Annotated in this window: 37 protein-coding genes and 2 pseudogenes (2 of these 39 only partly in view); 7 read left to right on the forward strand and 32 right to left on the reverse strand. The window is 48.9% G+C overall.

From position 1 onward, the window contains the following. Nucleotides 1–1,225, reverse strand: the start of a protein-coding gene (locus EDM21_RS02245; protein WP_157332501.1) for a non-ribosomal peptide synthetase. It extends 3,407 nt beyond the left edge of the window; the window shows 1,225 of its 4,632 coding nt (coding positions 1–1,225); it begins with the start codon at nt 1,223–1,225; the stop codon falls past the left edge of the window. Between the two features lie 23 nt (nt 1,226–1,248). Next, a complete protein-coding gene (locus EDM21_RS02250; protein ID WP_157332503.1) occupies nt 1,249–13,992 on the reverse strand; it encodes a non-ribosomal peptide synthetase/type I polyketide synthase in 12,744 nt (4,247 codons plus the stop codon). A 686-nt stretch (nt 13,993–14,678) separates the two neighbouring features. On the opposite strand from EDM21_RS02250, the gene EDM21_RS02255 reads away from it, so the two are divergent. Next, nucleotides 14,679–15,497, forward strand: coding sequence for a DUF2935 domain-containing protein (locus tag EDM21_RS02255; RefSeq protein WP_157332505.1), 819 nt, complete (start codon nt 14,679–14,681; stop codon nt 15,495–15,497). 140 nt (nt 15,498–15,637) lie between these two features. On the opposite strand, the gene EDM21_RS02260 is transcribed toward EDM21_RS02255, so the two are convergent. The 15 genes and pseudogenes from EDM21_RS02260 to EDM21_RS02335 all read right to left on the reverse strand — a co-directional run bounded on the left by EDM21_RS02260 (nt 15,638) and on the right by EDM21_RS02335 (nt 33,930). Next, nucleotides 15,638–16,717, reverse strand: coding sequence for an AI-2E family transporter (locus tag EDM21_RS02260; RefSeq protein ID WP_166541783.1), 1,080 nt, complete (start codon nt 16,715–16,717; stop codon nt 15,638–15,640). A 772-nt stretch (nt 16,718–17,489) separates the two neighbouring features. Continuing rightward, a complete protein-coding gene (hpaB, locus tag EDM21_RS02270) occupies nt 17,490–18,938 on the reverse strand; it encodes a 4-hydroxyphenylacetate 3-monooxygenase, oxygenase component (RefSeq protein ID WP_157332507.1) in 1,449 nt (482 codons plus the stop codon). A 216-nt stretch (nt 18,939–19,154) separates the two neighbouring features. Then, nucleotides 19,155–20,027, reverse strand: coding sequence for an AraC family transcriptional regulator (locus EDM21_RS02275; RefSeq protein ID WP_157332509.1), 873 nt, complete (start codon nt 20,025–20,027; stop codon nt 19,155–19,157). A 108-nt stretch (nt 20,028–20,135) separates the two neighbouring features. After that, nucleotides 20,136–20,447, reverse strand: coding sequence for a hypothetical protein (locus tag EDM21_RS02280; RefSeq protein ID WP_157332511.1), 312 nt, complete (start codon nt 20,445–20,447; stop codon nt 20,136–20,138). A gap of 135 nt (nt 20,448–20,582) precedes the next feature. Continuing rightward, nucleotides 20,583–21,941, reverse strand: coding sequence for a PepSY-associated TM helix domain-containing protein (locus tag EDM21_RS02285; RefSeq protein WP_235917980.1), 1,359 nt, complete (start codon nt 21,939–21,941; stop codon nt 20,583–20,585). Nucleotides 21,942–21,978: 37 nt separating this feature from the next. Further along, entirely contained in the window at nt 21,979–23,220 is a 1,242-nt protein-coding gene (gene cntE / locus EDM21_RS02290; protein WP_157332515.1) for a staphylopine family metallophore export MFS transporter CntE, read from the reverse strand. After that, nucleotides 23,213–24,313 carry a PLP-dependent cysteine synthase family protein gene (locus EDM21_RS02295; RefSeq protein WP_157332517.1) on the reverse strand — a complete coding sequence of 367 codons (1,101 nt, stop codon included), beginning with the start codon at nt 24,311–24,313 and terminating at the stop codon, nt 23,213–23,215. The genes cntE and EDM21_RS02295 overlap by 8 nt, the downstream gene beginning before the upstream one ends. A 216-nt stretch (nt 24,314–24,529) precedes the next feature. Further along, complete coding sequence (locus tag EDM21_RS02300) at nt 24,530–25,408, reverse strand: methyltransferase domain-containing protein (RefSeq protein ID WP_157332519.1); 879 nt, start codon at nt 25,406–25,408, stop codon at nt 24,530–24,532. Further along, entirely contained in the window at nt 25,405–26,175 is a 771-nt protein-coding gene (locus EDM21_RS02305) for an alpha/beta hydrolase (protein WP_338043909.1), read from the reverse strand. Before EDM21_RS02305 ends, EDM21_RS02300 begins: the two co-directional genes overlap by 4 nt. Further along, nucleotides 26,172–27,350, reverse strand: coding sequence for an 8-amino-7-oxononanoate synthase (bioF, locus tag EDM21_RS02310; RefSeq protein ID WP_157332521.1), 1,179 nt, complete (start codon nt 27,348–27,350; stop codon nt 26,172–26,174). Before bioF ends, EDM21_RS02305 begins: the two co-directional genes overlap by 4 nt. Nucleotides 27,351–27,401: 51 nt before the next feature. After that, nucleotides 27,402–28,118 carry a dethiobiotin synthase gene (gene bioD / locus EDM21_RS02315; protein ID WP_157332523.1) on the reverse strand — a complete coding sequence of 239 codons (717 nt, stop codon included), beginning with the start codon at nt 28,116–28,118 and terminating at the stop codon, nt 27,402–27,404. Further along, nucleotides 28,118–29,446: an adenosylmethionine--8-amino-7-oxononanoate transaminase gene (gene bioA, locus EDM21_RS02320; RefSeq protein WP_235917981.1), complete on the reverse strand. Its 1,329-nt coding sequence runs from the start codon at nt 29,444–29,446 to the stop codon at nt 28,118–28,120. Before bioA ends, bioD begins: the two co-directional genes overlap by 1 nt. A gap of 487 nt (nt 29,447–29,933) precedes the next feature. Next, the gene (locus EDM21_RS02325; protein WP_157332526.1) at nt 29,934–30,935 is read right to left on the reverse strand and encodes a GNAT family N-acetyltransferase; all 1,002 of its coding nucleotides are present in this window, start codon (nt 30,933–30,935) and stop codon (nt 29,934–29,936) included. Between the two features lie 445 nt (nt 30,936–31,380). Beyond that, nucleotides 31,381–32,037: pseudogene (locus tag EDM21_RS02330) on the reverse strand (cupin domain-containing protein); the annotation flags it as partial. Nucleotides 32,038–32,325: 288 nt separating this feature from the next. Continuing rightward, a complete protein-coding gene (locus EDM21_RS02335; protein WP_157332530.1) occupies nt 32,326–33,930 on the reverse strand; it encodes a DUF5050 domain-containing protein in 1,605 nt (534 codons plus the stop codon). A gap of 181 nt (nt 33,931–34,111) precedes the next feature. On the opposite strand from EDM21_RS02335, the gene EDM21_RS02340 reads away from it, so the two are divergent. The 4 genes from EDM21_RS02340 (at nt 34,112) to EDM21_RS24825 (ending at nt 36,582) form a co-directional block, all read left to right on the forward strand. Continuing rightward, the gene (locus EDM21_RS02340) at nt 34,112–34,489 is read left to right on the forward strand and encodes a hypothetical protein (protein ID WP_157332532.1); all 378 of its coding nucleotides are present in this window, start codon (nt 34,112–34,114) and stop codon (nt 34,487–34,489) included. A gap of 446 nt (nt 34,490–34,935) precedes the next feature. Beyond that, on the forward strand, nt 34,936–35,151 hold the full coding sequence (locus EDM21_RS02345; protein WP_157332534.1) for a helix-hairpin-helix domain-containing protein: 216 nt from the start codon (nt 34,936–34,938) through the stop codon (nt 35,149–35,151). 375 nt (nt 35,152–35,526) lie between these two features. Continuing rightward, complete coding sequence (locus EDM21_RS24820) at nt 35,527–35,802, forward strand: hypothetical protein (protein WP_235917982.1); 276 nt, start codon at nt 35,527–35,529, stop codon at nt 35,800–35,802. 204 nt (nt 35,803–36,006) lie between these two features. After that, nucleotides 36,007–36,582 carry a hypothetical protein gene (locus EDM21_RS24825; RefSeq protein WP_235917983.1) on the forward strand — a complete coding sequence of 192 codons (576 nt, stop codon included), beginning with the start codon at nt 36,007–36,009 and terminating at the stop codon, nt 36,580–36,582. Nucleotides 36,583–36,658: 76 nt separating this feature from the next. Here the strand turns inward: EDM21_RS24825 and EDM21_RS02355 are convergent, their stop codons facing one another. The 4 genes and pseudogenes from EDM21_RS02355 to EDM21_RS02370 form a co-directional block, all read right to left on the reverse strand. Further along, a complete protein-coding gene (locus EDM21_RS02355) occupies nt 36,659–38,008 on the reverse strand; it encodes a lytic polysaccharide monooxygenase (protein ID WP_166541784.1) in 1,350 nt (449 codons plus the stop codon). A 485-nt stretch (nt 38,009–38,493) separates the two neighbouring features. Then, nucleotides 38,494–38,938: pseudogene (locus tag EDM21_RS02360) on the reverse strand (OsmC family protein). Between the two features lie 38 nt (nt 38,939–38,976). After that, nucleotides 38,977–40,194, reverse strand: a complete 1,218-nt coding sequence (locus tag EDM21_RS02365) for an erythromycin esterase family protein (RefSeq protein ID WP_157332536.1) — start codon at nt 40,192–40,194, stop codon at nt 38,977–38,979. Between the two features lie 365 nt (nt 40,195–40,559). After that, complete coding sequence (locus EDM21_RS02370) at nt 40,560–42,152, reverse strand: DHA2 family efflux MFS transporter permease subunit (RefSeq protein ID WP_166541785.1); 1,593 nt, start codon at nt 42,150–42,152, stop codon at nt 40,560–40,562. A gap of 149 nt (nt 42,153–42,301) precedes the next feature. Here EDM21_RS02370 and EDM21_RS02375 point away from each other — a divergent pair, with 149 nt between their 5' ends. Beyond that, nucleotides 42,302–43,192, forward strand: coding sequence for a TetR/AcrR family transcriptional regulator (locus tag EDM21_RS02375; protein WP_157332538.1), 891 nt, complete (start codon nt 42,302–42,304; stop codon nt 43,190–43,192). Nucleotides 43,193–43,300: 108 nt separating this feature from the next. Here the strand turns inward: EDM21_RS02375 and EDM21_RS02380 are convergent, their stop codons facing one another. From EDM21_RS02380 to EDM21_RS02420, 9 genes are all read right to left on the reverse strand, one after another. Then, nucleotides 43,301–44,170: an alpha/beta hydrolase gene (locus tag EDM21_RS02380; RefSeq protein WP_157332540.1), complete on the reverse strand. Its 870-nt coding sequence runs from the start codon at nt 44,168–44,170 to the stop codon at nt 43,301–43,303. Between the two features lie 13 nt (nt 44,171–44,183). Further along, nucleotides 44,184–45,026, reverse strand: a complete 843-nt coding sequence (locus EDM21_RS02385) for an ABC transporter ATP-binding protein (RefSeq protein WP_157332542.1) — start codon at nt 45,024–45,026, stop codon at nt 44,184–44,186. Between the two features lie 13 nt (nt 45,027–45,039). Next, nucleotides 45,040–46,062 (reverse strand): FecCD family ABC transporter permease, encoded by a 1,023-nt coding sequence (locus EDM21_RS02390; RefSeq protein WP_157332544.1) that lies wholly within the window; start codon nt 46,060–46,062, stop codon nt 45,040–45,042. Beyond that, on the reverse strand, nt 46,055–47,062 hold the full coding sequence (locus tag EDM21_RS02395) for a FecCD family ABC transporter permease (protein ID WP_157332546.1): 1,008 nt from the start codon (nt 47,060–47,062) through the stop codon (nt 46,055–46,057). Before EDM21_RS02395 ends, EDM21_RS02390 begins: the two co-directional genes overlap by 8 nt. A 24-nt stretch (nt 47,063–47,086) precedes the next feature. Beyond that, nucleotides 47,087–48,067 (reverse strand): ABC transporter substrate-binding protein, encoded by a 981-nt coding sequence (locus EDM21_RS02400; RefSeq protein ID WP_157332658.1) that lies wholly within the window; start codon nt 48,065–48,067, stop codon nt 47,087–47,089. Nucleotides 48,068–48,098: 31 nt separating this feature from the next. Then, nucleotides 48,099–48,872, reverse strand: a complete 774-nt coding sequence (locus EDM21_RS02405; RefSeq protein WP_235917984.1) for an alpha/beta hydrolase — start codon at nt 48,870–48,872, stop codon at nt 48,099–48,101. Nucleotides 48,873–49,034: 162 nt separating this feature from the next. Next, on the reverse strand, nt 49,035–50,663 hold the full coding sequence (locus EDM21_RS02410; RefSeq protein WP_235917985.1) for an AraC family transcriptional regulator: 1,629 nt from the start codon (nt 50,661–50,663) through the stop codon (nt 49,035–49,037). A gap of 227 nt (nt 50,664–50,890) precedes the next feature. Continuing rightward, nucleotides 50,891–51,997, reverse strand: coding sequence for a glycosyltransferase WbsX family protein (locus tag EDM21_RS02415; protein WP_157332548.1), 1,107 nt, complete (start codon nt 51,995–51,997; stop codon nt 50,891–50,893). A gap of 55 nt (nt 51,998–52,052) precedes the next feature. Next, nucleotides 52,053–53,144, reverse strand: a complete 1,092-nt coding sequence (locus EDM21_RS02420) for a glycosyltransferase family protein (RefSeq protein ID WP_157332550.1) — start codon at nt 53,142–53,144, stop codon at nt 52,053–52,055. Between the two features lie 230 nt (nt 53,145–53,374). Here EDM21_RS02420 and EDM21_RS02425 point away from each other — a divergent pair, with 230 nt between their 5' ends. Beyond that, nucleotides 53,375–53,818 carry a hypothetical protein gene (locus tag EDM21_RS02425; RefSeq protein WP_338043913.1) on the forward strand — a complete coding sequence of 148 codons (444 nt, stop codon included), beginning with the start codon at nt 53,375–53,377 and terminating at the stop codon, nt 53,816–53,818. 156 nt (nt 53,819–53,974) lie between these two features. On the opposite strand, the gene EDM21_RS02430 is transcribed toward EDM21_RS02425, so the two are convergent. Both EDM21_RS02430 and EDM21_RS02435 read right to left on the reverse strand, forming a co-directional pair. Beyond that, the gene (locus EDM21_RS02430; protein ID WP_157332554.1) at nt 53,975–57,115 is read right to left on the reverse strand and encodes a chondroitinase family polysaccharide lyase; all 3,141 of its coding nucleotides are present in this window, start codon (nt 57,113–57,115) and stop codon (nt 53,975–53,977) included. 154 nt (nt 57,116–57,269) lie between these two features. After that, nucleotides 57,270–57,671: the final stretch of an ABC transporter substrate-binding protein gene (locus EDM21_RS02435; protein WP_235917987.1), read on the reverse strand. The gene runs 1,128 nt beyond the window's last position; only the last 402 of its 1,530 coding nucleotides appear in the window; the start codon falls outside the window, past its right edge; the stop codon is at nt 57,270–57,272.

Below are 57,671 nucleotides of genomic sequence, written 5' to 3' on the forward strand. Positions count from 1 at the left end.
AGGACAGAATAAAACTCATCCTTTTAGCGTCCTCTACCTCAATGTTGAAAGGATAAGGAATTTCTTCGGTCAACTGGGCATCTTCTATGATGAATCCCAGTCTTTCCTCCAAATCCGGACGTCCGATCATATCTTCCAGCGGGTAATTTTCGAATACGATAATATGGTCCAGCAGTTGCTGTTTAAGCTCAGACAGCGCTTGAACCTCAGCCAGAGAACAGTAATCGTAAGCCCGGGATTGCACGGTCGTACGCTGAATTTCGCGCAGGAGACCGGAGAAAGACTGCTTGGCCTCCAGAGTGATACGTACAGGAATCGTATTGATGAAGAGCCCGATAATCCGTTCTACACCTTCAAGTTCGGGCGGCCGTCCGGATACGACCGTACCGAACACCACGTCCTCACTCTGATTGTAACGGCCTAGCACGATTCCCCATGCAGCCAGGAACAAGCTGCTGAGTGTGGCCCCGTTACGTTCGGCTATCGTGCGCAGCTGAAGGGTCATCTCTTCCGAAAACGATGTTTTCTTCTCTCTGTGCCGATAACCGCCCTCCAATAAATCCGGATTTGCCGCTTGCAGCATCGTCAGTCCGGCAGGTTGATCATATCCTTCTAGTGCGGACCTCCAGTATGCTTTTGCAACCTCTTTATCTTGCTTCTCCAGCCATTTGGAATATCCGGTGTAAGGCTGCGGTGCCGGCAGCTGCACGGGCTTACCGTCTTTCAGAGCCTCGTATGCAGCGAACAACTCATCCATCAGAATGCCAAGGCACCAACCATCCATAATAATATGGTGGAAGCTGAGGAGCAGCGTATAGCCGTTTACTTGAGTTTGAAGCACAGCCAGACGGACGAGCATATCCTTGTTCAGGTCGTAATAGTTGTTCCGGTCCGCCTCAATGTAACTGCGGATCGCCCCGGCTTGCTCCGTCTCGCTCATCCCCGTCAGATTCTCGTAATGTACGGCTGTAGTGCGTTCCTTGAAAATAATGAGTCGCGAGCGGGAGGCGCTTTTCTGATAAATATTTGAACGAAGCGTTTCATGACGCTGAACCAGCGTCTGAAAACTTCTTTGCAGTGCATCCAAATTCAGCTCTCCCCGGATTGTCATCCGAACTTGTTCAAAGTAGGCTTGTGAGTCCGGCTCCATCACCGTATGAAAGAGCATCCCCTCTTGCAGAGGAGTCAAATGGGCCACTTTTTCAATCTCTAGGCTTTTACTCATCGGTTTTCCCCCTCAAGCGCATCTTATAGAGTCTCATAAAACTGCTTCATTTCCTCAAACTCGTCCAAATCCAGGTCATCCGCCCCTACATCAGTTGGTGTCAGTTCCTGCACGTTCTGATTCAGACAATGGCTGATGGCATCCAGCAGATGTGTTTCGAACTGTTTAAGGAGCATGCTAATCGTTTTTTCTTCATAGGCATGTTTGTCATAGGTTACAGTTATGTTCAGTTTTCCATCTCTAACACGGCTCTCTACGTACAAGGAGTAAGGAGACTCACCCTGAGCTTGATTGATAAATTCCAGTTCATTCTGTATTGGGGATGTAGAAAAGGAAAGAGTATCAACAGACGGCTGCTTACTATAGGAGAAGCCGATTTCCGGCATGCGGTTAAACACGGATTCAACCGAATCTGAATGGCTCAGGTATTTGGTTACACCATATGCCAAACCTCGGTTTGGTACTTGCCGGACCGTTTCCTTCACACGTTTGAGCAGGAGGGATACAGGCTCACCCGACTCGACATTCAACACGACCGGATAGATGCTCGTAAACTGCCCCACGGTTCTGCTGATATCCAGACGGTCATCTCCCGTATTATCCCGGCTATGGTTCTCTAGTTGAACTGCAACCCGGTCCAGCCCGGACCACCCGGCAATCGTCTGGCCCCAAGCGGTAAGCAGCACTTCTTCCGGCTCTGTATTATAGGCGTGGTTAACCCGGGTCAGCAGATCTTGAGTTGCTTCCTGCGGTAACTGCAGCCGGAGCCGGTTCGTCTCAGGCAGCGCCCCCGGCGGCTGCGTACCTTCACGGTCTTTCGGAACCGCTCCCCATCCGGCTAACTCCATCTTCCTCCAATATTCTTGTTCCTTAACCAGTTCTTTGCTGTCCGCATACGTGTCAAGCTGCCGGGCCCAAGTCTGGTAAGCATCGGTTTTATCGGGAAGCGCAATCGTTTGGCCGTTCAAGGCTTGAGCGTATCCTGAAGCCAAATCATCCAACAGAATGCCCCATGATACTTGGTCTGCTGCCAGCGGATCGATGGAAAGGAACAGATGATCGCCGCTTTCCAGACGGAAAAGCCCTCCACGTACGCGTGGTCCGCCGTGCTGCCTGAGGCTGTTGTGAATACGGAGGCACTCGTCTTCTAAACGACGGTGAACGTCGCCTTCTATCCCTATATAGGACGCGACGTCCAAAGAGAACAACTCACCGTCCAACCCAGCATGGGACTGGGTAAATGCTCCGTCTATTCGCGACAAGTTAAGCCGGAGAGCATCGTGATGTTCTAAGATTTTCGTTAACGCAATCCGCAGCGGCTGCTCTTCAAAACCTGATTTCGCCGACAGGAGCACCGATGTAGCTGCCGGATGCATTCCGGATGAACACTTCTCCATCAGGTAACGTTGAATCGGTGTCAGAGGCACGTTGCCCTCGACAGGTTCTTGTCCGATATGACGCGCCAGAGAATCCACATGGCCGCTCAGAATTTCAATGGACGGATGCTCCATCAACCGGCGGATATCAAGCGAATATCCACGGAGACGCATCCGGGCTGTGACTTGAACGGCTTTAATGGAGTCCCCACCAAGCAGGAAGAAATTATCGTGAATGCCGACTTGTTCCCTGTCCAATACCTCCTGCCAAACTTGGGCTAAGGCTTTTTCTACATCATTTCTTGGCGGCACATAGGCTGTGTCCGACTGAAATAGCTCGTTAGGCTCCGGCAGCGCCTTCCTGTCGATTTTTCCATTTATCGACAGCGGCATCCGCTCCAGCTGCACCATGTAAGCGGGAATCATGTAGCCAGGCAGTTTCGGCTGCAGTGCTGTTCGCAGCTCGGGCAACCCCAGCGGTTCAGTTGCGACTAAGTAAGCGCACAAGTTCTTGGAGCCGTCTTTGCTCTCCCAAGCTGTCACTACTGCTTCCTGAATTCCGTCCACGGCCAGCATTTGCGCCTCAATCTCGCCCAGCTCAATCCGGTATCCGCGGATTTTCACCTGATGGTCGATCCTGCCCAAGTACTCGATGTTGCCATCGGGCATCCATCTCGCCAAATCCCCCGTTCTGTACAGTCTTTCAAAGCCTGCTTCACCGCCGGCAAACGGATTGGCTGTGAATTTCTCCGCCGTCAGTTCCGGGCGGTTCAGGTAACCCCGGGCTACGCCTACACCACTAATGCACAGTTCACCCGCTACGCCTAACGGCTGAAGCTGCTCCGTGCCCTCCTTCAAGATGTACAGGCGGATGTTCTGAATCGGCTTACCGATCGGAATCACCGCATATTTTTCTGTCGGCTCGCAATCAAAATATGACACGTCTACCGTCGCTTCCGTCGGACCATACAGGTTGATCAGCTTCGCTCCCCGAATTGCCGACACAACGTGCTGGAATCTAGCCACATGCTGGGGAGGCAGCGCTTCACCGCTGGCAAAAACATGTTTTAATGTTCCCAGTTTGGTTTGTACGATTTCCGGCGGCAAATGCTCCAAGTATTCCGTGAACGCATGCAGCATAGCAGGCACAAAATGCATCGTGCTTACCCCATCACGCTCAATCGCCTCAACAATTTGCTCGGGATTCTTTTCTCCGCCCACCGGCAGCAGACAAACCTTAGAACCGACCATCGACCACCAGAACAGCTCCCATACCGATACGTCGAACGTGGAAGCTGTTTTCTGCAAAATCGTATCGTGAGTACTCAGACCGTATCGGTCATGCATCCACATAATCCGGTTAATGACAGACCTATGTTCGACGACAACGCCCTTGGGTTTGCCGGTGGAACCGGATGTATAGATCACATAGGCTGCATGATTAGGGACCGAGAGCGGTTCCAGATCAGAGCCGTCTGTATGGTAAATAGACTCTTTCGTTCTGACAGCATCCGATGGAGCGGTGGAAGAATGTACATCCGCCTCATCAAGCACCAGCACTTTACCGTCAAAGCTCTGACTTGCCTGCTCCGCCAAATGTGACTGCGTCAGAAGCAGATTTGCCCCCGAATCTTCCAGTGTAAAGCGGATACGCTCCTGCGGATAATCCGGGTCAATCGGGACGTACGCGCCGCCTGCTTTGAGAATCGCGTAAATGCCTACAATCATCTCCAGTGAACGCTGTACAAGGATACCAACCGGCTGATCTGGCACGACTCCTTCCGCCCGCAGTGTACGTGCCAGCCGGTTCGACCGCTCATTCAACTCCCGGTAGCTTAACTGCTGATTCTCGAACCGCACAGCTGTATTATCCGGGGTCTTTGCTGCCTGTTGTTCAAATCGCCCGTGAAGCGTCTCCTCTTGAGGAAAAGGTGCAGACGTATTGTTAAATTCAGATAATAATAACTGCTTCTCAGCATCGGATATGAAATGGATATCATTCAGCAATATAAGGGCATCCTGTGCAACCAGCTCAAGAATGCGCACATAATGATCCGCAAGCCGTGCAATGGTTTCCTGGCTAAACAGCTTCGTGTTATACTCCCAGGTCAGGGAGAGCTGCTCTTGTTTCTCTGTGACATGCAAGGAAAAATCAACCTTGGATACACCCGGGTTGAATTCTTCCGGATTGAAACGGAGCCCTCCGGTCTCCAGTACGTCCGTTCCCACATTCTGCAGACTGAACATCGTATCGAATACCGGATTCCGGCTTAAATCACGTACCAACTCGAGTTTATCTACCAGCTCGTCGAACGGATATTCCTGATGTTCCAGCGCCTGCAGTGAATGGTGTTTGACCTCTTGCAGAAAAGCTCGGAACGTTTGAGATGCCAGAGGACGATTGCGCAAAACTAGCGTGTTAACGAACATGCCAATCATCGCTTCGGTATCCACGTGGCTTCTTCCGGCAACAGGTGATCCGACAATAAGATCTTCCTGGCCTGAATATTTGCTCAGCAGGACGTTATACGCCGCTATAAGTACCATAAAGATAGTTGATTCTGTATCTGCAGCCAGTTTGTATAAAGCATCGACAAGTTTATCTTCCAACGAGAAGGAAATACTGTCTCCTTCAAAACTCTGCACTTGCGGGCGCGGAAAGTCAGAAGGCATATTCAGAACAGGAAGCTCGCCCTCCAGTAACTGGAGCCAATACGCCTCATGTGTCTGCATGACGCTGCCAGTAAGCTGCTGATTCTGCCAGATGACAAAATCTTTATAATGAAGCCGGGCTGCGGCAAGCTGCCTGCCTTGGTACCGCTGAATAATCTCCTCCTGCAGCACAGCCATTGAAAAACCGTCCGAAATGATATGATGCATATCTACCAGCAGCATGAAACCGCCTTGTACAAATTCAAACAACTCGGCACGAAATAATGGAGCTCTATCCAAATGAAAAGGCTGTATGAACGAATCGCACACCCGCCCGGATTCTTCCATGGATATTCGAGTCCACGGGATATCAAGCGGCAGTGTTTCCTTCACTTTTTGCACAACTTCCCCATCTGCCAGTTCAAAATAAGTCCGGAAAGATTCATGCCGTAAAATAACATCTTTAACAGCTTCGATAAATTTCGTAACTTGAAGGTCCCCCGTAATATGAAGCTTGCCGGTTACATGATAGGCCGCTCCGCCGCCTAACTGATCGAGTACGAACATTCTTTTTTGAGAAGAAGAGACCGGATAATAGGGCCTTTGTTCTACAGGCTCAATCGGTTCATAGGGTTGTATATCCCCTCCGGCTATGTAGGCAGCCAGCTCCGCTATTGATTGCAGATCGAAGATCCGGCTAAGCGGAATGTGTACGCCGAATTCCTTATTCACTCTTGCCAGAATGACAGTTGCTTTTAAGGAATCCCCTCCTAATTGAAAAAAAGTGTCATGACGAGTAACATCTGCCGCATCCAGAACGTCCTTCCAGATCCATGTAAGCCTCTCTTCTACTCCCTGAACGTTTGAATCCGATTTGTTCCGGTTATAAAGACCGGCTTTTCGCGGCTCCGGCAGAGCTTGTATATCCGTTTGCCCATCAGGCAAAGCAGGAATTTGGTCCATTTGAACCCAAAAACGGGGCTGCGTATAATCCGGGAGTATTGCGCTTGCAGCCTTCTGCAGTCCAGCTTCTTCCCAAGGGTGCGAAGCGTTATCCACCACATAGGCCGTAATATAAGAGGAAGCTTCCTCCTCTTGACCCATCAGAGGCATCATGAAGCAAGTTTCCAAGTGCAGCGTTTGGATCAGGTGATTCTCCAGCTGTTCCAGGTTCACTTGATGTCCTCGAAGAGTGATGGTCCGGTTGACTGCTCCGATATGACGGATCGTCCCGCCGTTCTCCACATATGCCAGCTCACCGGTTGGTTCCATAAGTCCTGTAGCTGCCGAGACTTGATAAACCTCACCGGCGGTGCCTGCGGGAGCCAAATGCATGTAAGGATCTAGGACACACGGATAATTGCCATTGCTATCTGTATGTGCCGCCCAAACGGCTCTAAGCTGTTCATTTTGCTGAGTGTTAAGCAGCGAGAGTCCGGACACACTTACCCCATCTTCTTCCACAATTGAATGCAGCAAATGAACAAAATATCCGCTCCATACTTCGATGATCTCCGGCTCGAAAAGATCCGTATTATAATCAAAATCAAGTCGTAATGACTTCTGATTTTCTGTCACATTCAAAAACAGTTCATATTTGCTGAACGATACTTCATTCTCCAACAGCTCCACTTCCAATTGATGGAACTGAAAGCGTGGAATCGGCCGGTCCATGTTAAACACAACGTTAATTACAGGCAGATGCTTTAAACCCAGTTGAGCAAGTCCTGCAAAATTATACTTCTGATAGGGATTCTGTCCGTTTATGACTCTTTTGATCGATTCGGCAAATTCAGCAAAAGTATCATCGGGCCCCACTTTACCGATTACAGGCAATAAATTGACGCAGCTGCCGATCAAAGAGTAAGCGTTCATATGAGCTTGCCCGGCCGTAGGAACCCCCACCGTCACTTCCTTCAATCCCGTTAACCGATGAAGAAAGAGCTGGAAGGCGGATAGCAGCGTAACGAATAGACTGCTGCCAAGTTTCATGCTGGCGGATTTCAATTGTTTGACCAGTGCCGCTTCAAGAAAGACGGTATGCCTGCTTCCTCTGGAAGAGGGTATTCGTGTACCACGCGCCGGAGAAGGAAGATCTAGGACGGGTAAGGCCTTATCCAACACTCCCGCCCAGAAAGCGACCGCCTTATCCCCTGCCTCTAGCTGGTCCTGCTGCCAGCGTGCATAATCCCGAAAAGGCACCGGCTCCGGTAAAGTACAGACTTCCGTCCTAAGGAGTGCGGAGTAGATCTGTTCCAGTTCCTGAATAAATATACCGATGGACCAGCCGTCCGCAATGAAATGATGGAACGTAAAAACGCTGATATAGTCCTCATCCGATAATTTCATCAAATGGATGCGGAATAACGGCTCCCATGGGGTCATCGGAAAAGGCGTCTCACTATCCTTAGCCACCCAGCTGCGAACATGCTTCTCCTGAACCTCTGCGGGATAGTTCGTGAAATCATGCAGAGGAACCCCAATCTTCATTACCGGGGCGATTATCTGTGTCTCCCCGTCCCCGCTCATGTAAGTGCGTAACGCTTCATGACGGAGGACAATGCTATTGACCGCTTGCTTGAAGGTTTCTAATTGAAGCGGCCCGCGAAACCTCAGCAGGACAGTCTCATGCAGAGATTGGGATTCGCCTCGTTCCGACACGGACGCAAACCACAGCTGCTTCTGATCCGGGGTCAGCGCAAGCACATTTTCTTGAAAGTTCGCACCGGCCCCTTGCGTCTGAAGCTCCGGTACAGCTGCCTTGTCCGGTCCTTTTCCATCTGGAGGAAGGTCCGGAAGAAATCCGCCTCTGCGCAGCTCAGCAACGCTTTCCTTGACAGTCCGCACAATACCCGCAATATCTTCCTCCGTATGTGCAGTAGATAAGAAGCAGTTCCGTCCTTCCCAGATATAGATGCCCTTATCCAGCATGTGATAGAAGAACAGCTCCAGATCACCTTTGAGCACAAAGCGGAAAAGCGAGCCGAAATGCACGACTTTCATAGGAACTTGTTCACTGGCAAAATAGCGATTCAGCTCTTCCGCTAATGCGGCTGTCCGGGTGTTCAGCCTGATTTGCAGCTGCTGCCCGTTTGCCTCCAAATGATCAAGTACAGCCAAAGATGCCGCCATCGCCAGCGGATGATGACAGAATGTCCCCGCTACGAAGGTCCGCTGATTCTCGTACTGCGGATACGAATCGTCGCCGAAGTTCCACGTCCCTCCATCTATGCCATTCATAAATGCTGCCTTGCCGGCCACAATGCCGATGGGCAGACCGCCGCCAATCACTTTGCCGTAGGTTACCAGATCGGCTTGAATACCAAACCAAGCTTGTGCACCTCCGGAGTGGGTACGGAAGCCTGTGATGACCTCGTCAAAAATAAAAGCCGTACCGGACTTCTCGGTAATCTGTCGGATATCTTGCAAGAACGCTTTGGGCTGAAAATCCGGACGACGGCTCTGAACAGGTTCGACAAGAACAGCAGCCAATTCATGCGAATGAGTACGGATGTAGTCCAGCGACTCGTCTGTACCATAGTTGAGAACGACGATATCATCCACCATGTGCTGCAAAATACCCGGAGCCAGGGGTGTCGAATGCTCTTTATTGTCTCCTGCGCTTCCCAGTGCCAGAACCCCGTCGAAGGTACCGTGATAGGAACCTGCAAATATAACAATTTTGGCCCGTCCGGTAGCAGCACGTGCCAAACGGAGAGCGACCATGATAGCTTCTGTGCCCGAATTGTACAGTGCAATGCGTTCTACGCCAGTCATACGGCAAATTTTCTCCGCAACTTGACCGGCCATGTTGGACATCGGCCCGACACACATTCCGTTCTTCAGTTCTTCCTCAATCGTTTCACGGATAAAGGCCGGGTTATGTCCGAACAGGTTTACACCGAACCCCATCGTTAAATCGATGTACTCATTTCCATCTAAATCCCATATCTTTGAACCGTCAGCGCGCTGAGAAACGATCTGATAGACCATTTCTTTCAGAATCGGCCGGAACCCCGCCACATTTCGGTTATTGGCATATACGCAGCGATACTGCTGGGTATACTGTTTCGTGCTTCGTGTACGGGCTGTGTAGCGTTCAATTAACTCTTGCAAATGCTGCTCCTGACGAAGGGAAAGCGATTCGCGCGCCTTGACATTCAGCGATTTGTACGGTGTAAATGGTCTAGCTTCCGTATTTATCATTTTCGAATTCCCCTGTATGGAAGGGGCTTCTTCGCCTGTAGAGGCGACCTCAGCCGCCGATGTGGTGAACATGTTCCCGGAGCTTGCCACTGCAATTGAAGGCAATACATTTGGGACCGTGTGCAATGAATCGGATACGGCTGCAGATGCAGATGAATGATAGCGAAGCACTTCAAGCTGCTGGGACATCAGACGAAGCTGCTGTTCCATAATACGTTCTACACCCTCAGAAGCCGGAGTACTCCGGAAGCCGGGAGCGTGCTGCCGCTCAATCGGAATGCCCGTGTGATTACGATCCATTGAAGTGTTGGCTGCAACGGCGCGAACATCTGTCTGTCTGAGCTGTTTCTCAGGCTGGCCTCCTGCCATAAATGGATCCGGAGCTGGAGTGTGGCTGGAAATACTCGCCCGCTCTGCGATGTAGCTCGTCAACAGCTCCAGATTAGTCAGCGATTCGAAGAATTCGTTCATCGGAATATCCAGCCCGAAAGTATCCTTGATGCTGTGACGTACCTGGGTGAGATTAATGGAGTCGAGCCCCAGCTCCATGAAATGCATCTGCGGTTCAAGTTCATCCGTGCTTAGCAGAGACACATTGCTGATCATCTTGGATATCTGGTGCAGGACGGAAGATTTATATGTATCGGCAGCCGATTCCGTCAAGCTGTTCTGGCTCACCATATCTGTTGACTCCTTTGCTATAAAGGTTTTAAGAGCAGACGTTCTAAGTTCGGACCCATTCTGTTCCGGTACGTCAATCCAACATCTTTTTCGCTCGAATGGATAAGTGGGGAGAGAAATTTTTTTGTACTTCATTCCCGTATACAAGGACTCCCAGTCTACTTGGGCCCCCTGGACATACTTAGCTGCTAATTGCTCCAGCAATTGCAGAGAACGCAGGGTGTCCGGGCTTACGTTTACCGTTTCCGCATCCTGCGCGCCTTGCGCTTTGCCGATGTAAACTCCTTCCGCAGTCCTGCCTTGTTCGTGAAGCAGAAACAGCTTCTCTTTGAGCGCATCCGTATCCGCTGCCGTTATCGCAATACGGTGAAGCAGGTGAATTCGTCCCGTGTTTGCCGTATAGCAAACGTCCTGCAGAGGGAGTTCCTCCGGCCGTCTGAACCGGTCAACGTAACGATCGAGAAGCTCCTGCAAAGCTGCTTCACTCCGTGCAGACAGTGTCAGCAAGAACGGTAAGGAGCCGTTAACATCCCCGCAGCCCTCATTCGAAGGCGGGATGTATTCCTCCAGTACTACGTGACAGTTGGTCCCGCTGAATCCGAATGAGCTAAGACCGCTTCTTCTCGGAAGCCCTTCTGTATTCCATTCACTTAACAGGGTATTAAAATAAACCGGAGAGTCTTCATTATGTAATTTTCGATTCGGTGTCCGGAAATGGACAAGCGGTGCAAGCTGCCGGTGTTTTAGCGACAATACGGATTTGATAAGTCCCGCAATCCCTGCAGCTTCATATAAATGACCGATATTCGTTTTGACTGCGCTGATCGCAACAAACTGTTTACGCTGAGTGAACTTGCGGAAAGCTTTGGTAATTCCGTCTATCTCGATCGGATCCCCCAGTTTCGTCCCCGTTCCATGGGCTTCGATATAGCTTACCGTTTCGGGATCGATTCGGGCATCCCGCCACGCTTGTGTAATAACATCCGCTTGTGCCAGAGCATTCGGTGCGGAAATGCCAATCGTGCTGCCGTCCTGGTTGATCGCACTCCCTTTGATCACAGCCAGGATATTGTCACCGTCCTGCTGAGCTTTATGCAGCGGTTTGAGCAAAACGGCGCCCACTCCTTCGCCCCAGCCGGTTCCATCAGAGTCGTCATCGAAGGCGCGTGCCCGGTCATCTGAAGACTCCATTCCAATACCCGCTTTGATCGGGAGCAGAATGGTCTTCACTCCGCCGGCCAAAGCCATCTCGCAGTCCCCGTTCCGAATAGACTTGCACGCCAGATGCACGGCAACTAGCGATGACGAGCAGGCCGTATCAATCGTTAACGCCGGCCCCTTCAAGTCAAGCAAATAAGCGATCCGGCTTGAAATAACGGACGGTAAATTGCCAATCACAAAATTCGGCAGTGCGCCCGGTTCAACTTCCGATAATAAACGCTCATACTCGAAGCTTGTTTTGGAAAATCCGACGTAAACGCCCACCTTTTGACCCGCAAGCTGCTTGCCTCCATATCCCGCATCTTCAATCGTGCTCCAGGCTGTTTGCAAAAATAAGCGCTGATTCGGGTCCATCAGAGAAGCTTCCCGCGGTGTCAGCTTAAAGAAGGAATAGTCGAACTGATCCACTTCATCCAGATAGCCGCCCTCTGCAATCTGGATATTCCGTCCCTCTAAATTCAGGCGTGAAATGAATGCCGCCGCATCTTTTCTTCTTTTATCATTATATGGGCGGATATTATCTGCTCCGGAAGACACATTTGTCCAAAACTGCTCCAATGTATCCGCCTGCGGAAACTTGCCTGACATGCCGATAATGGCTATATCTCCGCTTTTCGCTATATCTGCAGCTTCAGGGTATGCCTCTTGCGACTCTCTGTAACCTTGTCTGGAAATATAAGCCGCGAGCTTGGAAATAGTAGGATACGAGAAGAAATCGGTTACTTCGATTTGTAGATTAAACTGTTCCTCTAACTGATCGGCTATTTGAACAAGCTGCATGGAAGTCACTCCGATATCAAAGTAACTCTCATCCGCGCTGATGGAGGGCTTCTTTAAAATTTGCCGGCATATTAATATCAGCTTTTGCTCTATATCATTTTGAGATAAGGCGGCGTTCTGAAGTTCTAGTTCTCCTTCAGGTGGTGCTGCTTTGGCAAGGGATTCGAGTACCTCCTCAAACTCACCGTTCATATAGCTGCGCGCCAGTTTGAAGCGTTCAACTTTACCGCTGGTCGTTTTGGGGATACGCCGGATCGGAATTACTTCGTGGACACTCCAGCCCCCCCGGTAATTCAAGTGGCTTTTCAGCTTGTGCGCTACAGGAAGAAAATCTTCGATCTTTTTCGTATGCATCACAAAAACGATCATGCGATCTTGTTTGGTGTGTTCATCATATACACCGCACACCGCTACTTTCCCTAAATCAACTCCATCGACTTCTTCTGCAATCCTCTCAATATCGTGAGGATATACGTTCTGCCCGTTGACGAAAATGATATCCTTGACCCTTCCTGTAATGACTAGACGGCCGCCTCGTATAAACCCTAAATCTCCAGTGATCAGCCATCCATCCGCCGTTTTGGCTTTCGCAGTAGCTTCCGGATTGTTGTAATACCCGGCCGTCACATTCTTACCCCGAATCTGGGTGTGCCCGATTACGCCATCCTCCAGCACCCGATTATGGTCATCGCATATGCGGACGGAGGTACTTGCCATCGGATATCCCAGATCCGCAAAAGTGAGACACCGCTTGTCGGACTGATCTACTTCTTCGATGGGTTCGCCTATTTGTAATTGCTGCCGGTTTACATGAATCCGAACAAAGTTATCCGCTGTTAATGGAGGTGTAGATACACCTACACTCGCTTCCGCCAAACCATAGACAGGGTACATCACATTCTTTCTTAAGCCATGAACACTCATGGCATTCACAAACACTTCACAAAGCTCAACAGATATGGGCTCCGCCCCGTTTAGAATCATACGGATGCTTGATAAATCCCAGTCAGAAGCAGAAGCCGGTTTATATTGATCCAAGAAAAATTTGTAACCGAAGTTGGGCGAACAGATTTGAGTGGCCCTGTGCTCGGATGCTTTTTTAAGCCATAAAGACGGGCGCCTGATAAAAAGTGCCGTAGGCATAATCAATTGTTTGGCATCCGCAATGAGACACGTTAAATGAAAGGCAATCAGTCCAAGATCATGCGTGAGAGGCATCCATCCCAGATAAATATCCTCCGGGCTCATTCCGGTTTGATGCGCAATATCCCTAATATTGAAAACCAAGTTCTCGTGGGTCAGCATAACGCCTTTGGGATCACCTGTTGATCCTGATGAAAACTGGATGAAAGCCAGATCTTCAGGCTTAGATACATGAAACATCCCTTTATTGTTACAGGTATAATCAAGTTTCTGACTTGAAATAGTCTCCTTTTTAACAAGTTCAAAAGAATCTATCAGGTTATGCTGCCGAGAATATTTTTCCAGCTGCTCCAATACTTTGTCATCGGCAACCATAGAAGGGCGCGACAGTGTGTTCCAAATTCTAAACAGTTTCATTTTGTGCTCATCATTATTCCCGATACTTACAGGAACAGGAACGATCCCCCCGAGTAGACAGGCCCAAAACACAGTTAGAAAGGTATGATTGTCGTCAATCTGCATAAGAAGCTCATCACCGGCTTGTATTCCGTTTTCCTGCAATTGGTAGAGTACCTTTGACGCATGCTCCAGGAGATTCCCGTAGGATATGTATTCTTCTTGCTTATCACCGGCGATAAAAGTGATTCCGTTGCGATCTCGTTCTGCTCTTTCTTGAATAATTTCAATTAAGGTCTGAAAATGCTCCAATCTGATCTCTCCTCAATGCCAAGTATGATGATTTACTGTGCATCCTGCGCCATACAACTTCACAAAAACGGCTGCCTTCTTAAACGGTAAATACGCATGAACTCCTCCAATTCTTTTCGTCACCTTCTTTAAAACATTACTTATGCGTCATCTCGTCTTTAATAGGTAATTCTACAAATTTTAACATTGAAGAATTTTACAAATAATTAAAATTTTAATATTATAGTTAATTTAACTAACTATAAAATTGTTGCCCAATTATGTCTATACTGAAAAATGTCGAATAATGATTTTTTTTATAAAGTTATGGTTAAGGTACTTTAATAAGACAACACTTTACATTGTTTTCAATATTGTCACATTATATTTAACTAGAATTAATATTAAATGCGCATTATTTCAAAAAAATAATCTCAATATTCAAGCCTGCTCTCCTTTCCGCATAACTTGACTCATTACTTAAAGGGGTTTTATTTTTCTTTACATCCATAATGCCTTTTAAATCAACATTTGAATATACCAATACAACCTTTACCTTTAAAAACATAAAAAATATTTAATAACTGTAAAAATATTGATTAACAAGGAATCCTTATGAGGCAAAGTAAATCTTATACAATGCGGAATCTATCCAAGCTATTCGTTCATATCCTGTTATTACTGTGCTTGATATAGGAGGAGAGGAAATGGCTGACGTGTTTGTTTCTCGTTCCTTAGAGGAAATACGGTTTTGGTCCCGCATTATGAAAGAACATTCCTTCTTCATACGGTTAGGTTTTAGATGCGAGGATACCCAGTTGATCAATGAGGCCAATTATTTTTATCGTACATTCGAGACTATTGAGCAAAGAGCCCTTTCTTTTTCAGAAGAAACAGACCCGGCAACCATAGGAGCTTTTAACCAGGAAGTACATACTGCCGTGTCACATATTTGGGTTTTCAAAAGAAAAGTGCTGGGTTTAATCCTGACCTGCCAGCTTCCCGGTGGAACGAATTTCCCCCTCTTAGTGGATCATATCAGCAGGGAAGCAAAATATTTCCGGAATCGGCTGGAGGAATTGAATCAAGGGAAGCTCGAACCCCTTCCCGATGCCATTATTGATGAGAATGTATTTTTCTTGCGCATTATGGCCGACCATGCCAAATTCATCGGGCATCTTCTGGATCCGTCCGAACGGAAATTGGTAGAACAAGCGCGGGACTTTAGCCATGATTTTGACGATTTACTCTATCAGGCCAGAGATTTGGATTCAATGCGCCCCCAATCTCAGACCGCTCCCTTATTAACTCAATTCCTGGATCAGAATAAAGTTTCTGTTAAATCACTAAAGGACTTTAAGAAAACGGCAAGAGATTTAATTGAGCAATGTAAAATTAAGAGTATCATTCATCCTTTACTCGCAGATCACGTATTCCGTGAAGCAGAAAGGTTCCTGGAGATCATCGAGATGTTCGAAAGATCATTGACAGGAACCGCCAGCCGTACTCCTATAATTCATCACTAGATCATTCGATATTCCACCACAACAAAACCACCACGAAATATGTGGTGGTTTCAATCATTGGATATTCAAAAGCATCATGAGACAAGGGGACTCGCATCCAGCTTCATGACCTTGTTATACATGAGCGTTATGTGATGTTCTTACATTTGTTCCCATCGTTGTTTGAAGAAGAGGATGTATACTTTACTGACGATAATTTTGATGATCATATAGAGCGGGATAATTAACAGGATCCCTATAATGCCGGCTAAATCACCGCCGACCAGTACCAGTACGATTGTCGTGAGCGGATGAATATCCAGCTGTTTGCCGAATACATAGGGCGCTATGAGATTATCTTGGATCTGCTGAGACAAGAAGATAATAACCAAGGCCCACAAAGCTGTTGCAGGGGACTCCAGGAATCCGATAATCAGAATCGGCACTGAGGAAAGCAAAGCCCCGATGAACGGGATAAAATTCATGATCACGGCCACAATCGTAAGCAGTAAAGCATACGGTAAGCCAATGAGCAGGAATCCCAGGAACATCAATACCCCGAGCGCTAAATTTATTAATAATCTGCCTACAATAAAGCCGCTGAGCGAACGGTCAATTTCAGAAATAACTTCTGCAGCATCATTGTGAAATCTTTTGGGTGTAAAGCTTATTAGTTTATCACGAAGGCTGCCCTTCTCCTTCAGCATATAGAATAAACTGATCGGGAAAATAAATAAAACAATGGCGATATTCGAAACGACGGAAACCAGTCCGGTAACATAACCGGTCAAGAAGGTAAAGCCCTTATTCAAATAGTTCGTCAGCTGCGTTAACGGGCTCACGTCTTTCGGCAGAAAATCCGCCAGGAACCCGCTTCTCTCCAGCTCGGCGAGCTTCTCGCTTAGAGAGGTGATTAAATCTGGAGCATTATTAAGCAAATTAATCAGCTGCACACGCAGAGATGGCCAGACACCGATAATAAAACCTGCCAAGATCACGGAAATTACCAGATAGATGATTAGAATAGCCAGCGTTCTATTTATTTTTTTGCGCTCCATTTTGTTCACAAGAGGAAGCAGCAAGTAGTAAAAGAACACCGACAGCATCAAAGGTACGGTTACAATCGTAATGGTGGATAATAGCGGCTTAAAGATGAAATTAACACGCGAACCCAAGTAGATGATACCCAGAACGAGGATAACAGCTACACATAATTTTATAAATGAATTGAGCTTGAACACATCTTCCCCGCCTTTTTCTTATAATTGTTTGTAGAGTTGTCTGTAGTTTTTAACCAGACGCATGCAATCTAAAACCTATATTTTATGTATTTTTTTACCATACAACTAGCTGTATTCCCCTTTCCATTTTATTTTGAACGTTTCCCTAGCAGAGCCGCTTCCAGTATCCCCGCTGAACCTAACCTGCCAATTCTGCCCTGCCGGTGCGGGAACTCTTTAGAATTGCAAATTCCCATTCCTTACCAATTGCCCTGCCAGTACTTCCGATTACCCGGCTGAGTCTGTCGGATACGTGCCGCGCAGTCGGACACTCTATTCAAAATACGGCCAACTAGACCCATCGGTTCCTGGAAATGTTCTGAAATGGTCAAGAGAGCTGCCACCAGGCAGCTCTCTTGATTTTAAGCTCTTGCTTCATGTTAGCTAAGTATCGGCACCAGCTTGGCGTTTTAAACTTACTCCAATGAAGTATGTTCGAAATACGTTTACTGATTGTTCATAAACGCAGCACCGTTGAGCCCATGCCAAACAGAACGACCAAGCTCGACCAACTGTACGTCTTACAGATGTTTCTTGGTCAGCGCACGCGATAACCAAAAACCGTCAGCTCTGCGGACGGCTGGCAGCCCCGAACCCTCTGACTCCTTATACAGGTTCGGTCTCTTTGCCGTTAGTCAGAATATTATCTTCCAGAACAGCGAATTTATCGCCATATTCCTTAATGATATGAAAGTGAGGGTGCCTTCTCTTCACCAACTCTTCATTTAATAAATTAAGACAGGAAGTCCTTTACCCGTCTTTTGAACGCTTCCCTGCCTGGATAGCCGTTATACAAACGATTGTTGACCGTAGAGGAATTACCGAAGAAGAACCGTTCATAGATCGTCTGTCTGCCGCCAAAAGCGCTGACACTCAGTTCCCACCCCAGTCTGGACAGCTGTACATTTCCTTTAGCATTCAGGTCAATGCCTTTCAGATAAGTGTTTAGCTGTCCGCTTATTTCGGTGTCGAAATCCTTTTCATCGGGGATCATGATCAAGCCGCTTGCGCCTATTAATTGAATAATTTCAATCATGCGCGGGTATATTTTCGGGAAATAAGCATTCGCGGCAAGCAGCGGCTTCCGGTCAGGAAGCATACTCCCCCAACGATCGCGGGCAGCCCCCTTCTCTGCCGCAAGCTGCAGCGCCTTGAGTGTCTCCAGTGCGACAATTACTTCCGTCACTTTCTCGATTACATGCGCATGACTATCCAGACCAGCCGCTTCAACCATCGTTTCTATCGTCCCGAGCAAAAACTCCGTTTTGGCGATGTTCTTACACATAATCTGCGTACTGGTGTGGGTATGAAACCGGCTTTCGTCAACCAGTTTAAACAACATGTTCTCATCACCGCAAATGAATACCCGGTCCCAGGGGATTAGAGCCTCATCGAAAATAACCAGCGTATCCATCTCTTCAAACCGGGAGCTTAGAGGGTAATTATAGGCGGACTCTCCCCCGACGAAGCTTTCTCTGCATACGTACCGGATTCCGGGAAGATTGCTCGGCGCGGCAAAAGCAAATGCAAATGGGCTATCCTCAGCCCCTCCCGAAGGAAACGGCGCGGGCAGCACAAGAATTTCATCCGATGTAGCCCCTTGCGTGTCTAACAGAAAAGCGCCCCGGATTACAATGCCGTCTTTATTCTTATCCACTACACGGGCTGCTGCCGGTTCTTCAAAAGTTCTTAAAAAGGTTTCTACCCTGCCCGCTTTCGGCTGAATAAACACATGTGATAGAGTGATATCATTGTCCCGGCAGTACTCATAGTATTTTCTTAAGTTTGAGGCATACCGGGGGTTTTTCTCTTCCAAAAGCCCGCACGCCGCCGAGAATGCCATAAGGGCTGTATTCATATAATCGGGTGCACGGCCCAAAAAACCGTGATGCTTATACGCCCATGCCTGCATCATTTTTCTTCGTGAAGCGAGATCACGCTTCGTCTTGGGCTGCATGAAAGAGAGTCCGGCGGGATCGCCTGTCAGCGGTGAAGAGTAAGTCATTACAGCCTTCCATTTATCCTCCTGCTGCATATCATACATAGAAGCTTGAGTCCCCATAAGACCCTTGAAAGCTTTATGCTCCGATATTTTTCCTTCCACCTGTTCCCCTGCAATCCGAATGTCCGGCAAGTTATCATCTATCCGCTGAAGATACTGCTCTCCGTTTTTAATGGGCATTGTCCAGTCGCCTCCTCGAGCTTATGATACAGTATTCGGATATAGACGACTTGGCATGAACGGATACCTATCAGACTGATTTTGGAAAACAAATCTTATGGACCGGACAGATCGGACAAGTTTACGATCGACAAAATACAATATTCGCCGATCTCCTCAGCTGGCAGCGTCAAAAAAGATGAGGGAATTCTCCCCCACCTTTTGACCTTCGAATTCTTATTTTCTTTTCACAACCGGTATCCATATTTCGCTTCTAAAATTCGGTGATGTTATCTCCTTGCTCTCGTTCCATAATATCTCGGGTCCTTCCTCCAATTCATATGTCGAAGACGGGAACCATTCCGAAAATATACGTCCCCAAATTTCCTGCAACGTCTCGGGAAAAGGTCCCACTGCCTCGAATACAGCCCATGTCAGCGCCGGTACTTCAAGCGAGGCCAGATCTTCCGGACACGGCTGAGCCGAAGCCACGCCGATATAATGGTCAAGTTCTCCATGTTCGAGCCGCCCTTCTGAGAAATTAAGGGATGCACTGATCAATCCCGGCGGCTCCATATCCGAAAGCTGCTTAAGCCTGTGGATCTTGGCTTCATCCAGACTTTGCCACATTAATGTAATCTCGGGATTCACTCCATGGTAGATCAGCGGGACTCTTTTTTTAAGGCCGATGATGCGAAAGGGCTCTTTATCTACAATCCGATAGTTCATTTCACTTCCTCCTTGTATCGTGAGTTGGAAGGTCATTCGCGGATACGCTTTTAAAGATGAGCTTCGATTTCTAGCCTCCGACGGAGTAACTCCATGCAGGCTATGAAAAGCACGGGTAAAAGAGTCCGGTGACGTATAACCGTATTTCACAGCTATATCTATGATCCTGCTCCCCGGGTTATTAAGCTCAAACGCTGCCAGTGTGAGGCGCCTGCGGCGGATATACTCCGAGAGAGAGACACCGGCCAGGAAAGAAAACATACGCTTGAAATGATATTCCGAGCATAACGCCTGCCTGGCAACCTCTTTGAAATCAATCTCATCCCCAAGATTCTCTTCTATATAGTTCATTGCCCCGTTCATCCTCTTAAGCAAATCCATGTGAATGACCTTCCTTTTACTCATACAATAGCAGGAATCCTATAGATCGATCCGACATTCCGTGCACCGTTCTGCAGGGTTCTCCTTTCATAGAGAGACTATTTTCTGTTAAAGATTGCGCCGTCTGGAGGGTCTTAGCATAAGCAAACCGATTGCAAGACTAACCATACTAACCGCCCAAAGGATACCAAGCCAAGCGATAGTTAAGGAGTTCTCAATTGAACTGGTGTAAGCCCTTGTCACCAGCAATTGTATCCAGCTCCATGCACACCAGAAAAACAGGAGCAAATGCGTTAAAATCCAGCCATATCCGGCTTTTCTGTACTTGAATATCAGTCCTATCACCAGAACCAGAAGCGCCCCAATTACAATAATAAGGCCAACTTGTAATAAGGTTGTGACTTCTTCCTCCATTGACATGCTAACCATCTCCGTTTCATCGGAAGATTATTTCTGTTGCTACTGGTTAGACGTGCAGTCCGGAATTTAGTTGCATCCGCTTAATATGCCCCCGGCAGACTGGACATCAGAAAACCAAGGCATCACATCCCGACTTTAAGCGGATAAGTCATCCTTGACCTTGCGGACACGCCTGATGACAAGCCAGTCGATCGCCAGTACGGCAAGCAGTGAAACACCCACCAGCGGAAAGAAAATTCCGAAGCCGATCACGATGATCGCAATACTTTTGTAAAACTTGCGTTCTTTGGGCCGGGCAGGAGCTCCCAGCCGGCCCGCCGGCTTGCGTTTCCACCACATAATCACGCCAGACAGGGAGATGCCGATCAACCCCATACATGCGATGGCTCCCAGTATCTGATTAGGCAGGCCGAAATAGCGCCCTTCATGAAGGGCAATGCCGATTTCAATGGCTTGCGCGAGCGGTCCGTAATTGGCAAATCTCAAATCTGCCAGAATCTCACCGCTGTACCGGTCAATATGAAGCGTGGCCTGATCTTTGGGGAACTTAGGGAATACAGCAACGGTATATACCCCCTTATCCCCTTGCGGCATTGTAATCGTATAACCGCTGTGTACGCTGCTGCCCTCAACTGTACGCATGACTTCTTCCACCGGAATTGTCGGCGTACCGTGTGAAGCACCCGACTGAGGCACAGGCATGTTCCCGGCTGCCCAGGGAACGTCGGCAACAGCTTTTGCAGGAAGAGAAGACTTAGGGACATTGTCCCAGAGCTGCGCCGGGTACCCGGTTTGTGTCGAAAGGGCTATCCGGCTCAAATTGTCTCCCCATACACCTGACCAGGGAAGGCCGGTCATAATGAGCAACACAATGCCAAGCGACAGCCACATCGCAGGAACGGCATGCAGATCACGCCAGAATATTCGTTTGTTATTCGAAAACCTCGGAAGGAATGTGCCGAATATGGATTTGCTGTCACGCGGCCACCACAAATACAAGCCTGTCACGAGAAGGATGATTGCCCAGCAGGCTGCAAGCTCAATGATCCGGTCCCCTATCTTGCCTATGAGCAGTTCGCCATGCAGCTTTTTAATGATTTGCATGAATTGGCTGCTTTCTTGCTGGGACCCGAGAATAGCTCCGGTATATGGATTAACGTAGACGATAAGCGCTTCCTCACCAAGCTTAATACCGACCTCGGATGAACGGTCAGGTTCATCGGAAGGCCGGAATTTGACGATGTCCGCCTCCGGATAACGCTCCTTCACCAGAGCGATCTGATTGCTTGCCGGCAGGGGCATCTGCTGCCCGGCTTGAACGACATACAAATTCTTATACAGGATGGGCTCAATCTGAGGCTTGAACAAATAGATCAAGCCGGTTATTGCAAGCAGGATCAGCAGAGGGGCAAATATAAGGCCTGCATAGAAGTGCCAGCGCCAGATCGAGCGGTACAGCCTGTTTTCTTTTCCTGTCGATGGTTTAAGTTCCAAGATCATTCCTCCTCTTCTTTGTGTGTTTGTTAACAAGTTAGACGCTTTTGTTCATAAAAGCTCCCTGATTTAGGTCCGGACGATCCGTCTGGAAGATAAGCAGCACGCAGGGCAGCAGGCAGAGCAGCGCGCAGCAGCCGTACATTACCCGGAAGGAGTAATACTCGGCGAGCGGCCCCATAGCCAAAGCGCCCAGGGAGAAACCGAAATCAGCGGCTCCGATAAACAGTCCGATTAAAAAGCCTCTGGCAGAAGCCGGTACAGCGAAGGAGACGAAGGTTAGAAGAGCCGGATATAACAGGGCAAAGGCAATTCCATTACATACAGCTGCCGCCAGCAAGGTAAATCCGTAAGGAGCCAGACTCAGCAAACAGCAGCCTGTCCCTGCCAGCAAACAGGTAATGCCCACCAGTCTGTTGGGAGCCGTCCCGTCGGATGGAATCGCCCCGCGTCCGATAAACCGGCAGACGACCAGCACAATCGTCTGGGTCAAAAAGTACCAGACCGCATCCGGAGAGTGCACTCCTTCCAAATAGAGAGGCAGGAATGTAAAGACCGCGCCATTGGCTACAGAAGCAAGCAGGATCATTGCGGAGGATACCCATAGCGCCCTTTGCTTCCAGGAAGAACTTTTCGCCGGTTGTTCCGGGCCTCCGGCGGATGCATGGCCAAGATGACTAAGATGCCCGGATCTCGATACGTGAATGGCAACTGCTACATTCCCAAGCGCCAAACCTATGAATACTAGCAACATCATGTTCGTTGACAACGTGTCCTTCAGAGCAAGCGCGGCCGCAGGGCCGAAAGTCGAGGGAAGCATAGTGGCTAAGGAGTACAGGGATAATCCTTGTCCTCTCATTCGCTCGGACATCAGATCCATCGTGATGATCTCCATCGCCGTAGAGAAGAACGCAGCAACGACACCTTGAATAACACGGACCAGTCCGAGCACCCATAGCTGCGGTACGAAATAGCCGAACAAGGACGCAGCGAATAACGCAAGTATGAGAACGAAAATACGATGCGCCCCATATTTGTCCATAGCTTTACCCGCTATAGGCCGGACTAGCATGGAGGTGAACATCGTAACTCCCATAATAAGACCGATATCTGTAGTCGATCCGTCTAAGCTTGCCGCATAAAAGGGCAAAATCATAAGAACCATGTAAACGATTGCATAGAAAAACACGGTAATCGCATAAATCTGCATCGCATGCTTCGAGAAGGGATTGTCCTGATCCGGGCGCAAGCTCTCCGCAGGAAGCCGTTTCTTATTCATAAAGGATTTGGTCCTTGAGATATCGGCTTGGCGAATCAAGAAGATCCGCGAGCTCAGGCTTGTAATTAGCCGTTTCGGCAGGCAACACACTATAAGGTTGCAATCTGGTACGTGTCCATTCACGTAAATCGGCCGGACTCGTTGATGTGCTCATCGAATGATTGTTCATCCAGTCGTCATTATAAATCGTGGATAGGTACCGCTCCCCATTATCCGAGGCAATCACGGCGATTCGCTTGCGGTCACCCCGAGCCTGTACCAGTTTCAGCGCTACGAGCGCAGCCGCTCCGGTAGAACCTCCGCACAGGATACCTTCATGACGCGCTAACATGCGGCACATTCTGAAGGACTCTTCGTCCGGTACTTTGTAAACCGCATCAATCCGGTTCAAATCACCGGCGTTAGCCGGTGTCCAGCTTAGGCCCATACCCGGAAGAAGATAAGGATGCGCGACCCCTCCGAAAATAGTCGAACCGATTGCATCTACCGCTATGATCTTCACATGGGACGCTTTTTCTTTGAAGTATCTGGAGAACCCTCCGATCTGGCCGCCTGTGCTCACCGTTAGAATAACCGCATCCAGCTCTTCTCCGCATTGCTGAAATAACTCGTCAGCCGTTTGTTTGTAATGGGCTTCGCTGTTGAGCAGATTAAAACATTGATCGGGACGGAACGAATCCGGAATTTCCCGGTGCAGCTTGTTCGCCAGCGTAATTCTTGTTTTATGATAGGAACCGCTATCGTCCTGTTCCGTCACAACGATCACCTCCGCTCCGTAGGCTTTGAGCATGGATAAATTCGTTGAAGTTGTTTTGGGATCAACGAGTATGATGACCCGGTATCCCCTTGCAGCCCCTATCATGGCAAGTGAAATACCGAAATTGCCTGAAGAAGATTCAATTAATGTCCCTCCCGGCTTCAGCCACCCCCTTCGTTCTGCCATTTCCACTATGAAAAGTGCAGGCCTGTCCTTAATACTGCCGCCGGGATTGGTACGCTCCAATTTGATCCATAATTCTCCCTCCTCTCGCGTGACTACATTGCGCAATTGTACGACAGGAGTTTTTCCTATCGTGTCCAGTACCGAGTTCATTCTCCACCACCTTAAGCATTCTCGTTCGAGCAACTTTATCTTAAAGGAATTTCCAGATTCCATATATGGCTAGATCGGGCTATTTTTGGATAAAAAAACCGTCCTTTACAACCGGTTTGCTCTTTTTTATGTATAAATCGCCCGTAAAACTAAAAATGGATGTCTCCCCAAAAGAGGAAACATCCGTTTACTTGTAACCATTCCTTTAAAGCTCTGCTAGACACGACCAGGAACAGTGGAGCCCTGAAAAAATAAAAGATCGTATGTCGCGGATACACCGCCAGGTATCCCGAAATGGTTCTCATAGTGCCTGAACATAGCGGTAAAAAGCTGTCTGGACAAAGTTACCCCAGGAACTTCGGCCTCCGAGGAACTGGCTCCCAGTGCTTTGACAGAAAGCAGGAAATCCCGGGGAGACGGGTGCTCGTCCATGTAGTCGGACCTTTCGCTCCGGATCTCGCTTAAGCCCGCTGCCCTCATCTGGCTCAGCCAATCCTCCCGCGTCTGGAAAGACAACCCATGCCTCTGCGGCGTCCTTCCTATAGTTCGATAAGCTCGTTCGAACGATTGATGCAGTTCGCGAAATGTATCGGGCCCGAAAGTTGCGAATGCCAGTAAGCCGCCCGGACTTAACAGCCGCTGAAGATACCGCAGGGTCGCAGCCGGATCACGCAGCCATTGAAAGCAGGCATTCGATAGAATGAGATCGAAGGAACCCGCCGGAGCATGCTTAGTCCACATTTCGATATCGGCTTGAACAAACCGCAAGCTATCCCTGCGGCTGCCGCTGCGAAGCGAGTCATCTCCGGCAGTGCGCAGCATACGCCGCTCAGCCGCTTTAATCATCGCCGGGGATACATCTACGGCAGTAATGCACGAACACGGCCACTTCTCGTTCAGTATTTCAGTAAGCGAACCAGTTCCGCAACCAATCTCAAGTATACGCAGTTCGCCCATATCGCTCTTGTCCGTCATAAGCGTGACAGAATCTGCAAGCCGTTTCGCCATGACGCTCTGAACCCGGGCATGAACATCATACGGTCCCTCTGCGCTGCGGTCGAACCGGCGTGCAACCGTGTTATTTGCAGCGCTCATCGCCACCAGCTCCTTATTACTTCGGCTATGTAAGTTTCTCTTCCCGCAAACGGCACATGCCCGGCACCCGACAGCGCCACCAACTTCGCCCGGGGCAGATGCCGATGGAGTTCTTCTGCGGCAGCAAAAGGGCAGACCTTATCTTCGGTGCCGTGGAAGAGAAGAACCGGGCATCCGATTCGCTGCAGCTCAGCCAGGTATTCTTCACGACGCAGAATTTCTAATCCCGCCGCAAGCGCAGGCGTAGACCAACTTCCAGCGGCTAGGCAGGCCAGGGCTCCGCATGGCTCGCCAAATACGAGCTGACGAAATTTGCTCTCTACCGCGCGCCGGTCCTTCCCGAGTCCCCCAAGCATTTGCTTGAGATAAGCATCCGGCCAACCGAGGTTCCTCTCTTCTTTGGGCCGTACGAATTTTGCCGTTGCCCCGAAGAGGATGAGGCCGTCCGCCTGTCCCTGTGATGCAAGTCTTAGCGCGAGCAAGCCCCCCAGCGACCAGCCTGCGATCAGCAGCCGCCCGGAAGGCTCCCTCTTAGCCGGGTCTATGTGCCGGGATGCCCGCAGCGAACCGGCTGCCGTCTCAGCCAGCCGGAGTATTTCTTCGGCTGTACCGGCGTGGGTATAATCGGCATAAGTATGACGATATTCCGGAAGCCATTGCCGGATATGCTCAAAAGCCGTATTCGGCATGCTCCAGCCGGTGAGCCACAATATTGTCGGCCTGCTTTCTTCAAAGCCCTGTTCCGGCTCATCCATTTGTATGGTCACGCTCTGAGCACCCCCGTCTCTAGTCCGGTCCTGCGGATTACCCCGGCAGCTTCAGCCAGCTCCTTAACCGTGTGGGAGGCGGATAAGGAAAAACGGATCCGCGCGGTACCCGCAGGCACAGTCGGCGGGCGGATCGCCACCGCCGCAATGCCTTGCGTGGCCAAAGCGTTGCTGAAACGCAGAGCTTTGGCATTATCCCCGACAAGCAGCGGAACGATCGGAGAATCGCCCGACCCGATGCTGAAACCTGCCGAGTCCAGTAAGGACCGGAATAATTTAACCGAATCCCAGAGCCTCTCACGTCGTTCATGTTCCGCTTGAACCAGATGGAGTGCGGTTGAAATCCCCGCCACGAGAGCGGGAGGCAGCGCGGTTGAATAAATTAGCGGCCTCGCATGGTTAACCAGCCACCGGATTAGTGTACGGCTTCCGCAAATGTAAGCCCCGTAAACCCCGAATGATTTGCTGAACGTTCCCATATGGATGTCCACGCAGTCTTTAATCCCCAGTTTATGGCACAAACCTTCTCCCTGTGTTCCATATATGCCCCCGCTATGCGCTTCATCCACCATCAGCATAGCCCCGTATTCCTGTTTGAGTTCTGCCAGCTCCCGAAGAGGCGCGCAGTCCCCATCCATGGAGAATACGGCGTCCGTTACGATCAGCTTCCGGGGCCTGTCCCGATATTTGTAGAGAAGAGATCTCAGATGGCTCATATCGTTATGACGGTACCTTGCATGTTCTGCACGACTTAATACAATACCGTCCACGATGCTTGCATGATTGAGCTGATCGCTGAAAACAACATCGCTGCGGCCGGCAAGAGCCCGTATGACACCTGTGTTGGCCATATATCCGTTAGCGAATACCAGGGCGCTCTCACTTTGCTGCCAGGAGGCCAGCTCTTCTTCGAGGCGGGTATAGGCGGAAGCATTACCCGTCACCAGCCGGGATGCGCCCGAGCCTGTCCCTTCGCGAAGCAGCTCCCTGCGGATCGTCTCTGCGATGGCGGGGTGGCCGGCGAGTCCCAGATAATCATTCGATGACAGATTAAGCTTCGCCTGTTCTCCCTGCCTGATGCAGCCGGGACTGCCCTGCAGCGGAACACCCTCACGCAAAGATCTTTCCAGCGATTCGGCCGCCAGAGTCTCCAGTTCTTGTTCCATCCATTTCATGACAGGCGCCACCTTCATTCGTTATTCGCTTAATAGTCAAAGGGTAATCGCTTATATTCCAAGAGCTTGCCGGACCGGGTCCAAATCAATGGATCTTCTTACGGTATCGGTCAAAACCTGCGGATGGATTTCCCCCGTCAGGGCGGGGAAACGCCCTAATACCCGCAGACCGCTAATGCGTTCGATTAACTCCGCATTCGTTGCAACGCTGGGATCTTGATCCCATCCCGCTTCGGCCCCGTCATTCATAATCACGCCAATGACCGGGATCTCACGCTGCTGAAGATAAGAGGCGGTCAGCGCCGTATGATTCACGGTTCCCAGGCCCGAACGGGCTATTATCAGGGCGGGCAGCCCCAGCACCTTGATGAGATCAGCTGTGAGAGAATCCTCCGTGAGCGGAACCGCTGCACCGCCGGCACCTTCGACAATCAGTGTCTCGTACCTGCGGGCGGCTGTTTCTCCAGCAGACACCAAGTCTTTCAGCGTAACCGATATGTTCGCTTCTCTCGCAGCGATAAGAGGGGCCAGCGGGGCGGCGAACGAGAATGACGCCACGTTCTCGGGGCGTTCCCGGATTCCCGTGTAGCGCAGCAGACGCTCAGCGTCGGTCGTTCCGCTGCCGAGCTGCGCTCCGGACTGTACCGGCTTCCAGATGCCTGCGTGTCTTCCTTCCGCCCGCAGGGCTGCAGCAAGAGCAGCTGTCACGATGGTTTTCCCGACGCCCGTGTCCGTACCCGTAACAAATAATCCGCTGAATGTAGTCATTACGCCAGAGCACCTTCTGTTATATCGACTATGGAACGGATCAAAATATGGATCATCGCGTCCAATTGCTCTTCGGTACTGGCAAGCGGCGGCATGAAGACCACGACGTTGCCCAAAGGCCTTGTCAGCATGCCTAGTTCTCTTGCACGCTGGCTCACACGCACACCGATACGGTCTTTCCAGCTGAAAGCTTCCCGGGTCCGTTTATCCTTCACCAGTTCAATTCCGATCATGAATCCCAGCTGGCGAACTTCGCCGATATGGGGGCGCCCCGCTAACGCTTCCAGCTTTTGCCGGATAAATACTGCCTTCCCTTTTCCCTCTTCTATAAGATTTCTCTTCTGCATCAGATCCAGGCTGGCAAGTGCAGCAGCACAGCCCAGCGGATTGCCTGTGAATGAATGACCGTGGAAAAATGTTTTCTGCTCTTCATACTCGGCATAGAAAGCATCGAATATGTCCCCGGTAGCAAGCGTCGCGGCTACAGGCAAATAGCCGCCGGTCAGTCCTTTACCGATGACGAGCAGATCCGGAGACACCTGCTCGTGGTCGCAGGCGAACATCTCGCCCGCCCGGCCGAATCCCGTAGCCACTTCATCGGCGATCAGCAGCACGCCATATTTGCGGCACAGCGAAGCGATCTCACGCAAGCACCCCGGCGGCATGAGGATGATCCCTCCCGCACCCTGCACCATGGGCTCTACGATCAGGGCCGCGATTTCATCCGCCCGTTGCTCCAGCACATCGCGCAGTGCATCCAGTGTATCCTCCATGGCCGCAGCGGCGCCGCCCTCGTGGCGGTATGCGTATGGATACGGGATCGTATGCGCGGGGAAGAGCATGGGCCGGAATACATCGTGATACAGAGGAATTGCGCCGACACTTACCGCACCGATCGTATCTCCGTGATAAGCCTGATTCATCGTAATGAATCCGGTTTTAGAAGATTGACCCCGGTTGTACCAATATTGAAAAGCCATTTTGATCGCGATCTCGACACCCGTCGCACCTGAATCCGAATAGAAGACTTTAGTCAAGCCTGCAGGAGCAATTTGCGCCAGCTTCGCGGCAAGCTCGATCGCAGGCACATTGGCCATACCGAGCAGCGTCGAATGGGCAACACGCCCCAGTTGATCCGTGATCGCTTGATTCAGTTCGGGCACATTATGCCCATGCACATTCAGCCAAACGGACGAGAAACCGTCATAGTAAGCCCGGCCTTGGACATCGTACAGCATAACACCTTCGCCACGTTCGATAATAAGAGGGTCGGAGTTATTGTAATCTTTCATTTGTGTAAAAGGATGCCATACATGCGCTTTATTCATGGCAGCGAGTCTTTCATAGTGGGAGGACAAAGGTTATCACCATCCATTTCAATTGTTAACCTACTATTATAGTTTAAGTTGACAATATAGTGCTATTCTATCAAACGATAATGTCCCCTGTAAAGAGACCCTTGCACTATCATTTAAATCAGAGGGGATTCAAAAGTCTATTCAGACCCTTCATAGACTTGTTATCCTGTTTTCCAAGAGTCGGTGATCAGGTCTGCGATAAGACAAAAAGACACCTCAATGGGTGTCTTCAAAGCTTATTAGCCGTTCATAGTACCGCTTTTTGTTTGCCAAAAATTTATATTGCTAATTATTAATAGCATTAACTAATTAATTTGATCCTTAATTCTAGATAATGATACCTCACGCGTATAAAAGGCCACAATTTTTCGGTTAATCGGATTCTTGCGTTTCCGTCTTCCGCCAAATTTTTAAATGAGACGGGCTTTTGTCAGATTGTATAGTACCGGATAGAAGATTAACCCCGCACATCCGTCACTTTAGCTATTAACCGGTAGCTTCCTCTTAACGCTTCATAACCCAATCGGCGATTGATTCGCAAGATAGGCTCGTTCAAGGAATCGTTGTCCGTACGCAGATAAGCCGCATTACGCTCTTTTGCAAGGAGGATTGCTTTCATTTTCAGTCCCAACGCAATTTTACGTCCACGGTAAGCTCTGGCGACACTCGTATATTCGTGATACATCCCATTGGTTAACGGATTGTACAGTACATTGGACACTCCTACGTGTTTGCCGTCATGCACAGCAAGAAGGACCTGTTCAGGAGAATAGCCCTCTGCCATCAAATACCATTTCCGCCATTGATCAAAAACAGGGACTTCTCCCGTATACCCGGGTATATCTTTCAGCGTCTCTTCATAGAGACGGTACAATTTCTGCTCACCCTCATCATCCGGTTCTTCCGCCAGTGTTATAAACCGGATCCCATCCTGAGCAAGCCTATCGAACAGTTCATAGTCAAATGCACTCTCCAGATCTACCTTGTCCAAGGTAAGCACGGATTGAAAAGCATGCCGCTCGATTGCAAATCCGCTGCGTTTGGCAAAATGAAGTGATTCCGGACTATCATCCCAAATTTCGGTTACCAATGTATCCGCCCCCATCTTCTCCCCCCAACCCGCTGCATGCTGCAGGAGCAATTGCCCTATTCCTTGCCTGCGGTAATCTTCTGCGACGATGAGAATGTTATTCAGATAGCCCGGTTCCGTCCAAGGTGCCCGCCATGAGTTTATGTACCCCACAATTTTGTCCTGCTCCGTTACCGCTACCTTCCGGGTACGATCATACCCGGCGAGAAGTCCATTCTCGTCGAGGTACGTATGTCCTACTTCATAAAGCTCAGAATCATCCTCCCTCAGTCTCTCCGCCGTGGTCGGCTCTGACCCGTGCGTATTAAGAAGTTCTGCCAGAGCAGTATACTCTTCAGGCAATCGTAAATCTCTTAGTAAAATGGACATCGGCTACCTCTTTTCCAAATAGTTAAAATATTACTGTTTCTATCATTATTCCATTAAGTCCCTGATTTTTGTATGGAGAGTATCCGTATAATCAAAAAACAGCAAAAGGCTGATCACCGTACGGGTAATCAACCTCTTGCAGGGCCATTTATCTATTTGTAAGACTGCCGTATCTTATACAAGCTCTTGGTCCCCTTCTCTTAATAATCGGCAGACGATGGCACTCGGTTCGTATCCCGATTAGTAGGCTGGATATTCCGATCCCAATACGAGTTATTCCCATAAACAGGATTTACATAGGATGCAGAAGAATACGGCTGAGACGGGTAACTGCGCGCCCATAGTGATAGGATGGACTCGGACTGCCTGCATGGGGAGTTGCGGATGCGCGGTTGATGTTCTGCTGCTGTGAAGAGGGGCGAACTTGTTGTGTGTAGGAGACTGGATACCCAAAAGAAGACGGATAAACGGATGACTGGGTGTATCGTTGGCCTCTCTGAGAGGAATTGAAGGTGGAATCGGATCTCGGGTTATCCTCTCGGTATTCTCTGCCGCTGCGGGGCTGCTTGTGACAGCTGTCGAGCGGGCCGATCGCGACTGTTGTTGTAATAGGGGCAATCGCTTCCTGCCACTTCTTTTCATCCAGGCAATACGTTTGCGCCATTACATGAGCAGGAGTAAGCCGGAGAATATCCGAGCCGAAGATAACCTCCGGAATAGGCGCGTCAAAGATCGCAACCAGGTGTGTGTTATTTTCAGCCGCTTCTTCATAATGCCACCAGCCTTGCGGTACATTGGCCACCTGACCAGGCTTTATAGGAATGCTGGATAGTTTGTTCGTGAACGGATTAATAAAAGATACAACAGCCGTTCCGGATACACAGTACACCAGCTCGGATGCATTCTGATGGTAATGCGGCTCTACATAATGCCCCTGACTTAAATAAATATCGAGTATGGAGGCATTGCCTATAGTGTTCAGCTGTCTATAGCCAAGCAGATTGATATAATTCTGATTGTTCGTTTTGAATGCGGTATTCTTAGGTAAATCATAAAAAAACTGGAGATCAGGTGAAGTGTAATCCATGTAAGAAATTGCCATGCTCATCTACCCCTTTCTCATAATATCGACAATTATCTCATTAGCGATCCCGGAGCCGACTCATCTTGCAGCAAGGAGATCCAGTCAGCACCTGTCCTCGCACTCCATCACAGCGGGCAGTCCGGCCCCATTGTGAATCATGCACACCTTCCCCTAAAGTATGGAAGCCCCTAACTATTTATGACCCTCAAGTTTTCTTCTTTCGTTAGAGAGGCCCGTCCCGACGATTACGAATGACACGCCAAAAAAACGACTGCTGCCGCAGCCGTTTCTTCATTAAGAACTGTTTTATTTCCTGAGCTCTAGCCGCTTGATCGTCTGATCCGCTGCAGAGACGAATACGATTGAACCGTCATAAACACCAACATGAGAAGCCTGACCTGCGATGGACATCTTGAGACTGCCTGATGCATCCAGCAGCTTAACCCCGTATTCCTTGTCTGCTGCTGTTTGAACAATTATCGTATCCTTATCTACCTGCACGCTTTCCAGCAGTTCCCAAACAACAACAATATCATCAGTATCGGCAGCAGCTTTGTACAGCCGATAGCGGCCCTCCTCTTCACTTCTCACGGTATAATACACATTGCCTCCGACCTCTTCATACCAATTGGCAGTAGGGTTATCCGATAGCTGTTTTTCGTCAGATCCATCGAGATTAGAAGTGTATAAGAAATGATCTTCCTCTTTTACATAATACAGCTTATCCTGGAGCACTTTAAAATGCTCCACCGGGAATGTCGTGATTTCGGACGTTACATTTGTTCTAAGATTGATCCTGTGAATCCGGTTTAACTTGCCGCCGCTTTGAGCAGGATACGTAGACGCCAGGATATAAATATCGTCATTTACGATGGCGGTCGAATGATCCGGAGCTAAGCTTTGACTGCTGCCGCTTGAAATATGCCATCCGTAGATAAGTTTCGGATCACCTAAGCTGCTTTTAGCGGTATCATCCAATCCTTCCGGTACCAGGGATAAATTATTGCCTTTCGGCGGCACGGACTGATGAATAAGCAGCGAACCGCCAGCCGCTTTTTTAAAATCGAGATATCCCCGGTGCTTCACTTCTCCCTTGCCATCTGCATTCACTTTGCCATATACATCGGACCCCATAATGGCCCCGCCGACATGATAGGAGAACCACAGTTCGCCATTTTCTACCTGGAAACTCACGTTGCTGCTTAACCCGTAAGCGGTATCCCCTTCATACTCATATACAAGTTCTTTATGTGAAACCGCATCCTCCGGTGCTCTATAAATTTGAATCGTACGATCGTCAACTTCAGTATAATAATAATAGCCTTTATACAGCGCAACTTGATTGTGAGCAGCGGCCGCCGGAAGGTCCACGGTTCGCAGCGGTGGATTTTCCGAAGTTATGGCAAGGCCTGTGGAGGCATCCCACTTATAATCCCATCCGAAATGATCGTGCGCATACTTCCAGGTAAGCGGAAAGTAAGTGACATTATTGAAGCTTAACAGCGGGTATTCCTCCTTAGCGTTATTCACCTTACTTCCATTGATCGTAATGACCGATGCAGGAACTGTTGCCTTGTAAGTGTTATCGTTCTTTACTTTCTTTGTGTAAGATCTGTAGGAAGCAGTGACATCCTTTTTAACGATATTCAGGCCATCTGCCGGCGACCAGCGCGCTTCCAGTCCGAGTAGTCTCGAATCGTACCACGTCATGGGGAAATAAGTGATATCTTTATACACGAGGAGCGGATACTCCCGGTATTCATTGTCTATGATATTTCCATTCAAATTAACCGTGAAATTCGGCAGAGTCACCTTAACCTCCGGTTCATCGGCCGCATCTGCTATAGGCATAGTTACCGTACTTATGCTGCATACACTGACAACAGTCAGCAAAAAACGTTTCATTCTCATCCCAATCATCCTCTCCATATTAAGCCGCTTGTAGCGATCTGATTTTACAGACGTTTGAAATAAAAGAAAGGTTACGGATAATATTGAAAAAATTTCCTAGCGGTATGCAGACTATCATCCAATCCTACTAAATTATTCGTCATAGGATAGAGTAGGTCATACAAAAAGGAGATGAATGGACATGCCTTATTCTACCGGAACGATTACAAATACTAGAGCAGTAGGAACTGCATCCTCTAACGTTGTTATGAATGTTAGAAATTTGGACACGGTCAATCCTGTGACGATCACTGTTGAAATCTTTGCATCCGTCAATTCTACGACGTTCTATACCGCGTATCTGACTACGTATGTGGTTCCTGCAAACGCTTATGACGTGAGAGAGTTTTTTATTGCCGGAAACGTTGCCTATGAAGTTCAAATCAATCCCGTTTCAACGGTCACACCCAATGTGCTGCTCTCCGTCTTTGGTATTGACGGATCCGGCAATCTCGTCACCGATCAACGCATTCTACAATCCGAACTAAGTTTTATAAACTCTCTCAGTCCAATTAAGTAGGTTTACAATCACTCGACTCTACGAAACCCCGGCAGCAATTGTCGGGGTTTTGTAGAGGAGTGCTTACAGAAGTGCTTGCAGAAGTGCTTGCTATATATGCTGAGGCATCTGGTTCCGTACATGGAGTACAATCTGTCGATAACCGTTAAGGAGCTGTACATCTTGCGGGCATCGTTTTTCCCACTCGCTTTCACGTGGCTCCAGATTTTTGCCAGTCAACCAAATAGAATCACCAGTATACAAAACCAGGTTAATTTATTCATTCCAGGGAAGAGCTAGAATGACATCCGGACAGACATGCCAGCCAGCAAAATCTAAAAGGGTACTGCGACAGCAGATCTATTAGATCCTCCTATACTTACATTTAGAGTTGAAGTCGTGATGACAAATGAGATAAAGTTACAGTAATCTTATGTTAAAATGAACCCAAAAGGAGTGCTTATCGAATGGACTCTGAAGAAAAACAAAACTCCGACCTTCCCGCAGGGCTGTCCAAGCCGGCGCAGCGCGCCCTCCAGCGGGCTGGATTATTGAAGCTGGAGCAGTTCAGCAAGGTGACGGAAGCCGAAGTTCTACAGCTGCATGGCATGGGTCCCAAAGGGATAGAGCTGATCCGCCGCGCACTCGCCGGTGAAGGGAAATCATTTGCAGACGGCTCCTAAGATTTCCTGTCACGAAATTTCCTGTTACGAATATACCCCTTGCGGCCTCCTGTTTTCACCAAACGCACCATTTTCTCACGGTACTTAAGACCCTCCTCAGTTTCAATCAAATCCATAGCCTGTTGTCAGACAGACGCATCCAATTCCTGACCATATAGGTTCCTTCTCATTGTTTTTAAAACCGTCCTGTTCCTTACTGACGTCTTCAATGTAAGGGATATATCTGCAATCAAAATTACAGGATACTTTCCCCCGCTCAGATTTCGTTCCTAACCATGAATGCCCGTTTAGAAGTCATTCTGCTTCTGATAAACCAGATCGTGGCTAGTAAGATCTATTCCCGACTACATATATTGAAGCTCTATAGGAGGATAGGTGGATGTTAATATGCAGGTAGGTGCAGCAAGACAGGCGGCCGAGGAATGGGTTCTGAAGCATGCGGCCAGAGAAGCCGGGTTTAAGGGTGCTTATTACAGCGGATCGACCGTAGGGCTGCCGGATGATGCGGTACTCCCGCCTGCTTCCGATATGGATGTGATGATCGTCACCAATCAAGCCGAACCTCCGGTCAAACTTGGCAAGTTTCTTTACGGGGGCGCGCTGCTTGAGATCACGTATGTATCCTCGAATGAGCTTTCCTCCGCGGAATAAGTTCTGGGTTCCTATCATCTCGCAGGCAGTTTCCGTACGAACACGATCATCTCGGATCCTACCGGTCATCTCGGCCGACTTCAGGTCCGGATTTCGCACGATTTTGCGCAGCTGGAGTGGGTCCGCCGCCGCTGCGAGAACGCCCGTCAGAGAATCGAGAACGGTCTGCGAAGCATAGATTCCACCGCACCCTTACATGACCAGGTGACAGCGTGGCTGTTCCCGACTGGCGTAACGACACACGTCCTTCTGGCCGCCGCACTGCGTAACCCCACGATCCGTCTGCGCTACCTTTCCGCTCGTCATGTCCTGATGGAGTATGGCTGCAAGGACTTGTATCCGGATCTCTTAAGGCTGCTCGGATGCGATCATATGAGCTCTCAGCGTATAGAGCAGCATCTGACAAAGCTGGAGTGCACATTCGATGCTGCTGCAAAAGCGGCCCAGACGCCGCTTTTCTTCAGCACCGACATTACCCCGGAAGCTCGGCGGATAGCAATCGGCGGAAGCCGCGAACTCATTCGGACCGGCTGCCACCGCGAAGCCGTCTTTTGGATCGCCGCGACTTTTGCCCGCTGCCATAAGATTCTGGAGACAGACGCCCCTCCTGGTCTGCAGGAATCACTCATCCCCGCATTTCATGCTATTCTGGCAGACCTCGGGATTCCTTCCCCGGATCACATAAACCGCCGAGTCGAGGAAGTCAGGCAATTTCTGCCTGTACTCTGGCAGACTACCGAGGCTATCCTAAAGGCTAATCCGGATATAAAGCGTTCCTAACGGATATTCGCAAGCATAAAAAAGATGACTTCTGAATGATCAGAAGTCATCTCATACCCGCTTAGGCAGGCAGTTATTAAGGGATTACTTTCCAGACATCGGAAGTGGCGCTTGGCGTTTGACCTTGTGTCCACCATTTCGCTTCATAGTTTACACCGTTGTGCGTCACTTTGCTTCCGCCTACGTAAGCAGTGGAAGCATTCCAAGCCGGAAATGTTGCAGGAGCTGCAGGAGTCGTCACGTTAGTAACGTTGCTTGCAGCGGATACATTACCCGCAGCGTCGACCGCTTTTACCGTAAAGGCATAAGCTGTATTCGCAGTCAGGCCCGTAACGTTGTAGCTCAGCGTGGAACCGGAAACCGTAGCTACCAGCGTATTACCGTTGAATACTTGGTAACCTGTTACCCCTACGTTATCCGTGGACGCATTCCACATCAGAGGAATCGTTGTGGACGTGCTGGTGCCCATAACATGAAGGCCTGTAGGAGCCGATGGCGCTTGAGTATCAGGACCTGAAACGTTCAGAGTCGTGAAGGAAACCGCGTTGCTTGCAGCAGATACATTCCCTGCCGCATCAACCGCTTTTACCGTGATGTTGTAAGCGGTATTGGAAGTAAGACCTGTCAAGTTGTAGCTGAGGGCTCCAGTCGTGGAACCGATCTGCGTCGAACCGTTGAAGATGCGGTAGCTTGTTACACCTACATTGTCTGTGGATGCGGACCAGGAGACCGTTGCGCTTGTCGCAGCAACATTGGATGCCGCAGCACCAGCAGGTGCTGTAGGAGCCGAGCTGTCTACGTTGCCGCTGCCGCCGCCGAAGTTAACATCGATAACATTATAGAACGCATTGCCGGTATCGGAAATTTCCCAAACCGCCAGGATAACTTGATATCCGGATCTTGCCGGAACGTTACATGTGTCAGAGTAAGAACCGGAAGGCTTACCCTTGTAAGGCACGTTGCAGAAAGGAGTCAGGTCGAACGATGCACGAGTAAGCGGTGCATTCGGGTTCCAATCCTGCTTCGTGATGTAATATTTCCAGCTTGCAGTTGCATGAGGAACTTTCAATGTCCAGTTGAACGTAGTCGATCCCGGACTGATGTTTACCTTGGTCCAGCGGGTTGCCGATTGCTCATCCAGTTGGGAGAACAGGCCGTTAGCGCTTGCAATTTTACCGTCAGCCGGTCCGGCTGCCGGGAATCCTTTAGCCGCTTCAAGGCTGTAAGGCTCGTAAATAATAAGTCCGCAGTTCTTATTCGTACCTTTGGCACAAAGGTCAGCACGGCTGGAAGGATTATTGATGTAGCCATGAGCAGAAGCCTTATCACCGAATACGAGAAGCATCGCAAGGGTCAGCACCAGCATCATGCCGCCTGCGACAACCATTTTGAAAAGACCAGAATTAGATAAACGTAATGTTGTCACTATAAATTTCCTCCTTATAATGGTAGAATAGGTAATATGGTAAATGTGTACCAGCCTGGCTGAAATATTCAAGCATCCCCTCCTATTATGAATTTCCGATCCCGTAATTAAATCCGTAGATGTATAGCGAAAGGTTATCCTCCTCCTTTAGCAATCCTCTTTATATAAACTCGCTATGGAGCTTATACCAGCAGTCGGATAAGATCGAAGAAAGCGATTTCAAAAACAAAAAAGAAATAAAAACTCCGGACCAAAGCATTGCGACAAGAAGCACATTTCATATTATACCTCAAATTACATATTATACAATATTAAATCTCTTTCATTTTTTTGAATTTTTCCTCCACTACTTTTCAACCGCCTGCCAATCCTGACAAAAAAAGCACGGATCGTAAGACCCGTGCCCATCAGAACGCTATCTTAAATTAACTTCGAATCCACACCGGGGTATTAAGCAGCAGTATAGCCGCCACGATTAAGGAAAATCAGTCCTCGATGATTATACGTTCGAGCTTTAGATTAACTGCATGGGCAATGGTATCGCCAACCGGGCACTTGCTTTCGAGGAATTGGACAAACTTCTCGACCTTCTCTCTCGGAGAATCGGTTTTGATCCGGAATGTATAGCGGATATCCGAATAACATGGACGAACGCCGGATCTATCCAAGAATCCGTCCAGATCAAGATCGCCTTCCACGTCGACTTGGAAGCCATTCAGCTTAACCTCAAACTTAGCGCATAAACACGCGCAACGATTGATTGACAGGCCCCGAGTGAAGCGAGTAGAACTTCAACCGGATTCATTCCGGTATCCGTACCTCCGAGATTTGTCGGTTCATCTATCGTTATCTCGAAATTTCTCGAACGGGTTTTGACCTGCACACCGTTTGTAAATGCGCGGACGCCTTGAACGTTTGAACAGCAGCCATAATAACTACTCCCTCCTCAGGTTCTCCGTTCAGCTCGGTTAATCATATTGACGAATTAGCTGAGAAGGTGTTACCTTTCGGATCTGGATGAGAATATCGAACAAGCTTCCCAGCGGTATATCTACTGTAGTGGGAATATCAGGACCGACTGCAGTAACTCCTGCGAAGAAAGGATGCGATTCCTCCAGCCAAGCTTTCGTTAGACCGCCTGCCTTACGCAAATCGACAAAGAATAGCTCCTTCCGGACCTGTCCTAGCGTGTAGTTAATACTGTCCGGATTCGATTGAAGGGTACCGTGAGGTCCAAAATCATTCTGGCTGTTATAAGCGTTGTACTTGCCCTGATACACGGACGTTCCGATCGTAACATACTTCTCTTGGTAATATTCTGCCAAATGCTGTCCGGACACTTTAGGGTAGACAAAGGGAATCAGGTTTTCTTTTGAAATGTGACCGTTGTGGGCCCACACAATGGTTCTGCCCAAATTCTCTTGCGTCCATTTAGCGTTCTCAAACATGGCGATATCGTGCTTAAGAAAGAACTCGGAAGGTTGTTCAGCCAAAACAGCCGCCATGGTAGTAAATTGCTCGATGATGCGGGCGCTTTGCAGGACCCACTGAAATTCGTTTGCCTGCCCTCCCAGATCCTCTTTATTTTGTTCGAGTATCTTTCTGATCTCTTGAGCCTCGGTAATACGCCGGTCTTTGTCTTCTTTAGAGAGACTGCTGAACAAGCTGATATCCTTCGTGTCCGGCAGAAGAGCTTTCGTTGTTTCAGTTACAACAGGCAGTAGATCCGGTCTACGGGGACGAATGTAGTCCGTTATCTTGTTATAGACGGATTCATCGACCTGCTGGATATCCATTCCAATAATTCGTACTTTCTCTTCATGCCTGGGATCGGCGTTATAAGAGCGGACCCATTCCAGCATATCCGTGACTTCCCTGGTGTTAAAGACGGGATTGAGAATCCCGCTTAGATCTCCTTCCCCCGTCAGAACGTAATGATCCAACCGCAGCGCGCTGCCCCAATTCTCTTCTAATACCAGATTGGTAAAACCCATTTCAGACACCAGGAATTCAACAAAACGATGTTTTATTTTAAAAATTTCATGCGTTCCATGAGCCGCTTCGCCGAGCCCTACAATTGAAGCTGAACCGATCATTTCCCGGAGTGGTTCCAGATCTTTCAAAGAGGAACGAGACTCGAGCGTCTGTAAAACATGAGCATTTTTCTCCAACCATTTAACGGGCATTTGGGTATCCTCCTGTGGAATCGGATTCGATAGATTCGATTTTGTCTGGTGTTACCGGATTTGTAGCTTGTGCTGAACATTCCGATCGAACAATGCCGGAGGTTGCTGTAAGGACTAGACTATTGAAAACTGTCTTCATGCAGCTCCCCCTGACACTTTCCCTGATACTTTAATGTAAGCGAAGTTCACTTGTGAAAAGTATGACAAAATCGATGTCATATGGACAAGTTAGCTTTTGTCATCCTTTATGACGAGGGTACCCGCGGCACTGACAGGTGACTACATGTCAGTACTGCATGAGATATGCTATATCTCAGAACAACAAAAAAAGGCTGTCCCCGGGGGAACAGCCCTTGCACTGCTGGTTAATGCTCGAAATCAAGCTTGGATTTTTGTTCTCCATCCTTGCTGTCGCGCTCAATACGCTTGTTGCCTACAAGGAAAGATACGATAATTCCCGCAGCAACGAAGATCAATCCTGTTAAAGCTACCGTCGAGAAGGCTTGTGTCCAAGCACTCTGAATGAAATGTATCACTTGTTTCTTGAGCTCATCCGGCAGAGGGAATTTATCCGGGTATACCATGACACTGTACAAGTCAATATCATTTGCTTGAATACCGCGGATAGCTTCAACGACTGCACCGTTGCCCTGGGCTTGTTCTGCTGCAGCCTGTGTATCTACATTCGAACGTAACGTGTTGTTCATGACGACACTCAGTACCGTTACACCGATAGTGCCCCCGATGGAACGGAAGAACGTCGAAGCCGATGTTACCGTACCCAGCCGGTCTTTGGAAAATTCATTCTGAACGGCAATCATGAGCGTCGGCATAACTAAGCCCATCCCAAGACCCAGAATAACCATATACAGATAGACCATCCACATCGAAGTGTCCAGACCCATGGTGCTGATCAAATAAAATCCTGCCGTGGTAATAATCATACCGCCGGCCAGTACACTCCGGTAAGGCATCCGGAGCAGCAATTGACCACCGAGCACGCTTGAGACGATCAAAGCGATCATCATCGGTGTCATCGTTGATCCCGCCTTTGTCGGGGATACGCCCATGATCCCCTGCATAAACAAAGGCACGAACATAATGGCACCGAACATGCCGAGTCCGAGCAGGAAGCCTAGTGCGTTTGTAGTCGTAAATACCCGATTACGGAACAACGACAGATCCAGTACAGGTTCCTTGGCTTTGGTCTCCGCATAAAGGAAAACGATTGTAAACAACAAGGCGCCGCCAAAAATCAAATAACTCGTTGCGGAGTTCCATTCGAATTGATCGCCGCCAAACGTCAGTCCGTACAGGAACAAAATCAGAGCGGGCACTAAGGTAAAGATTCCGAGATAATCAATTTCGACCCGCTGCGTACGTTTAACGAACTCGTTCTTCATGCCCATAAAGATCATAACGGCACTCAAAATACCAAAGGGCACGTTCATCAGGAAGATCCAGTGCCAGCTGACCGCATCAACGATTACCCCGCCGATGAAAGGACCGATAACTGAGCTCAGTCCGAAGATCGCTCCGAACACGCCCTGCCACTTCGCCCGCTGCTCAGCGGTGAAGATATCGCCGATAATAGTCTGCGATAGCGGCATCAGCATCCCCCCGCCGATCCCTTGAAGCGCCCGGTATGCGACGAGCATTTCCATGGATTCGGCTGTCGCGCACAAAGCGGAGCCCGCAGCGAAAATAATGGCCCCGATTAAATAAAGCAGTCTCCTCCCGTACAAGTCGGACAGCTTGCCTACGATCGGCACGACAACGGTTGAAGTGATCATGTATGCCGTCGTTACCCAAGCAAAAATCTCGAATCCCTGAAGCTCCGAAATAATGGTCGGCATAGCCGTACCCACGATTGTCTGTTCCAGCGCACTGAAAAACATTCCCATAATCAGGCCGAACAGCACCAAATTCTTATTAATCCCTTTCTCTTTCGCTTCCACAACTAACCTCCATCTTGACTTGACCAGCCGGTCAAAATTTGTGTTACAATAAATATCGCGGACAGTTTTAACCTTTAGCTATTAGCATGAAAATTATTATATCCATATTTGACTCAGTGGTCAAACAAATTTGGGAAGGTGGATATTGTATGGATAAAAAGACGCTTATCTTGCAAAGCGCCAAGCAGCAATTCGCGGAGAGAGGCTACCATCATGCAACGATACAAGACATTGCGGATGCGGCAGGAATAGCCAAAGGCAGTATTTATTTTTATTTTAAATCCAAGGAAGAATTACTCTACGCGGTATTTGTTCATTATCATGAACAGTTGTTCAATAATATATCGATTGCGGCCGAGCGTTATGCCTCTGACCCCAAAGAAGGACTCCATCAGCAAATCATGGTTCAATTTAATGAACTCATGTCCGACTCCAGCGTCCTAAAAATCTTGTCCCAAGGACAGATTGATATGAGTGAGGAAATAAAAAAACTCTCGATGACGATGAGGACGAAGTTCTACGTCTGTTTCCGGGATCAAATTATTCTAGTCTACGGCCCTAATATCGAGCCGCATGCTTTTGATCTCTCGGTAGTATTACTGGCGCTCATCCGGGAATTTATGGGCTTCGTCGTTCTCGACAATGTCCAATTCCTGACCAGAGATGTGGCCGAATATATCGTTTCCCGGCTGGATGATTCCGTTCAGGGTATTATCAGCTCCAAGAAAGAGCCTATGCTGACAACGAATATCATGAAGTCGATTTTTCCCGAGGTTTCTATCACGGAGGGTTCACATGCGGTCCGAAGGCTGTATATTGCTGTCGATAAGTTAATCCGTGCAGTTGAAGGGGATCAATTAGAGGACGCGGAACGCAACTCTGTTCAGCAGATTCTGGAGGTTCTGCAAGAAGAAGCAGCGAAATCTCACCCCCGGCGGATCGTACTCCAAGGCATGCTTGCGCTTTTGCAGGGGAAGGTCCGGGAAGAACAGTATCCCGAAATCTCAGAGATTAACAAAATTATTACAGAGCTCATCTGAGCGGACTTTCGATCGTTCACTGCTAAATAAACCAAAGACAAGCTCCATGCAAGGAGCTTGTCTTGATACATGTATACTTGTACAGGTGTGAACTTGATCATGCTTATTTTAGGGCTCAGCCTTAAGCGCGAATCTTACCGCACGGCTGATTAACGCAGGAAGGACCGAAATGTGTCCTTCGCCTTCGAATTCTTTATATTCACAATGGACTCCATGCAAGCTTAATTTCAGCAGCCGTTCACAAAGTTGCTCGGCCAGCTTCACCATACCGGTATGATGAGACTTCTCCATCTCCCCAACCCCGATATATAACCGGACAGGTTGGGGTGACTGGCGTAAAGCGGCCGCGAATATCCGCTCCTCTTCTTCCAATATCCGTTTATTCCAGTGAATAGAAGGGCTTCCGGCTATATAATATTGAAACGCCTCCGGTCTGGCATACAGCATATGAAGAACGAACAAGCCACCCAGCGAATGACCGAAAATCGTCTGCCGCTTCGTGTTAATACTATATTTTTGCCCGATCAGAGGTTTTAACTCCTCCAGTATGAATGTCATGAAGGCTTCGGCACCTCCGTGCTCCGGCCATTCTCCCCCGGGAGGCTTGAAAGGAAGCTCTTCGTGCGCGATGGAGCGTGTGTAATCGTAATGTCGGAAGGGGTGGAACGGACTATCCGCCGGGTAACCGATTCCGACTACAACAGCCGCAGCCGCACCGGTTTTATCCGGTGCCCGTGACTGCAGCCGGACGGCTTCCACCATGGTTGCGAACACGGAATTGGCATCCAGCAGGTAAATAACGGGGAAACCTTCCGCAGGAGGCGCTGACTCGGGTACGGCGATGAATATCCGGTACTCCCGGTTATTTGCACGCGAGAACAAAGTAATCTGCTGCGACCTTGGCATCGTTACACTCTGTTTTACGTCCACCGCAGCATAACGGCCGATTGCACCTGCTTCCAAGTTCATTTCGCTCATGCTTCCTCACTCCTTAGCGTCCACCCGCTTGCCCGGTTACATCCCTGCTAACCGCGACAGACGATTTATTGCGCAGATAACTGTCATACCCGTAACAAACCGGAGCCCCGTTCTCCGGGTCCAGCATAATACGCGCATCAATATGAAACACCTGATTCAGCACATCCTTAGTAATGATTTCATGAGGATGACCGGAAGCAATAATCTCTCCTTGCTTCATCGCAACGATCCGGTGGGAGAACCTGGCGGCATGATTAATATCATGCAGTACCATCACAACGGTTTGTTTCTGCTCCATATTCATTTTCTCCACGATCTGGAGCACTTCCAGCTGATGGGCCATATCCAGATAAGTGGTCGGCTCATCAAGCAGCAGGATTTCCGTATCTTGAGCAAATGCCATCGCCAGCCATACTTTCTGCCTTTGACCGCCGGACAAGCTTCCGATTTCCCGGTTGCGGTAAGGAGCAATGTTCGTAACGTCCAGTGCCCATTCGATTATTTCTTTATCTTTAGCGGACATTTTGTTCAAATTCTTGCGATGAGGATAACGCCCGTACGAAACGAGTTCCTCTACTTTCAGTTCGGGAGGAGCAATCGGATTCTGCGGCAGCAGCGCGATATGCTGGGCAATTTTCCGAGTCCGGATGGTACTCAGATCCTGATCCCGGAAGAAGATTTTACCGCTTTTCTGCTTAAGAATACGGCCAATTGTCTTGAGCAGTGTCGATTTGCCGCAGCCGTTAGGCCCGATAATTGTCGTCACCTCCCCCTCCTTCACTTCAAAATCCAGATCGCGGAATACCGTGCTCTTCTCATAGCACGACTCCAGCTTCTCCACACGCAGGATACTCAAGCCAAACACTCCTCTATGCCTTAGCCTTAAACAACAGATAAATAAAATAAGGAACACCTATAATCGAAATAATAACACCAACCGGAAGCTCGGCAGGTCCAAAGACCGACTTGGCAATAAAATCCGAACCGATAACGAGCAGCATACCGACCATTCCACTGACGGGAATAATCCGGTTATGATGAATCCCGACTAGACGTTTGGCAATATGCGGTGCCATGAGTCCGATAAAACCGATTCCTCCCGATACTGAAACGCAAGCACTTACAAGCCCGATACTACCCAGAAGAAGAATCGCTTTTTCCCTTTCCACATTCACTCCAAGACTTTTCACACTGCTTTCTTCCAACTGGAAAAGATCAAGGACATAGGTCCTGCTCCGTATAAGCGGAATCAGCAAGATCATCCAGGGAACCATGGAAATAATGTACTTCCAGTTGGCGCTATAAATACTCCCCGAAGTCCATACGGCTGCCATTTCGAAATCTTTTGCATCCATTTTAAGCGTTAAATACAGGGCAAGCGCACTGAATCCCGATCCGATCGCAATCCCCGTTAACAGAAGACGCTGGGAATCCATGCGGCCGTTCTTCCAGGAGAAAAGATATATTAGCAGTGCTGCGCCAAGGCCTCCTACTAAACCGAACAAAGGCATGGCCATAATCCCTGTCCATCCTGTCCCGTGAAGCTTCCCCTGGAAGAAGAACATAAAGACGACGATGGCAGCCCCTGCCCCTGCATTGATACCCAGAATCGCCGGATCTGCGAGCCCGTTACGGGTAACGCTCTGGATGACCGAACCGGCAATACCTAACCCGAGACCTACGAGTCCCGCTATGACAATCCGGGGCAGCCGGAACTCCAGAATGACTAGATCGTATTCCGGAACGGGATTGATTCGCAGCAGCGTCCGCACAATATCCAGGACATGGATATCGAAGGAGCCGCTGGTCAAACTTGTGTATGAAGCGGCTGCAATAAGCCCGAGACAGACCAGGATGACCACGACATATCGCTTCCGCGATACTTTACGCATGTTTGTCACCGCCTCTCGTCCGTGCCAGATACAAGAAGAACGGCACACCGATTAAAGCGGTGACGACGCCGATCGGCATTTCATAAGGATAATTGAGAAACCGGCTCAGAACATCGGCCCAAGCGAGGAAAATGCCCCCGAGAATACCTGCGCACGGGATCACCCATTTGTAGTCGATTCCGATCAGAAAACGCGTCATATGCGGAATAATTAAACCGACAAAGCCGATTTTTCCAGCCAGGGCTACCGATATGCCCGTTAGCAGAACGACGGCGCCCATCGCAGTCATTTTGATCAGCAGAGTCCGCATGCCCAGATTTACAGCGACTTCTTCCCCTAGGGATAAGATGGTTATGGATTTGGAGAGCAGAAGCGCCGTAATGATTCCGATTATGGCAAACGGAATACAGAGCCAGATCAGATCCGGCTCCAGTTGATGAAGCCGTGAGTTGTACCAGAAACTGATATTTTGTGATTTCTGAAAATACATGGCGAATGCGGCCGATACACTGCTCAGAAAAGTGCCGATCACTGTACCGACAATCGCCATCCGCACGGGTGTCAGACCGTTAGGAAGCAGGGAGGCCAGTCCGAATACAATCGCGACGCCTAAAGCCGAACCTGACAAAGAATACATGATCATGTCCAGCGATGAAGAATTCGGCAGAAAGATCATGCAGAGCGTGATCACGAAAGCCGATCCGTCGGTTACCCCCATAATGGAAGGGGATGCAAGGTAATTCCTTGTCATCCCCTGCATGAGAGCCCCCGATATGGCGAGGAAAGCACCGATCAGAAGCGCACCGGCAACTCTGGGAAGGCGTGAGCTCCGGATAATCTGATGGTCTACGTTTGCCGGATCGAATTGGAAGAACGTGTCCACAACCGTTTGCAGTTCAATAGGTTTGGCCCCGTATAAGATAGATACCAGAACAGTCATCGCGATAATGAGCGGAGAACTCCATAGTATCCACTGGGGTCGTGCAAGCCTTGTTTTCATAAGGTGTACTCACTTTGGATGAATTTAGTTGCTGAGCTTCGGCAGCGCCGCTTCCAGGAAAGTGATTTTGCTGTAAGATGTTCCTCCCTGTGTAAGCGGATCTACGATGTTCACGAATACCTTCTTATTCTTGACCGCGTTCATGCTCTGCCAGATCGGATTTTTCTCCAGATCTTCCAGTGCTTTCGGTTGTTCTTTGTTCTCATCTTCCGCGAACTGGACGAACAGATAATCCGGATTGATCTCGGACAATTTCTCCATCGACAAGGTTTGCTGCGCCTTGGCCTGCTTCACTTCCTCCGGTACCTGTAGGCCCAGATCGGTGTACAGCGACGGATTGAAGAATACGCTGGCCGGATAAATCGTTATGTTGCCCGTACGGACACGGATAGCAAGTACTTTCTTATCCTTCAAAGAAGTGCTCAGCTTTTCTTTCGCTGCGGTCGCTTCCTTCTTGTACTTCTCGATAGCTTCCTTGGCCTTGCTCTGAGTCCCGGTCAGTTCCGCCAATGCATTCAGATTGGCTTCCCAATCGGTCGAAATATGTGAAATCGGTAGGGTCGTCTTGACCTTGCCGAGCTTTTCCATCATTTCAGCGGGGAATTTGGAGGAGCCCAAGATGATATCGGGCTTAAGCTTCAAGATGGCTTCCAGGTTCGGCTGCGTTTTTTCTCCGATAGGCTCGGCTTTGTCGGTAATACTTGCGAACATCTCAAGGAATTTACCGCCTACCGTATTGGCCCCGACTGGCTTGATTCCCAGCACAAGCGCGTCCTCCATGGATTCCATGGAGCCTGCCATAACGATTCGCTCCGCTTTAACGGGAACGGTGTATTCTTTGCCCAGATAAGTCATGACTCTGGTTTCGCTGCTGGTTGCAGCAGTGGATGCAGGCTGTTTCGCCGCCTCCGTCCTCGCTGCCGGTGCCGCCTCTTTTGTTGCTCCGCAAGCCGTAGATATTAAAGCGATCGCGATTACTCCTGCCGCTACACTTGTTTTTCTCATCCTGTATGTACCCCTCTCATTATGTAAAAAGTTAGTCTGAACTCCAAAGCCATTCGAGCGCTTCCGTAAACCGTTCTTCAAATACGGATACGAGATGATGCCCTCCCAGTCCGATCACAAATCGCAGATCCCTCCGGGACAATCCTTCATTCACTAGCTTGTCGTAGACCTGCTCCGTACTGGCGATCATCCGGCTCTGAATCGTTTGTTTGCCTACGCCCTCCTGATCACCTACGTACATGTAAACTCTTTTGGCACTTCCATCTTTGTACAAATTCCGCTCCTGTATATAGCTCATCATGCCTTCATACCAGAACGATGCGGACAGAAGCCCGATTTTACCGAAAACATCGGGATGCTCATAAGCCGCAACCATCGAGATGAGGCCTCCGAGCGATGCGCCGATCATCGCCGTGTGCGCGGCATCCGGCTCCGTTTTATACCGGCTGTCGATATAAGGCTTAAGCTCTTGAGTTATAAAACTCAGGTAGCCAAGCCCTTCTCCGCCAAAGTCCGGAAATTCCTCCACAAGCGCCTTTGCAGGCCAAGGGGTATATTCATGAAGCCGATTTATCGGTTCCACACCGGCAATGATAACCTCGGGCAGCCTCTCTTCCCGGAAAAGTTGTTCCAGCCTCTCCATGACCTTGCTGCTCTGCGCATCCATATAATCAAGCGGATCGTTGACATATACGACCGGGTACCGGCGTCCGGCAGTGCCGTATGAAGGCGGCGTATACAGGTATAACGTCCTCGACTGAAATTCTTGCGTGTGAAAGCTTCCTCTCTCTCTATGGTTGGTCATGCCATTCCCCCGTGAGTATCAGACTATTGAGAATCATTATCAACTCTAGTCAAAAAAAAGAGGGAGGCCCTTTTCTCTTCATCACTGATAACGATTCTCATTTGAAATTATACCCCATGAATCTATCCCGGGACATGGACGTTTCCCGGAATTGAAGCTGGACTATTCCCGCAAAAATAGGCGTTCTGTCTCATCCAGTATCCGTGCATGCGCCATTGCCGAGTACTCTCTCCATGGATCCGAAGGGATCGAATGTACACGATTATGACGGACTGCCTTGAGATCCCTCCAGAATGGTGTCGTCTGAAGATTGCGCCAGTTATCAAGGGTTTCAGGCTCTTGACAAATATTGACCAGAATATGGTCGGGGTTTATATCGATAAGCTGCTCCGGCTTAATCTCGGTATGAACGGCGCACAGATCCATGGAAAAAGACGGTTTCATCGCCAGATCCCCGTAGAACACTTCTCCCATGCTTCGAGTGCCGCAGCTATACATGCCGGATTTATGCAGGCTTATAATCAGGAAAGTATCTTCCCCCATTCGCTCATGCAGCATGTCCTTAAGAGATTGCACCCGCCGGTCATACTTGGTAAGCCAGCTGTCCGCTTCGCCAGATACTTCGAGATAATTAGCAACAAGTTTCAGCTGCTCACGCCAATCCAACTGTTGATTAGGTATGTACAAGACCGGACCTGCCTGCTCCAGCTTTTCTTTCTCTCCCGGATTAAGCGTGTCCATACTTAGAATCACATCAGGTCTAACCTCCCGGATTTTGTCAATATTGGATTGCCAATCTTCACTATAGCGGTAAGCGCTGAGATGAACGGGAATATCCCTGCGATAATGCTCGTAATAAAACCCCGTCCATTTCGGATGGAGCGGAGCGGCATAAGGGAGATAGTGCAGAGCAAGCAGATGTCCGGTCAGATGTGGATGATGAACCGCGATTTTACGTTTCCGGCTCTTCATATACGCGCTCGGCGACACACCAACCTCTTGTTTAAACTTGCGGCTGAAGTAAAATTCATCCTGATAGCCGACGATGTGGGCGATATCTTTCAACCGGGATTGGGATAACACCATTAACTGTTTGGCACGGTTGATGCGCTGAGCGGTTAAATAATCTACAACGCGGATGCCGTATGTTTTTTTAAACAAGTCCCCGTAGTATTTCGGAGAGATCTCTGCCATTCTGGCCAGTTCGTCAATCGTAATCGGCGTATGATAATAAGCATCGATATACCGGCGTGTCCGCTCCAGTGCGTTTATAGAATCCAGTCTGGTCTCCAGCTCTATATGCTGTGCGGTTATGTACATAAGTTCCAGGAAGGCTGCCTCGCATTGCAGCGATTTGTACGGACTCTCGTTCTGCCAGTGTGTTCCCAGCGCTTCGCAAGTAATGGCAAACTGAGGAACCGGTTTAACGGGTACAACTTGCTCTTCCTGCCATATGAAAGGCGAATAGCCTCCCGCCTCTTCATCACTTCTGAACAATTCAAATCTGACCAGGGTCAGCTCCAATCCGCCTTCGCCGGCTTGTATACCGATTACTTGTCCCGGCCGGCAAATATGAACGCGTTCTTCCCAGAGCTTGGACTTCTCCCCGTCCCAATTCAGAAGTCCCCGGCCTGCCGTTACGACAAGCAGAACGTGAGATTCAATATGTTGATAGTCCATCCTCCAATGGGATTCCGCTCTTATGATCTCGACTTCCTTGACCCTATACAATGCATGTATAAAAGCTTCCGCCAAGGCGGAACGGTTTCTGCCGCTCGCTGACTGATTCAAATTCGTTAACCTCCCGCAGATACCCATAATCGGTTTATATGTATGTAGGGTTGCCACTATAATCGATTTAATTGATAATGATTATCAATATCAAATGATTATAGCAGAATAGCCTCCAATTGAAAATAGCTGTACGGAATAGATTTTCACGTATATACCGAAAAGCCACAGGTTGCAATCAATCCCTGTGACTGGCTTTTATTTATCGGCTGCTATAGATAATTCCCTTAAGGAGGGGACTTCACATCCGGATGATCAGAACCATGTGCAGGCCGCCTGTTGGAGCGGTTCTGTTCCAGAGCTTCTTTGACGGCCTGCAGATACCCATACCCGAAATCTTGATCGGGTTCCAGATAAGCTCCCTCTGCCCATTCATTCCAGGCATTGATGAAGAGGAAGTCACTTCTGTAAGCTTCTCTCGCTCTTGAGATCTGCTTGGATAAATACCAGCTGAACTTCTGCGGATTCATTCCAATGGAACTTTGTCCTTCCGCTTTTTTACGGGGCGTATTATCCCAATTGACAAAGGCCCCCGGGTAAACCTGCTCTCCATTTCTATGAGGGGTCCGCTCCAGAATGTTTGTCCACACCCTGTCATAGTCAACGACCAGATGCATACGGTCTTTGACCGGTATTTGGAGCCAGGGCTGGTTCATGCTTCCATGAGCAAATGTATAGTGCGGCTCATACTCTACACTGGCATCGAATCCATGCTGCTCACCAAGCGGAAACCCTCCCAGCGTCCGTACCAGATGCAGTCCTTCTAAGCCATTCTGCAGGGCTAACTTGCGCCAGAAAAGCAGCATTTCTTCACACCTCGGAATACTTGCAGGCCTGTAGATGAGAAACACCGGCTTGCCTTCTACGCGAATATAGCGTTCATCCTTGAAGGCATCCAAAAGTGAATCGAAATGGGCCTTCCAATCCTCTTCATCTCCGTAATCCTGAGGCATCAGCACATCGGATTCCATGCCGTCCCATCTGCGAGTCCAAGGTTCATTCGCCCATGACAAACAAAAGGGAAAATCGGGATCGCGGCTTGAAAGAATTTCTTGAAACGGTCTTTCCAGAAGCCGCTTCCCCTTAAACCAATAATGATAGTAGCAGAAACCGTAAATCCCGTAAGCCCGGGCCGTTTCGGCCTGCCACCGCCTGGCATCCGGATCGGTCAAATCATAATAATAATCATTTAAGGGTAATTTAGGCTGCTTATGATGACGGTATAAAGATACCGCTTTTTTGACATTCGTCCACTCGGTAAAACCTTTCCCCCACCAACGGTCATTTTCTTCAATCACATGAAACTGGGGCAGCAAAAAGGCAATGAGCTTCAATTCCTATCCCTCCTTCATTATAGGAGCGATCTCCGGCTAATAATGCGCAGACGACTTAGTGAAACACGGTATCCAGCAACTGCATTCCTTTCTGCAGATAAGAATGATTATACTTGTTGTTCGCTAATGCCCTCGAAGCGGCCAGTCTCCTCTGGTCGATATTCGATGTGTAATAGGCGAACTTGTCTGAAAGCTCGGCCAGTGTATCGAAGGATTCTAACTCCCCCGTGAGGATATGGGGATTTAGTTCAGGGTGCCGCTGAATAAGCTGAAACGTGCCGCATGCCGAAATTTCTAACATTTGGTGTAACGATGAACAGGTATTAATGACTATCTTCGCTCCGTTGTAGTAATCGGCCAAATCTTCCTGGGATGAAATGGGGAGCAAGGAATCTGCCGCATCCCATCCTTTACCATACACCCTTACTTTTTTATCCGACAAAGCACCTGAATGAACGAAGGAATATAAATTCTCGTTTGTGATGGCATCGCCGACAATTAGTACATCGGATAAGAAGCCGCTGTCGACTTGTTTGGGGAAATATACATCCGTGTTCACCGCAAAAGGAACATAATGACACTGTTTACAGCGTAAAGAACGATAAGCGGCAACATTAGCGGGGTTCTGCGTCAGAACGTAGTCAAATAACGGAGCTAACTGCAGCTCCACACTGGACAATCCTTCTTTATCGGACATCCACACCGCTTTCTTGACAGGAGAAGTCCGCAACAAAGCTTCGTGCTCAGGGGGAAGAGACTCCTCCCCGCCTATAACCAGAATAAGGTCTACATCATTAGGGGACAGGCTGTCGGACAAATTATGAGCATACTTGATGGCACGTACCTGTTTAACAAGGTGACGCAGCTGTTCTTCCAATGCAATTTCATTCGGTGCGTTTTTTGTTTTTATAGTGGGAACCAGCAGTAAAATGTTCAGATCCTTATAGATCACTTTTTTCTTATTGAAGTCCTGATCGTGAAGATCCCGCAGCAGGAGCAAGCCATGCTTCATGCTGGTCTGATAGGCAGACATGGTAAGCTTAACCGGCTTCAGCTCTTTGTTCAGCGTTTTTTTCACTTCATTTACAATCCATTTATTAGGGGTCTTCGCAGAGGGGGGCTTTTTTTTGGAGTTGTTCTTTTTCATGTCACTCCTCTTTTCTGAATAAATGTCCGGATAATTCACAGTGTCCTACCCTACAATATGCACAGGTACATTGTTTTGATTAGGGTGTTTAACCATAATTGATAGGCAGCTTGATATGGAAATGATAGGATGTGGAAGTTTAGGCTCCGTCTTGACCGGAAATGTGTGAAGTAAGGATATCCAATCAGTAGTTGTCCCCATAGAATAAGGTAGACTAATTGAAAGAGAAGGTGATAGAGTTGCCTACATTTGATAGCGTACAGGTTACAGGAAGTCAAACCATTGGACAGGATTTGCAAGTTGGCGGCAGCCAGACGATCGGGACACATCTGAATGTGACGGGCAGCCAGACAATCGGGACACATTTGAATGTCTCAGGCAGCCAAACGATTTCAGGTAGTCTGCAGGTCAATGGCAGTGAAGCGATTCTGAATCACCTAGGGGTAGGAGGTACCGTGACAGCCGGAGACAGCATAAGAACCGCCTTACAGTTGGCTGCAACTAATCAGGCTGCGCTGCCTGCATCCATTCCAAGCGTTCAGCAGGTGAGATACTACAATCCGGGTGCAGCCAATCAGCCTGGGCTTGTCCTAACCGGAACGGACGGGCTGACTTACGTTCTGTTCGTCGATGTTAGCAGCGGAACACCGAATCTAGCTATACAGAGAGCTTAGTAGGATTAAGAATCGTGATTCGTTTGAATCATGCGGTATCCCATACAACCCAACAAGACCCGCTGGAGTAATCTCCGTGGGTCTTGTTGGGTTTCTTCTCCGATGTCATGCAAGCCTATCATGCCAGCCTGTCATGAGAGACCTCATGAGAGCCGTTTACTTCACTAATCCGATCTCAATCGTCTTACCGTTTACTGCGTCGAACTCTACCGTCGTCGTTGCTGAATTCGAGCTGATTACACGGGCTTCGCTGCTGGCATTCTTGAGATGCCACACTCCGCTTAAAGTCACCGTATCTTTCTTCAGAATACTCGGCTTAAGCACATCCGCTGCCGGTATCGTCTGATTCGGATATTTAGGCAGACGCAGATCGGGATCGGAAACGCTGAGGACAACCTCACTCGCGCTTATGTCCTCAATCATCACCGTGACCGGATCACTGCTGCCTTTCAGCAGCCCTTGGGTAATAGGCGCGCTGCTGTTAAAGATGGCATAGCCTGTAATTTGTCTGCCAGGCTCCGTATTCTGAACGATATGAGCATTGCTATTCTTTTGCAGAACCGTATACTGCGTATTGGCTGCAAAATCCGCCGTACCTTGCGCTCCTGCTCCGACTTTAATGGCATACTCATACCCGGATGCAGTCGGAGCCGTTCCGTGATTGATATAAGCCGTCGTGTAATTCCCAGATGTATCGGCGGTTCCCGAGCTATTTTTAGAGTTCTGAACACCGCGCGCAATGACCGTACCCGCAGGATTGGGCAGCACATAACCGTTGCCGTAGGGATCGACAAGCCAAGCCTTGGTTGTCCCGGTTATCGTATTGTTGTAGGTCGGACTGACGATCGGCGTCGTGGAATTAAACCAGAAGGGTACCGAGCTGCTTGACATAAAGGACTGGAACAGAATGGTTTCGGTAGCATGAGCGGAATCCGAATTCTGGATATCGGAGCCCAGACTCACAATTTTATCTCCGAAAAAGAAGACCGATTTGTTCGCTCTAAAGCTGGTGTCATACACGGGATCATGAAGCTGCATAGCGAACAGACCGTATTGATTTCTAAGAGACACGCCTCCAACGAACGTGCTGTCCGTGAAAGAGCGGGTCGGCCCGCCTTCAGGCAGCGCAAGCTCCGCCAGAGACAAGTGTTTCACCGTCGTACCGGGCCAGCGGCTCCAATCCCAGCCTGCCCCTACATGGATTCCGCTCTCGATAATACCAGCGACCGGGCCGTTCTTAATGATTTGCAGATTGCCGTAGTTCTGGTATCTGCCATATAGATTCTCGGATAGATTCTCCGTTGTCTGCGGGTCAAATTTATTAGAGGCTTCAAAATCCCAGGCATACTGGCTCCACCCTTTCAATCCTACCAGCCGGTCGTTAATCCGGTTTACAGCCATAGCTCCATAGGGTTTCACCCAGAATCCTTGCGGGTTCGCTTTGGGACTATAGCCTGCTTGCGACAGGGTAACAGCAAGCTGCAAACCTCCCAGCGTATCCAGATAAGAGACGCCGTAGGTGTCTGCTGAAGGGAATAGTTCATTCTGCAGCAAACTCGACTGCGGGTCCCACAATCGCATGAAGGTGGAGGCCAGTTCACTGTCTACAGGAGATTTGGCTTGAGCCAGATAAGCATAGGCGGGCAGCATATTCGTAATCGCCCGGGTCTGTCCGGGGAATCGCCCCGTCGCTCCGATCGGCATGTCATACAGGTTCGACACCTGCTCGATGGTCAGCAGTCCTTTTTTGATATTGGTAAAGGAAGACCCGGACAGTGCGAAAGGAGTGCCGTTCAAGAAATAAGCGATAAGTGATGCGGCATGAAGCGCATCCGGTCCGTAAGCATTTAAATATACGCCTCTGTGATGAAACAGCGTGCCATCCGGCTTGATCGTCCCCGCATATCCGGGGGCTGTTTGCAGCGCTTGTTCATACATGCCGAGCAGGCCTTTCATGTACTGGACTTTCTTCGGTGTATGATCCATACCGAGCACGTAGAGAAGATCGTACAAGAACTTCGTCCGGAATTCATCCGGCGTCGTTTCCTCATAAACAGAGTTATCGAAAGTCTTGCCGAAATTAGAATACCAGAAGCTTGTTCTCGACTCTCTCTCGTAAATTCCCGCTGCTTTCAGTTCATTTCTCATCAAATAAACCGTATGAAAGTATCCGTTGTTTTTGTTCATTTCATGATCCTGAGTGCCCAGAGCGCTGCCTTCCGCCCAGCCTTGGTCATTCATATAGTCAAGCACATCAATCACTTTTTGTTTGCTCGCGGCATTGCCGTTGATCTTGTAGTCGAATACGAGAGGCAGAAGTACCCGTTTGCTTACATCCTCTCCGAATTTTCTCAAATGAGGATCGCGGCTTGCATACAGCGCAGCCCCTGTGATCGATCCATCCGGATGTCTGGCAATATTCAGTGAATCATATGCAGCGAGTCCGGCTGTAATGAAGGTCTGAAGCGAATTGTATCTCGTCTGAAGCGGCCCGCTGAGGGAAGCATATTGGGGAGCATCCCCATAAATCCACTTCTCATATTTACTTGCAATCGCATCGAATGAAGCGATTTGCTGCGGAGTAATGCCAGATTCGAGCGGGATTGTCGGCTGCTGTTGACTGTAATGATAGACGTTGTCCCAAGTACTTGCCCCCACGTCGATACCCGGCTTGGGCATTTGATAATCAGCGGTTCGTGCCTTAATCATTGAAGGCGAGAACTCCAGATTATCCAGGTACAAGCTGCCCGAGGGCACAGAGGCAGGCGGAACGATCTGCATCATCTCGAGAGCATTGCTTTGACTTTTGGTATAAGCAGGGTTGTTCCCTTCTTCTCTGAATTTAACCCAAATGGCCCGCCACCCTTTAAAATTCAAATTAGCGCTGAATGTGTAATGATAAACTCCCGTGTTGATTTCGCTGATTTTACCGAAATTGAACGTGATTTTGTCATTAACCGGAGTCTCGTTATAAATCCATAATTTCATCCCTCCATTCTTGACGTTCGCCGCTGCCAGATTAGCGGGCTGAGTGTCACGCAGCTTGGATCCGTTCGACCAGGTCCACAGTAAAGAGCGTTGTCCGTGTTTGTAATGCTTATTGGATACGGCAGCCGTTCCCCCATTCTCCGTACTCCAGCCGGCTGGCACCGATGTGGATTCGAACGACTCGGTCTGAGAGTAATCATCCGCGGCAAGCGATTTGTCCGGACCGAAATTCCAGCCGGCACCCAAGATCGCGACTGCAATCAGAAAACTTACATATTTCTTCCATTTCATGACAAAGCTTCGTTCCATGTCTTCTTCACTCCTTCATCCATTTCATGATTAGACCTTACGATGTATATAAAAAAGACTCTTCCCCCAAAGAAAACGCCGTGCGTTTTTTCCGGAAAAAGAGCCTCTAGTAACCCAGTCGGCTTAGTATGCCTGCATACTCAATTTGCTTCAATTATCTGTAATCTGTGTCCAAATAATCCTGATCCGGATTCCAATTCGGGAATGTAAAGTCACTCCTGCTTACATCCAAACCGCCGGATTTCAGTTTGTTAATGGCATCGTCCAAGCCTTTGTTCGCTTTATCATTATAAGCCCGGAGTGCTCCGGTCAGATCTTGCTGGGCTCCTGTCAACGCAGCCTGGAGAATTTCGCCGTAAGACGGTTTGATCTTCGGCTGGGACAGAGCGCCTAACTCTACGATGACCTTGGCTGTTTGCGGATTTTTGACGGCATAGTTCGGACGCTCATGCAGCAGCTCCTTATGAAGCTGGACGAATTGGCCGAATTCCGGATACGGATACAGCGACTTGTTGCTGTTAATGCTTTCTATCGGAGTCAGAGCCACGCCCCGGTT

Source organism: Paenibacillus lutrae (assembly GCF_009757775.1).
Lineage (GTDB): Bacteria > Bacillota > Bacilli > Paenibacillales > NBRC-103111 > Paenibacillus_F > Paenibacillus_F lutrae.

Bases quoted from the DNA above. Each gene is read 5' to 3' on its own strand.
- EDM21_RS02340 (WP_157332532.1), top strand. From the start codon at position 34,112: ATGCCTTATTCTACCGGAACGATTACAAATACTAGAGCAGTAGGAACT.
- EDM21_RS02280 (WP_157332511.1), bottom strand. From the start codon at position 20,447: ATGTCAATGGAGGAAGAAGTCACAACCTTATTACAAGTTGGCCTTATT.
- EDM21_RS02390 (WP_157332544.1), bottom strand. From the start codon at position 46,062: ATGCGTAAAGTATCGCGGAAGCGATATGTCGTGGTCATCCTGGTCTGT.
- EDM21_RS02335 (WP_157332530.1), bottom strand. From the start codon at position 33,930: ATGAGAATGAAACGTTTTTTGCTGACTGTTGTCAGTGTATGCAGCATA.
- EDM21_RS02400 (WP_157332658.1), bottom strand. From the start codon at position 48,067: ATGAGAAAAACAAGTGTAGCGGCAGGAGTAATCGCGATCGCTTTAATA.
- EDM21_RS02255 (WP_157332505.1), top strand. From the start codon at position 14,679: ATGGCTGACGTGTTTGTTTCTCGTTCCTTAGAGGAAATACGGTTTTGG.
- EDM21_RS02325 (WP_157332526.1), bottom strand. From the start codon at position 30,935: ATGTCCATTTTACTAAGAGATTTACGATTGCCTGAAGAGTATACTGCT.
- bioF (WP_157332521.1), bottom strand. From the start codon at position 27,350: ATGAAATGGATGGAACAAGAACTGGAGACTCTGGCGGCCGAATCGCTG.
- cntE (WP_157332515.1), bottom strand. From the start codon at position 23,220: ATGAATAAGAAACGGCTTCCTGCGGAGAGCTTGCGCCCGGATCAGGAC.
- hpaB (WP_157332507.1), bottom strand. From the start codon at position 18,938: ATGCCCATTAAAAACGGAGAGCAGTATCTTCAGCGGATAGATGATAAC.
- EDM21_RS02405 (WP_235917984.1), bottom strand. From the start codon at position 48,872: ATGACCAACCATAGAGAGAGAGGAAGCTTTCACACGCAAGAATTTCAG.
- EDM21_RS02420 (WP_157332550.1), bottom strand. From the start codon at position 53,144: ATGAAAAAGAACAACTCCAAAAAAAAGCCCCCCTCTGCGAAGACCCCT.
- EDM21_RS02295 (WP_157332517.1), bottom strand. From the start codon at position 24,313: ATGAACTCGGTACTGGACACGATAGGAAAAACTCCTGTCGTACAATTG.
- bioD (WP_157332523.1), bottom strand. From the start codon at position 28,118: ATGACTACATTCAGCGGATTATTTGTTACGGGTACGGACACGGGCGTC.
- bioA (WP_235917981.1), bottom strand. From the start codon at position 29,446: ATGAATAAAGCGCATGTATGGCATCCTTTTACACAAATGAAAGATTAC.
- EDM21_RS02345 (WP_157332534.1), top strand. From the start codon at position 34,936: ATGGACTCTGAAGAAAAACAAAACTCCGACCTTCCCGCAGGGCTGTCC.
- EDM21_RS02300 (WP_157332519.1), bottom strand. From the start codon at position 25,408: ATGAGCGCTGCAAATAACACGGTTGCACGCCGGTTCGACCGCAGCGCA.
- EDM21_RS02430 (WP_157332554.1), bottom strand. From the start codon at position 57,115: ATGGAACGAAGCTTTGTCATGAAATGGAAGAAATATGTAAGTTTTCTG.
- EDM21_RS02375 (WP_157332538.1), top strand. From the start codon at position 42,302: ATGGATAAAAAGACGCTTATCTTGCAAAGCGCCAAGCAGCAATTCGCG.
- EDM21_RS02275 (WP_157332509.1), bottom strand. From the start codon at position 20,027: ATGGATTTGCTTAAGAGGATGAACGGGGCAATGAACTATATAGAAGAG.
- EDM21_RS02380 (WP_157332540.1), bottom strand. From the start codon at position 44,170: ATGAGCGAAATGAACTTGGAAGCAGGTGCAATCGGCCGTTATGCTGCG.
- EDM21_RS02395 (WP_157332546.1), bottom strand. From the start codon at position 47,062: ATGAAAACAAGGCTTGCACGACCCCAGTGGATACTATGGAGTTCTCCG.
- EDM21_RS02365 (WP_157332536.1), bottom strand. From the start codon at position 40,194: ATGCCCGTTAAATGGTTGGAGAAAAATGCTCATGTTTTACAGACGCTC.